Origin of the sequence: Streptomyces colonosanans (genome assembly GCF_001866645.1) — a bacterium.
GTDB classification, from domain to species: Bacteria; Actinomycetota; Actinomycetes; order Streptomycetales; family Streptomycetaceae; genus Streptomyces; species Streptomyces colonosanans.
In genome coordinates this window covers 1-56,725 of record NZ_MLYP01000050.1, presented here as the reverse complement: position 1 = coordinate 56,725, position 56,725 = coordinate 1, and the positions used below count along the sequence as shown (strand labels likewise).

The 56,725-nt window shown below is 69.9% G+C and carries 54 protein-coding genes (1 of these 54 cut by a window edge); 40 read left to right on the top strand and 14 right to left on the bottom strand.

The features are described from left to right. The 4 genes from BIV24_RS19810 to BIV24_RS33920 form a co-directional block, all read left to right on the top strand. Positions 1-480: the 3' portion of an ATP/GTP-binding protein gene (locus BIV24_RS19810; RefSeq protein ID WP_071367705.1), read on the top strand. It extends 1,944 nt beyond the left edge of the window; only the last 480 of its 2,424 coding nucleotides appear in the window; the start codon falls outside the window, past its left edge; its stop codon occupies positions 478-480. Between the two features lie 138 nt (positions 481-618). Then, positions 619-2,286: a PucR family transcriptional regulator gene (locus BIV24_RS19805; RefSeq protein WP_071367704.1), complete on the top strand. Its 1,668-nt coding sequence runs from the start codon at positions 619-621 to the stop codon at positions 2,284-2,286. Positions 2,287-2,479: 193 nt separating this feature from the next. Continuing rightward, positions 2,480-3,925 (top strand): aldehyde dehydrogenase family protein, encoded by a 1,446-nt coding sequence (locus tag BIV24_RS19800; protein ID WP_071367703.1) that lies wholly within the window; start codon positions 2,480-2,482, stop codon positions 3,923-3,925. Between the two features lie 151 nt (positions 3,926-4,076). Beyond that, positions 4,077-4,433, top strand: coding sequence for a hypothetical protein (locus BIV24_RS33920; protein WP_143064633.1), 357 nt, complete (start codon positions 4,077-4,079; stop codon positions 4,431-4,433). Here BIV24_RS33920 and BIV24_RS19795 read toward each other — a convergent pair. Then, positions 4,382-5,107 (bottom strand): coenzyme F420-0:L-glutamate ligase, encoded by a 726-nt coding sequence (locus BIV24_RS19795; RefSeq protein WP_071367702.1) that lies wholly within the window; start codon positions 5,105-5,107, stop codon positions 4,382-4,384. The genes BIV24_RS33920 and BIV24_RS19795 overlap by 52 nt on opposite strands. Before the next feature lie 126 nt (positions 5,108-5,233). Further along, positions 5,234-5,911, bottom strand: coding sequence for an HAD family hydrolase (locus tag BIV24_RS19790; protein ID WP_071367701.1), 678 nt, complete (start codon positions 5,909-5,911; stop codon positions 5,234-5,236). Positions 5,912-6,028: 117 nt separating this feature from the next. On the opposite strand from BIV24_RS19790, the gene BIV24_RS19785 reads away from it, so the two are divergent. The 9 genes from BIV24_RS19785 (at position 6,029) to BIV24_RS19740 (ending at position 15,855) form a co-directional block, all read left to right on the top strand. Further along, a complete protein-coding gene (locus BIV24_RS19785) occupies positions 6,029-7,240 on the top strand; it encodes a helix-turn-helix domain-containing protein (RefSeq protein WP_071367700.1) in 1,212 nt (403 codons plus the stop codon). A 601-nt stretch (positions 7,241-7,841) separates the two neighbouring features. After that, positions 7,842-8,369 (top strand): hypothetical protein, encoded by a 528-nt coding sequence (locus tag BIV24_RS19780; RefSeq protein ID WP_143064632.1) that lies wholly within the window; start codon positions 7,842-7,844, stop codon positions 8,367-8,369. Positions 8,370-8,703: 334 nt separating this feature from the next. Further along, positions 8,704-9,924 carry a hypothetical protein gene (locus BIV24_RS19775; protein ID WP_143064631.1) on the top strand — a complete coding sequence of 407 codons (1,221 nt, stop codon included), beginning with the start codon at positions 8,704-8,706 and terminating at the stop codon, positions 9,922-9,924. Next, entirely contained in the window at positions 9,921-10,847 is a 927-nt protein-coding gene (locus BIV24_RS19770) for a lactate/malate family dehydrogenase (RefSeq protein ID WP_071367699.1), read from the top strand. Before BIV24_RS19775 ends, BIV24_RS19770 begins: the two co-directional genes overlap by 4 nt. Positions 10,848-10,849: 2 nt before the next feature. Then, positions 10,850-11,977: a phosphoenolpyruvate carboxykinase (ATP) gene (locus tag BIV24_RS19765; RefSeq protein WP_071367698.1), complete on the top strand. Its 1,128-nt coding sequence runs from the start codon at positions 10,850-10,852 to the stop codon at positions 11,975-11,977. A gap of 427 nt (positions 11,978-12,404) precedes the next feature. Continuing rightward, positions 12,405-13,208: a DNA glycosylase family protein gene (locus BIV24_RS19755; protein ID WP_071367696.1), complete on the top strand. Its 804-nt coding sequence runs from the start codon at positions 12,405-12,407 to the stop codon at positions 13,206-13,208. A gap of 12 nt (positions 13,209-13,220) precedes the next feature. Then, positions 13,221-14,762, top strand: a complete 1,542-nt coding sequence (locus tag BIV24_RS19750) for a B12-binding domain-containing radical SAM protein (RefSeq protein WP_071367695.1) — start codon at positions 13,221-13,223, stop codon at positions 14,760-14,762. Further along, positions 14,759-15,415, top strand: coding sequence for a dTMP kinase (tmk, locus tag BIV24_RS19745; RefSeq protein WP_071367694.1), 657 nt, complete (start codon positions 14,759-14,761; stop codon positions 15,413-15,415). The genes BIV24_RS19750 and tmk overlap by 4 nt, the downstream gene beginning before the upstream one ends. After that, complete coding sequence (locus tag BIV24_RS19740; protein WP_071367693.1) at positions 15,412-15,855, top strand: NUDIX hydrolase; 444 nt, start codon at positions 15,412-15,414, stop codon at positions 15,853-15,855. The genes tmk and BIV24_RS19740 overlap by 4 nt, the downstream gene beginning before the upstream one ends. A gap of 639 nt (positions 15,856-16,494) precedes the next feature. Here the strand turns inward: BIV24_RS19740 and BIV24_RS19735 are convergent. Then, the gene (locus BIV24_RS19735) at positions 16,495-16,836 is read right to left on the bottom strand and encodes a hypothetical protein (protein ID WP_071367692.1); all 342 of its coding nucleotides are present in this window, start codon (positions 16,834-16,836) and stop codon (positions 16,495-16,497) included. Then, positions 16,833-17,111 carry a hypothetical protein gene (locus BIV24_RS19730; RefSeq protein ID WP_071367691.1) on the bottom strand — a complete coding sequence of 93 codons (279 nt, stop codon included), beginning with the start codon at positions 17,109-17,111 and terminating at the stop codon, positions 16,833-16,835. Before BIV24_RS19730 ends, BIV24_RS19735 begins: the two co-directional genes overlap by 4 nt. 190 nt (positions 17,112-17,301) lie before the next feature. Between BIV24_RS19730 and BIV24_RS19725 the strand changes: the two genes are divergently transcribed. Further along, positions 17,302-17,808, top strand: coding sequence for a GNAT family N-acetyltransferase (locus BIV24_RS19725; protein ID WP_071367788.1), 507 nt, complete (start codon positions 17,302-17,304; stop codon positions 17,806-17,808). A gap of 288 nt (positions 17,809-18,096) precedes the next feature. After that, positions 18,097-20,037 carry an acyl-CoA dehydrogenase family protein gene (locus BIV24_RS19720; RefSeq protein WP_071367690.1) on the top strand — a complete coding sequence of 647 codons (1,941 nt, stop codon included), beginning with the start codon at positions 18,097-18,099 and terminating at the stop codon, positions 20,035-20,037. 26 nt (positions 20,038-20,063) lie between these two features. On the opposite strand, the gene BIV24_RS19715 is transcribed toward BIV24_RS19720, so the two are convergent. Then, positions 20,064-20,483, bottom strand: coding sequence for a PIN domain nuclease (locus BIV24_RS19715; protein WP_071367689.1), 420 nt, complete (start codon positions 20,481-20,483; stop codon positions 20,064-20,066). Then, positions 20,480-20,689 (bottom strand): type II toxin-antitoxin system VapB family antitoxin, encoded by a 210-nt coding sequence (locus BIV24_RS19710; protein ID WP_071367688.1) that lies wholly within the window; start codon positions 20,687-20,689, stop codon positions 20,480-20,482. The genes BIV24_RS19715 and BIV24_RS19710 overlap by 4 nt, the downstream gene beginning before the upstream one ends. A 120-nt stretch (positions 20,690-20,809) precedes the next feature. Between BIV24_RS19710 and dxr the strand changes: the two genes are divergently transcribed. The 3 genes from dxr to ispG all read left to right on the top strand — a co-directional run bounded on the left by dxr (position 20,810) and on the right by ispG (position 24,729). Beyond that, positions 20,810-22,066 (top strand): 1-deoxy-D-xylulose-5-phosphate reductoisomerase, encoded by a 1,257-nt coding sequence (gene dxr, locus BIV24_RS19705; RefSeq protein WP_071367687.1) that lies wholly within the window; start codon positions 20,810-20,812, stop codon positions 22,064-22,066. Continuing rightward, positions 22,063-23,367 (top strand): M50 family metallopeptidase, encoded by a 1,305-nt coding sequence (locus BIV24_RS19700; RefSeq protein ID WP_071367686.1) that lies wholly within the window; start codon positions 22,063-22,065, stop codon positions 23,365-23,367. Before dxr ends, BIV24_RS19700 begins: the two co-directional genes overlap by 4 nt. A gap of 204 nt (positions 23,368-23,571) precedes the next feature. Next, complete coding sequence (ispG, locus tag BIV24_RS19695; protein ID WP_071367685.1) at positions 23,572-24,729, top strand: flavodoxin-dependent (E)-4-hydroxy-3-methylbut-2-enyl-diphosphate synthase; 1,158 nt, start codon at positions 23,572-23,574, stop codon at positions 24,727-24,729. Positions 24,730-24,759: 30 nt separating this feature from the next. Here ispG and BIV24_RS19690 read toward each other — a convergent pair whose 3' ends face one another. Then, on the bottom strand, positions 24,760-25,224 hold the full coding sequence (locus BIV24_RS19690) for an ATP-binding protein (RefSeq protein WP_245766873.1): 465 nt from the start codon (positions 25,222-25,224) through the stop codon (positions 24,760-24,762). A gap of 136 nt (positions 25,225-25,360) precedes the next feature. Here BIV24_RS19690 and BIV24_RS19685 point away from each other — a divergent pair, with 136 nt between their 5' ends. The 5 genes from BIV24_RS19685 (at position 25,361) to BIV24_RS19665 (ending at position 29,742) form a co-directional block, all read left to right on the top strand. Continuing rightward, positions 25,361-26,173: a helix-turn-helix domain-containing protein gene (locus tag BIV24_RS19685; protein WP_071367683.1), complete on the top strand. Its 813-nt coding sequence runs from the start codon at positions 25,361-25,363 to the stop codon at positions 26,171-26,173. Continuing rightward, positions 26,170-26,403 (top strand): DUF397 domain-containing protein, encoded by a 234-nt coding sequence (locus BIV24_RS19680; protein ID WP_071367682.1) that lies wholly within the window; start codon positions 26,170-26,172, stop codon positions 26,401-26,403. The genes BIV24_RS19685 and BIV24_RS19680 overlap by 4 nt, the downstream gene beginning before the upstream one ends. A gap of 92 nt (positions 26,404-26,495) precedes the next feature. Continuing rightward, positions 26,496-27,344 (top strand): GNAT family N-acetyltransferase, encoded by an 849-nt coding sequence (locus tag BIV24_RS19675; RefSeq protein WP_071367681.1) that lies wholly within the window; start codon positions 26,496-26,498, stop codon positions 27,342-27,344. 53 nt (positions 27,345-27,397) lie between these two features. Further along, positions 27,398-27,967 carry a GNAT family N-acetyltransferase gene (locus tag BIV24_RS19670; protein WP_071367680.1) on the top strand — a complete coding sequence of 190 codons (570 nt, stop codon included), beginning with the start codon at positions 27,398-27,400 and terminating at the stop codon, positions 27,965-27,967. A 74-nt stretch (positions 27,968-28,041) separates the two neighbouring features. After that, positions 28,042-29,742: a proline--tRNA ligase gene (locus BIV24_RS19665; RefSeq protein WP_071367679.1), complete on the top strand. Its 1,701-nt coding sequence runs from the start codon at positions 28,042-28,044 to the stop codon at positions 29,740-29,742. A gap of 200 nt (positions 29,743-29,942) precedes the next feature. On the opposite strand, the gene BIV24_RS19660 is transcribed toward BIV24_RS19665, so the two are convergent. From BIV24_RS19660 to BIV24_RS19650, 3 genes are read right to left on the bottom strand one after another with little or no spacing between them, the layout of a single operon-like run. After that, positions 29,943-30,845, bottom strand: coding sequence for an aminoglycoside phosphotransferase family protein (locus tag BIV24_RS19660; protein ID WP_071367678.1), 903 nt, complete (start codon positions 30,843-30,845; stop codon positions 29,943-29,945). Positions 30,846-30,900: 55 nt separating this feature from the next. Continuing rightward, a complete protein-coding gene (locus tag BIV24_RS19655) occupies positions 30,901-31,386 on the bottom strand; it encodes a ferritin-like domain-containing protein (RefSeq protein WP_245766872.1) in 486 nt (161 codons plus the stop codon). Further along, on the bottom strand, positions 31,383-31,922 hold the full coding sequence (locus BIV24_RS19650; RefSeq protein WP_071367677.1) for a hypothetical protein: 540 nt from the start codon (positions 31,920-31,922) through the stop codon (positions 31,383-31,385). Before BIV24_RS19650 ends, BIV24_RS19655 begins: the two co-directional genes overlap by 4 nt. 214 nt (positions 31,923-32,136) lie before the next feature. On the opposite strand from BIV24_RS19650, the gene rimP reads away from it, so the two are divergent. The 8 genes from rimP (at position 32,137) to BIV24_RS19610 (ending at position 40,680) form a co-directional block, all read left to right on the top strand. Beyond that, positions 32,137-32,646, top strand: coding sequence for a ribosome maturation factor RimP (gene rimP / locus BIV24_RS19645; RefSeq protein ID WP_071367676.1), 510 nt, complete (start codon positions 32,137-32,139; stop codon positions 32,644-32,646). A gap of 2 nt (positions 32,647-32,648) precedes the next feature. Then, entirely contained in the window at positions 32,649-33,644 is a 996-nt protein-coding gene (gene nusA, locus BIV24_RS19640) for a transcription termination factor NusA (protein ID WP_071367675.1), read from the top strand. Positions 33,645-33,772: 128 nt separating this feature from the next. Beyond that, the gene (locus BIV24_RS32185; protein ID WP_079168396.1) at positions 33,773-34,069 is read left to right on the top strand and encodes a YlxR family protein; all 297 of its coding nucleotides are present in this window, start codon (positions 33,773-33,775) and stop codon (positions 34,067-34,069) included. Positions 34,070-34,231: 162 nt separating this feature from the next. Next, positions 34,232-37,318: a translation initiation factor IF-2 gene (gene infB, locus BIV24_RS32180; RefSeq protein ID WP_079168395.1), complete on the top strand. Its 3,087-nt coding sequence runs from the start codon at positions 34,232-34,234 to the stop codon at positions 37,316-37,318. Between the two features lie 335 nt (positions 37,319-37,653). Beyond that, entirely contained in the window at positions 37,654-37,947 is a 294-nt protein-coding gene (locus BIV24_RS19625) for a DUF503 domain-containing protein (RefSeq protein ID WP_071367672.1), read from the top strand. A gap of 37 nt (positions 37,948-37,984) precedes the next feature. Continuing rightward, positions 37,985-38,437, top strand: a complete 453-nt coding sequence (gene rbfA, locus BIV24_RS19620) for a 30S ribosome-binding factor RbfA (protein ID WP_071367671.1) — start codon at positions 37,985-37,987, stop codon at positions 38,435-38,437. Continuing rightward, positions 38,434-39,339, top strand: coding sequence for a tRNA pseudouridine(55) synthase TruB (gene truB, locus BIV24_RS19615; protein ID WP_071367670.1), 906 nt, complete (start codon positions 38,434-38,436; stop codon positions 39,337-39,339). The genes rbfA and truB overlap by 4 nt, the downstream gene beginning before the upstream one ends. Before the next feature lie 387 nt (positions 39,340-39,726). Beyond that, entirely contained in the window at positions 39,727-40,680 is a 954-nt protein-coding gene (locus tag BIV24_RS19610; RefSeq protein WP_071367669.1) for a bifunctional riboflavin kinase/FAD synthetase, read from the top strand. A gap of 204 nt (positions 40,681-40,884) precedes the next feature. Here BIV24_RS19610 and BIV24_RS19605 read toward each other — a convergent pair whose 3' ends face one another. Further along, entirely contained in the window at positions 40,885-43,971 is a 3,087-nt protein-coding gene (locus BIV24_RS19605; protein WP_071367668.1) for an SCO5717 family growth-regulating ATPase, read from the bottom strand. A gap of 832 nt (positions 43,972-44,803) precedes the next feature. Further along, positions 44,804-45,109, bottom strand: coding sequence for a DUF397 domain-containing protein (locus BIV24_RS19600; protein ID WP_071367667.1), 306 nt, complete (start codon positions 45,107-45,109; stop codon positions 44,804-44,806). 347 nt (positions 45,110-45,456) lie between these two features. Between BIV24_RS19600 and BIV24_RS19595 the strand changes: the two genes are divergently transcribed. From BIV24_RS19595 to BIV24_RS19565, 6 genes are all read left to right on the top strand, one after another. Then, a complete protein-coding gene (locus tag BIV24_RS19595; RefSeq protein WP_143064630.1) occupies positions 45,457-45,819 on the top strand; it encodes a hypothetical protein in 363 nt (120 codons plus the stop codon). Positions 45,820-46,230: 411 nt separating this feature from the next. Continuing rightward, a complete protein-coding gene (gene rpsO, locus BIV24_RS19585) occupies positions 46,231-46,521 on the top strand; it encodes a 30S ribosomal protein S15 (RefSeq protein ID WP_071367664.1) in 291 nt (96 codons plus the stop codon). Positions 46,522-46,846: 325 nt separating this feature from the next. After that, positions 46,847-49,060, top strand: a complete 2,214-nt coding sequence (locus BIV24_RS19580; RefSeq protein WP_071367663.1) for a polyribonucleotide nucleotidyltransferase — start codon at positions 46,847-46,849, stop codon at positions 49,058-49,060. Continuing rightward, the gene (locus BIV24_RS19575; RefSeq protein ID WP_071367662.1) at positions 49,057-50,436 is read left to right on the top strand and encodes a M16 family metallopeptidase; all 1,380 of its coding nucleotides are present in this window, start codon (positions 49,057-49,059) and stop codon (positions 50,434-50,436) included. Before BIV24_RS19580 ends, BIV24_RS19575 begins: the two co-directional genes overlap by 4 nt. A gap of 33 nt (positions 50,437-50,469) precedes the next feature. Beyond that, a complete protein-coding gene (gene dapB / locus BIV24_RS19570) occupies positions 50,470-51,222 on the top strand; it encodes a 4-hydroxy-tetrahydrodipicolinate reductase (RefSeq protein WP_071367661.1) in 753 nt (250 codons plus the stop codon). Positions 51,223-51,227: 5 nt separating this feature from the next. Beyond that, positions 51,228-51,680, top strand: coding sequence for a tetratricopeptide repeat protein (locus BIV24_RS19565; protein WP_071367660.1), 453 nt, complete (start codon positions 51,228-51,230; stop codon positions 51,678-51,680). A gap of 69 nt (positions 51,681-51,749) precedes the next feature. On the opposite strand, the gene BIV24_RS19560 is transcribed toward BIV24_RS19565, so the two are convergent. Next, entirely contained in the window at positions 51,750-52,307 is a 558-nt protein-coding gene (locus BIV24_RS19560; RefSeq protein ID WP_071367659.1) for a hypothetical protein, read from the bottom strand. Positions 52,308-52,396: 89 nt separating this feature from the next. After that, complete coding sequence (locus BIV24_RS19555) at positions 52,397-52,633, bottom strand: hypothetical protein (RefSeq protein WP_071367658.1); 237 nt, start codon at positions 52,631-52,633, stop codon at positions 52,397-52,399. Between the two features lie 246 nt (positions 52,634-52,879). On the opposite strand from BIV24_RS19555, the gene thyX reads away from it, so the two are divergent. The 3 genes from thyX to BIV24_RS19540 all read left to right on the top strand — a co-directional run bounded on the left by thyX (position 52,880) and on the right by BIV24_RS19540 (position 56,518). Then, positions 52,880-53,620 (top strand): FAD-dependent thymidylate synthase, encoded by a 741-nt coding sequence (gene thyX / locus BIV24_RS19550; RefSeq protein ID WP_071367657.1) that lies wholly within the window; start codon positions 52,880-52,882, stop codon positions 53,618-53,620. 189 nt (positions 53,621-53,809) lie between these two features. Next, entirely contained in the window at positions 53,810-54,709 is a 900-nt protein-coding gene (dapA, locus tag BIV24_RS19545) for a 4-hydroxy-tetrahydrodipicolinate synthase (RefSeq protein WP_071367656.1), read from the top strand. A 126-nt stretch (positions 54,710-54,835) separates the two neighbouring features. Further along, positions 54,836-56,518: a ribonuclease J gene (locus BIV24_RS19540; RefSeq protein ID WP_071367655.1), complete on the top strand. Its 1,683-nt coding sequence runs from the start codon at positions 54,836-54,838 to the stop codon at positions 56,516-56,518. Positions 56,519-56,725 lie beyond the last annotated feature (207 nt).

Here is a 56,725-nt window from a genome sequence, read left to right as displayed (position 1 = left end):
ACGGTGACCGCCGAGTCGGTACGCCGCATCCAGCGGCTGCGCTCCCGGAACGCGGGAGTGGTCCTCGCCCTGCGCACCATCGGCGACGTCCCGGAGGCCCTGCACGGGCCGCTGTTCGGGGCGGTCGGCTGCCGCATGGCCTTCTCCGGCGTCACCACATGGGACGGCGGCCGGTTCGCCCAGGCCTGGGGCACGCAGTGGGTGGAGACCCGGGAGGTCGCCAAGCACACCGTCTTCGCGCACCAGCCCATGACCCGGGCCATCCATGCCCTGCGCAAGCTGGTGACCGGAAGGGCCGTGACCACGGATGCCGTGACCGTCCGCCAGGTCGAGCGCGAGCGGTGGTCCGCGTCCGAGCTGGCGCACGCAGTGCCGCCGGGGCACGCGGTGCTGTCCTTGACAGATATGAAGGGCGAGCACGCACCCCCCCTGCTCGTGGACCTGCGCGGCCAAGGGTCCGAACAGGACGTCCGAACATAAGCGCCCGAGGCGACCGTACGGTGAGGCAGAATCGACAGAGGTCGTTCATACGCGGCGGCCAATGGATCACAAAGATCCCCCAGTCCGTGACCGCCACGGATTCCGTACAGACGGAGTCCGTGCTGACCTGAAGGCCTCATGCCCCTCACGCTCGCCTCGCTCGTCCACCACTCCGCGCTCAAGCTGGCCGTGCGCGCGGGCGAGGACCGCCTGGACGTCCCCGTCCGCTGGGCCCACGTCAGCGAGCTCGCCGACCCCGTGCCCTACATGGAGGGCGGTGAACTGCTGCTGATCACCGCGCTGAAGCTGGACGCCGAGGACCCGGAGGTCATGCGGCGGTATGTGAAGCGGCTGGTGGGCGCGGGGGTGGTCGGGCTCGGGTTCGCCGTCGGCGTCAACTACGACGAGATCCCCGAGGCCCTCCTGGACGCCGCGCGGGAGGAGCGGCTCCCGCTGCTCGAGGTGCCCCGGCGGACCCCCTTCCTCGCCATCAGCAAGGCCGTCTCCGCGGCCAACGCCGCCGACCAGTACCGGGCCGTGACCGCCGGGTTCGCCGCCCAGCGCGAGCTGACCCGCCAGGCCCTCAGCGAGGGCCCCGAGGGGCTGCTCGCCGCGCTCGCCGCGCAGGTCGACGGCTGGGCCGCGCTCTACGACGCGTCCGGCGCCGTCGTCGCGGCCGCGCCCGAGTGGGCGGGGCGCCGCGCCGCGCGGCTCACCGCCGATGTGGAACGGCTGCGGGAGCGGCCCGCGCCGGCGAGCTCCGTGGTCGGCGGGCCGAGCGGCGAGGACCGCGTCGAGCTGCACTCCCTGGGCACCGGGCGGCGCCCGCGCGCCGCGCTCGCCGTGGGCACCGCGGCCCCGCTGGGCACCGCCGAGCGGTATGCGGTCCACTCCGCCATCGCCCTGCTGACCCTCACCACCGAGCGGTCCCGGTCCCTGCACGCCGCCGAGCAGCGGATCGGGGCGGCTGTGCTGCGCCTGCTGCTCGCCGGGCAGCCGGACCACGCGCGCGCAGTGGCCGGGGACCTCTACGGCGCCCTGCTGGACGCGCCGTTTCGCTTGATCCTCGCTGAGTCGGCGTCCGCGTCGGCCGCCCGGGCGCACGCCGACGGGCACGCGCGCGTGGCGCCCGCGCCCCAGGCCGCCGCGGCGCTCGCGGGGGCCGGCACGGACGGCGATCCGCTGGACGGGCTCGCCGAGACGGTGGAGTCCGCCGCCGCACGCTCCGGCGAGGCCGTGCTCGTCGTACCCGACGCGGAGCGGCTCGTCGTGCTCGCCGTGGACGGGGGCGCCGCCGTCACCGCGTGCCAGGCGTACGCGCAGGCGGTGCAGGCGGCGCGGGCAGCGGTCCGTGAGCAGCCCGCCACCGACGAGAACGAACTGGTCGTGGGCATGTCGGCGCCCGCCGGTCCGATCGCCACCGCTGCCGCTTACAAGCAGGCGGAACAGGCGCTGTCGGTGGCCCGGCGGCGGGGCCGGTCGCTGGTCGAGCACGAGGAGCTGGCGGCCGGGTCGGTGCTGCCGTTGCTCGCGGACGACGCGGTACGCGCCTTCGCGGACGGCCTGCTGCGTGCCCTGCGCGAGCACGACGCCACCGGGCGCGGCGATCTGGTGGCCTCGCTGCGGGCCTGGCTCTCGCGCCACGGTCAGTGGGACGCGGCGGCGGCCGACCTCGGCGTCCACCGCCACACACTGCGCTACCGGATGCGGCGGGTCGAGGAGATCCTGGGACGCTCGCTCGACGACCCGGACGTACGGATGGAGCTGTGGCTGGCGCTCAAGGCGACGGCCGCGGCGGGGGAGTGACGGCGCCCCGGGCGTAGTCCCGTCGTACTGGCATACGCCACCGCGTCCTCCCGAAGACCGCAATGGCTGTACATCCCGTACTACGCCCGCACCGCAGTGCTACTCCCCGGACAAACGACCCTTCGCCGCCCCGGCCCTACCGTGGACGACGCAACCCAAGGAACACCCAACCTCGGAAGGGCCGGGACCCGACATGACCTCCACCCACGCCTTCTGGCTCGCCGGCCGCCAGGCCACCGGTGAGACCACCTTCGACGTCACCAATTCGTGGGACGGCCGACTCGTCGGCAAGGTCAGTGTCCCGACCGAGGCCCAGGTCGAGGAGGCGGTCGCTGCCGCCTACGCCGTACGGGACGAGTTCGCCGCGCTCCCGGCCCATGTACGGGCCGCCGCTCTCGACCACGTCTGCAAGCGGCTCGTCGAGCGCACCGAGGAGATCGCGCAGGTCATCTCCGCCGAGAACGGCAAGCCCATCAAGTGGGCCCGCGGCGAGGTCGGCCGTGCCGTCTCCGTGTTCCGCTTCGCGGCCGAGGAGGCCCGCCGCTTCAACGGCGGCGAGGCCATGCGCCTCGACACCGACGGCGGCGGCCAGGGCCGGCTGGCGCTGATCCGCCGCTTCCCGAAGGGTGTCGTCCTCGGTATCGCGCCGTTCAACTTCCCGCTGAACCTGTGCGCCCACAAGATCGCACCGGCCATCGCCGCGGGCGTGCCGATCATCCTCAAGCCGGCGCCCGCCACCCCGCTGTCCGGCCTGATCCTCGGCGAGCTGCTCGCCGAGACCGACCTGCCCGCCGGCTCCTGGTCGGTCCTCCCGGTCACCAACGACCAGATGCCCGCCCTCGTCCAGGACGAGCGTCTGCCGGTCATCTCCTTCACCGGCTCCGAGAAGGTCGGCTACGCGATCATGGACTCGGTGCCGCGCAAGCACTGCACCCTGGAGCTGGGCGGCAACGGCGCGGCCGTCGTCCTCGCCGACTACGCGAGCGACGAGGACCTGGACTGGGCCGCGAAGCGCATCGCCACCTTCTCCAACTACCAGGGCGGCCAGTCCTGCATCTCCGTGCAGCGGGTGATCGCCGACGCGTCCGTGTACGACCGGCTGGTGCCGCGCATCGTGGCCGCCGTCGAGGCCATGGTCACCGGCGACCCCTCCGACGACGCGACGGACGTCGGCCCGCTGGTCAGCGAGGACGCCGCGAAGCGCGTGGAGTCCTGGGTCGACGAGGCCGTGGCCGCGGGCGCCACGCTCCTGACCGGCGGCAAGCGGGACGGCGCCTCGTACGCGCCGACCGTGCTCACCGACCTTCCGGCCGATGCGACCCTCGCCTGCGAGGAGGTCTTCGGACCCGTCCTCTCCGTGCAGAAGGTGAACGGCGAGGCCGAGGCGTTCGCCACGGTCAACGACTCCAAGTACGGCCTCCAGGCGGGCGTGTTCACGCACGACCTCCAGGTCGCCTTCCGTGCACACCGCGCCCTCGAGGTCGGCGGTGTCGTCATCGGCGACGTGCCCTCCTTCCGGGCCGACCAGATGCCGTACGGCGGCGCCAAGCGGTCCGGTGTCGGCCGTGAGGGCGTGAAGTACGCGATGGACGACTACACGTACGAGCGTGTCCTGGTCCTGACGGACCTGGCTCTCTGAGTCCACCCTCAGCCGACGGCCGGAGCCCACTGTGCGGGGGCTCCGGCCGTCGTCGTTGGTACCCACGTTGACCTGGGAAAACAGCCAATCTTGGCCGGTTCCCGTGAAGCCACGGGAACATCACGGGAACATCGTCGGTAGTCTCCGCCGCATGGCGAGCGTGATTGCGCGTACGGACAAGGCTGGACATGTGTGCGGCTGTCAGGTGTGGTGGCGAGAGGACGGCTCGGCATCCGGTGAGTGGCGGAACGAACGCTTTGGTGACGAGGGCTCAGCCGGGGTATTCAGGAACGCCGTTGGCGCTACCGGGCAGACCTGGCTGCTCGGCTGGGTGAAGGGCAAGGGGTCCATGGACGAGGAGGCTGCCGACGAACTGCGGCACCACTTCGACCACTTCGCGCAAGCGTCCGTGGAGAACGCTGCCGACGGTCCCGGCGGCGCCCGTGATCAGCCATGTCACGGCCGGTGGTGGAGCATCGCCGAGACGCCCTCGTCGCTCGGGTCGTAGGAGATGCCGCGCAGGACGGCGACGGGGGCGCCGCGTCCGCGCTGGCCGAGGATGATCCCGGCAGCGGCTGCGATGAGGTCGGTGAACGTCTCCTCCTGGTGCCGTCCGTCGTGTTCTGTCGTGCGAAGGGGTCCCACGCCTGCCACGCCGATGGAGATCACGGTCGCGCCGCGCCGGTCGGCGCGGCCGTCGGAGTCCGTGATGACCACGGCGACCTGAGTGCGCGTGGAGGTGACGAGGGCGTCGCGCAGGGCGCGGGCGGAGGCGTCCGGATCCACCGGCAGCAGCCAGGCGCCCTCGGTACCGGCGCGGTCGATCCCGGCGGAGGTGAGCTGGTAGCCCAGGGTGTGCCGGGCGATGATGGGGCCCCGCTCAGAGGCGAGGAAGTACTCGCTGGACGAGTCCAGGATGAGTTGCACGACCTTGGCGGGCTTGCCCGTCTTCGCGGACAGATCCAGCGCCTCCGGGCCTGGGGTGACGCCGGCCAGGTCGACGTACCGCTTCTCAGCGATGGACACGACTTTGCTGGCGACGACGATGATGTCCCCGTCGCGTAGTTCTGTGCAGGTGCGCGTGAGTGCGTCGGTGATGATGGCCGCCAGATCGTCGCCCGGCTGGATCTCAGGGAACGGCTCCAAGGCGAAGGCGGAGAAGCCGGAGGTCGGTGCGGTCATCGGCGGGTTCCTGCGGGAGTGTGGACGGCAGTGGGCGGGCGGGCATGCGCGGCGGCAAGCTTCTCGGCCCGCTGCCGGGCGGTGGCGTGCTGCTGGTGGGCCAGCCGAGGCCGCGAGACTCGCGCTCTACATGCTGCCTGCGGTGACGTACTTCACGAGTGCGTCAACGTCGGTGAGATCCTGGATCACTGAGTTGGCTCCCGCTGTACGCAGTTCTTCGATGGAACTGCGGCCTGTCGCGACGGCGATGACCCGCACGCCAGCTGCGATGCCGCCTTCTACATCTGCGGGCGTGTCGCCGATCAGTGCGACGTCCACGGCCGCTGCGGACGAACGACTAAGGGCCAGTTCGACGAGGGCGGGCCGAAGGTCTGCGTCGTCGCCGTATGCCCCGCCCTCCCACTGAATGTGGGTGTCCAGGCCGAAGATGCCCAGCTTGATCTCTGCGACGCCGCGGACGTTTCCGGTGACCACGGTCTGTCGTACGTTCGCAGCGGCAAGGGCCTGGAGTGCCGCGGCTGCGCCAGGAAGGGCATGCCCCCGCTCTCGTAGTTCTGTCGCATGGTGGATGTGCTGTGCGGTGAGTGCTGCCGCGAACCGTTCGAAGTCGGCTCGATCCGTGTTGAGGCCGTGTAGTTTTGCTGTCTCTCGGAAGATCACGGCTTCGGTGATGCCGTCGATTTTCGCCTGCTGGCGCATCGGCTGGCCTGTCGCTTCCTCGAATGCTGCTGCGGACAGCTCATGCCCGACGCCCCGCGTGTCGATGAGCGTGTGGTCGATGTCCCACAGAACGAGATGCGGCATTGGCCGGGCCCTTCCGAAACTGAATGTCTACCTAGATTGCTCTGAGTCCCCCGATCGTTGTGGAAGGTATCCACAACGAGGTTGCTCGTCCTACCCTGACGTAACACGGGAGGGCGGATGGTCGATTCACCGAAGCTGCCTATCGGGTCGCGGATTAGGCACTACCGACGAAAGAACGGTAACCGATCGCAGGCGGCCATTGCGGGCCTATGCGGCATCACGGAGCGGTACCTCTCGCTCATCGAAACGGGAAAACGGACCCCTTCCCCTGACATGCTGGCTCGCCTTGCCGCAGAACTGGAGGTACCAGTGGCGGCCCTCCTGTCCACCGAGCCGCCTCCCAAGAAGACCGGTTCGCTGACCACGGCACCCGACATCGCTCGGGCCTTGATGGGGTTCGGGGCGGCCTGCACAGACCCGGCAGTCGCGCCGGCCGAGCTGCGCGAGCGTATCGAGCACGCGTGGCGCACCTGGCAGACGAGCGAGGAGCGGTTCACTGACGTCGAGTGCCTGCTTCCAGCCTTGATCGTGGACGTCGAGCGCGCAGTCCGCATCTACCGTATGGGCAACGACCGTGCGGCTCGCCGTGACATCTTCCGTGCAGCGGCCGACTTATACGGTCTGCTGCGCTCTTACTGTCGGCGTACCGGACGCCTCGACCTCTCGCTCATGGCCGCTGACCGTGCACGCCGCGCTGCGGAAGACGCAGACGACCCGATCCGGATGGCAGCCGCCCACTGGAACCTTGGGCACTGCCTCCTGTCCCAGGAAAGCGGTGCCGAAGAAGCCGGAGAAGTGGCTCGCCTGGCGACAGAGCAACTGCGGGGGGTCCCCGAGAGCGACGAAAACGCCGCCATGCAAGGTGCCCTCGAACTGGTTCAGGTTGTGGCGGACGCCCAACGTAAGAACTGGTGGCATGCCAGGGAACGCCTGGTCGGCCTGGCCGCCCCCCTCGGTAAACGGGTGGGGGATGCCAACATCCAGTGGACTGTGTTCGGCCCGACCAACGTCCATCTGCACGCACTGAGTATCGAGATGCTGGCGGGAGAGAGCGCGGAGGGGCTGCGCTTGGCCGACGAGGTGGACATCTCCCGCCTGCCAAGCAAGGAACGGCAGTTCACGTTCACGTTGGAACTGGCCCGCTGCTATGACCTGCGAAGGGACGATGCCGCAGTCCTCGTTCACCTCCTGGACCTCGAGAAGCTGAGCCTGGAAGACATGACACGTAGCACTCTCGCAGCCGACATGGTGACCAGCCTTCTGCAGCGCGTGCGCCCCACCTATCGCCGCCAGGTCGTCGACCTGGCAGAGCGGTTGGGACTTGCCTGACCCGAACAGAGAGTTCACCCGAACTCTGAGTTCGGGTCGGTGCCCTCGCGGTGCCCTACCGTCTGGCGCACAGCAGCGGCGACGAGATGAGGCGCACCGTGATGACAGAGCAGTCGTGTGTCCTTCCTCGGCCCACGGCCGAGGCGTTCAAGGGCTGGGAAGCGGTCCGAGTTGGTCGGTACTACGGCCTTCAGGTTTTGAACCGGCTGTCCTCCCCCGGCACCGTAGCGATCGGCCCGGCTCCACCCGGTGTGTACTTCTTCGTGGCTGCCGGCTCCACCGCGACTTGGCCTGAGGCCCCGGTCGACGCGGTGCTCAGCGTCAAAGCGGAGTTTGAGCCCCCGCCTGCCGGGCGACGGACGCCGCCCGGCACGTATTGGCTTTTGCCGCCGCGCCGAGGATCCATCAGGTTTTCCGACGAGGACGCGCTGCTCACCGCGCTCATCGAGGTATTCCCCAATTGGCCAGAGGCGGCATCGCGACCGAGCCGAGCGAGGCGGACGTATACCTCCGGCGGGCGTTGCACGGCGGGCCCTGTCGAAGTGGAGAGCGTCGAGTGAACGGGACGGAAGAACACGTCGCATTGGATGGCGTTGACCTGGTGACGCGGCGTGAGCGGGACCTCGCGGTCTCTCACTGGCTCTTGTCCGCCGCCGTCGAGGGGCTGACGCGGTCGAGTGCGCAGTGGCGAGAGCAAGGGGTAGCGCTTCTCGCCGCTGGCACGCTCTTCGCCGCGATCCGGATTCCGGGCGATCTCATGCGGGCAGCTGCGGAGACGGACGAGGAACAGGCCGTGGACGACTTCCTCCGCCGCGCCTTGGAGGGCGGCCCGCTGTTCCGGGACCGGATCTCCGACGCCTATTACGCCCTGGTCCCCGCGAGCACCGCCCGGCGGTGGAATGCGCGGGCCTGGCCGCCCGGCGCGGAATTCCTCGGCCGGGACTACTACATTGGCGTCCCCACGCCCGACCCTGAGCGCCAGCAAGGGCGCGCGTACTGGTGCGTCCCCATGGACTCCCCCGGGCAGCTCGGCGACCCGCGATCGGTGTGGGCAGTGGTGCAGCGCGGGTATGCCCGCCACCGCGCGGCGGACGCGGACGCGGGAGCTGGGCGGTCGTGCGCGACATGAGGCTGGGCAGCATGGCCGGCCTGTCCAGTAACTGGTGGGACATCCCTTACAACTGGGGCAAGAGGGTGTCGGTGGATGTGGGCACGGCTTGCCCCACCGTCTCTTGACCAGCTGAGCACCCGCCCCGGGCCGGTCGCGGCGCATTGCCCGGCTCCCCAGCCGTAGGACCCGCACCATCTCGCGTGGTCCCCGGCCCGGGGTGGGCCACGCGTCCCGGCTGCCACCCTCCGTGAAGGAGTGACGGCAGTCAGGGACAACGGTCCCGGCCGCCTCATACCCCCCGGCGGCCGGGGCCCGCGCGTTCACGGACCATGAGCAGCTTAAGGAGATGTTCGTGACCATCGGCGTCTATACCGCACCACAGCAGAACCTCACCCGGCCGACCGCGGCCGACCTGTTCGTCTACGCTGCCGCGCAGATCCACCGAGCCGCCGCCGAGATATGGCCGGACGAGCCCGTAACTCTGGAAAGCCATGTCCCGAGCGTCACGGGCTACGTGCACCGCGTCCGCGTCAGCGACCGCTTCCTGTACGCGAAGGTGTCGATCCTTGGCGTCTCCCTCGTGTCGCTGCTGCGCGGCTCCTGCGGACCCTGGTCCGACGTGCGCCAGGCACAGGAGGACTACGTACGGCGGCCGGACAGTCTCCTCGTGCGGGAGGCCGAGCAGCTGAAGATCCTCGCCGGTCTGAGTCGGCCGCGCGTATGTGCCGCCGCCGGCCTCCGGAAGGGCGTGCTGTTCACTGAGCCCGTCACCGGGCCGTCGCTGGGCGAGCTGCTGATCGAGCGGCCGAGCGACACGTGGGAGCTGCTGGCGTTCCCGTTCGCGGAGCTGCGCGCGCTGCACCGGCCCGGCGCCTCCCGCCGACTTGACCCCCGTGGGGCGATCGGGGCGCGGAGCATCGCGGGGACCTTCCTGCGGAAGTTCAACGGCCTGTCCGGCACCTGCTACGTGAACCTGCTCGGTGCGGAGCGGTGCGAGCCGGGCCCCCGTGAGGACGTGATCGGCATGGTGCGGCGCAGCGTGGCGCGGCTGCGGGGCCTGAGGATGGCCCTGCCCGGCGCGGAGGGCATGACGCTGGTCTACGGGGACCTGAAGCCGGAACACATCCTGTTCCCCGAGGGCTTCAAGGAGCGGCCGGTGATGCTCGATCCCGGCCTGCTGCGGGCGAGCCCCATGGTGGACGTGGCGAAGTTGATCAGTCGCACCGTCCTGTTCCTGGCTGCCCATCGGCCGGGCTCACAGACGGCCGGGCAGATCATCGCCGGGATTGACGCCTTCGCGGATACCCGGGTCAGGGCCCTGTCCCTCCAGGAGCGCGCCACCTGGCGGCGCGGCGTGCTCACGCTGTGGCTGATGGACACCGTCAACATCCTTTCGACGTACCTGTCCGCGCCGGCCGCGCTGCCGCTGCCCGCCCTCGGGATGGCACTCGTCGGCCAGGCCGTTCCGGTGTGCTCCCTTGTCGACGAGGTGAGCGCGGCCCTCTCCGACAAGACGACGAAACACGGCGCGTGGGACCTCGCCCTCGCCCATGCCCTGGCGGTGGCCTCATGACGCCGGCAGCGCCCGCGCTGGGCCTCGTCGGCACCGGGGCGGTTGGTCAGGCCGTGGGCGCCGCCCTGGTGGCCGCCGGCCTGTGCGAACAGCTCCTCGTCGCCTCGCGCACGCACGCGCAGGCCGCGGCCCTGGCGGACGACCTTGACGACATGCGCGCCGCGATTGGCTCCCCAGTGCGGCCGTCCGCCGCCGAAGTGCCGGACCTGCGGGAGTGCGCCGCCGTGGTGGTGGCCGCCCGCGCCCGGTTCACGAACACACGGCACACCGATGTCCGCATGGGTGGGGCGCAGGCGAATGCACCTACCATCCGCGCCCTTGCCCGGCACCTCACGCGCTACCCGAGGACCGTGCTTGTGGTGACCAACCCGGTTGACCTGATGACCCGGTTGTTTGCTGAGGAGTCCTCCTGCCCCCGGGTGTTCGGCATCGGCTCCAACCTCGACAGCGCCCGCTACCGGCTCACCCTGGCCCGGCACCTGGGCGTGCCGGTCGCCGCGGTGCACGGCCACGTCATCGGAGAGCACGGGGACGCGGCCGTCGTGTGCGCCTCTTCGACCACCGTCAACGGGCATCCCGTCCCCGTCCCTCTTCAGGAGGTACGCGACGAGCTCGCCGGTCGGCCCGGCCGGATCAATGCCGGGATCGGACGCACCCGGTGCGGCCCGGCCGGCGCCGTGGTGTCCACGCTGCGCCTGGCGCTCGGCGTCGAGGACGGCATGACCGAACTGTCTGTCCCGTACGGGGAGGACTGCTGCGGAATCCCGTTGCGATTCACCGGCGGTCAGCCCCTTCCGTCTGTGCCTTTGCTGGACCCGTTCGAGGTCCGGCAGTTGGAGGCTGCCCGTACCAAGCTCCGCGCCGCCTATGGGGTCGTGCGCGGCGTACCTGCCCAACCGCTTCCCTCAGGGAGGAACTTGTGACCATGCATGCCGTACGCCTGAAGGCCGCCGACGCGTCGGTGACCGTCATGTCCGCTGAGCGGGCTGTCACCGACTGGACGCGCCGGTACTTCGGCCAGTGGTGGAGGGCGGCGGAGGTGCCGGCGGAGAGCGTCTGCGCGGGGCCGGTCGTCCTCGCTGAGGTGTCCCCGGGCCGGTACGCGGACGTGTCCCTGGCAGTGACCCGGGTCCCGCACACGAGCACCACCTACGCCAAGGCGCAGCTCCTGCTCGCCCGTGACGAGGAGGCAGGCGTGATCGGGGGCGTTTCTCCGGAGGAGGGGCTGGCCTACCGTTCGGAGCCCGCGAACGGACGCCTGATGATCTACGGCTGCGAGGGGGAGCCGGTGGCCACGGCGACCGCGCGTCTGGCCCGAGAGGTGATGCGCGGGCAGCTGCTTCGCGACGGCTGGGCGGTGCTGCACGCCTCCGCGGTCGCCCACGAGGACCGGGTCATCCTCACGTTCGGGCAGAAAGGGGCGGGCAAGACCACCACGGCCCTGGCACTGGCCAACTGGCTCGGGATCGGGCTGCTCGCCAACGACCGGGTGTTCGTCCGCGTGAACAGCTACGGCGGCGTGGATGTGCTGCCGTGGCCGTCGGCCGCCGCGCTCGGTTTCGGCCTGCTGGACGGGATGGGCTGGTTCGACATCGCCCGTGAGCGGCTGGAGGCGGGGGAGAAGCTTCACCCGACACAGGACGAGCGGGTCACGGAGGCCCTGCTCGCCGGACGCCGCGAACCGCTGTGGGAGGACGGTAAGGAACTCAAGGTCCAGGTGTTCCCGGACCAGTTCCCGGCCTGGTTCGGTGTTCCTCTGGCGACCGGCGGAGAGGCGGCGGCCCTGGTCTTCCCCCGGATCGCCCCGGGAGCCGCCCCGGCCGTCGAGGAGGACGCCAACCCGGGCCTGGGTGACGGGGACTTCATGAGCGGTGCGACGGAGGACCGCTACCCGGACGTGTTCGAGGTGGCCCGGGTCGACGGCGGCGGCACTGCCAAGGCTCGGGGGGAAGTCGCCCGGCGTCTGGCCGCGCTACCGCACCACGCTGTCGTGCTTGGGCACGACGTGGCCGCGAACGCTGCGTTCCTCGCCAAGCTCACCGGATCTGCCTGAGCGGCAGGCATCGCACCACCACCCCGGCCGGGACACCCCGGCTGGGGTGGGAGGACCCATTTTCGTGGAGGACTCCTGATGTCGAAGGCGATGAGCAGGCCCGTCTATCTCGGTGCACCGCTGAAGTGGCCGCAGCCCGCACCGGGCTGCCGCGTGTGCGCTGGGCTGGCTAAGCAGCGCGCGGAAGCCGCAGGTGCCGGGGACCTGTCGAAGGTCTCGGACTGCAACGTTGAGATCCGCAGGCACAAGCAGGCGCACCAGCGGCGGCCGTGAACCGCGCCGGTTTGGCGCTGGCGGCGGGCAGCGACCTAAGGAACTTCATCTCCTGGCCCCGCTGCTGTTCTCGTTTTCTGTGCCCGCTGCGCACATCGGCCCGCCGTGACGCGAGAGGCTACGGCGAGACAGAGCGCAACGTAAGGAGCGACCGATGGCCGGTGTACTGACGACTGATCACCCCGCCTGGCATACGCACGAGAACGGTACGTGCGCGCGTACTGTCCGTACGAAGTCCGGGATCTGGGTTGTGTCCCACGACGGGGATGGCCTGCATGTGGAGTGTGTGCAGGGCGCCGAGGATGTGAAGCCCGTATTCGTCACCACGGATCCGGCCATGATGCCTGCCGCGGCCCCCGCTGCGCTGCGGGCTGGACTCGAAGAACTCGGCGTTTTCCAGCGGTTGGCGAACCCGTGGCTGTGGGACGCGATCAGCACGGCGATTCTCCGCCAGGTCGTGCGCGCCGACCAGGCCCGCAAGCTATACCGCGCCTGGTGCCGCAGGTTCGGCACCGTCGTCCAGGGATCCTTTGGCGAACTCGCTGTCGCGCCCGCGCCTGCCGACGTCCTGGCCCTGAGCGATGAAGAGTTCGCAAGTATCGGCGCGAAGTTCCACCGCTCCGCCTTGCGGGCGGCGGCTGCCGACTACCAGCAGAACCACACCGAGTGGGAACGTCTGGACGCCGCGGACCTGGTGACCGCGCTCACGGGCATCCCGCGCATCGGCCCGTGGACCGCTGCGGCAGCCGCCGCCGACTTCTCCGGCGACTTCAGCATCTACCCGCACGACGACCTTGCCGTGCGCACCTGGGCCGCTCAGATCGACCCCGCATACCCGTGGCCCGACAAGAAAGACAAGGCCTTCGGCCCGCTGTGGACCGGATGGGCCGACACCGACAGCACTGCCCTGCACACCCTGACCCTCTCCACCCTCACCTGGGGCTCACATGCCCGATGACCTGGAGGAACCATGCGGCAGTTATCCCTGATCGCGGGAACCGATGAAACCCGCGCACTCGACGCCCTGTTCATCAACGCGCCGCTACGCGACTACACCCTCAGGCCTCGCACCAACGACTACACGCTCCCCGTGCTCGGCATGGCGTACATCGCCACCTACGCCCGGCAGGCCGGGTTCAACGTCGGCGTCCTCGACGCCGAAGCGCACGGGCTCGGCATCGAAGAGGCCGCAAACATCGTCAACAAGGCGGCGCCGCGCTGGGCAGCGATGAATCTGCTGGCCCCCACCTATGAGATGTCCGCGCAGATCGCCGCCAAGCTGGTCCCGGAGATCGCGCTGATGATCGGCGGGCACCACGCCAAGGCCATGCCCGACCGCATCCTTGCCGACCCGCGCATGCGCAACCTCAAAGCGCTGGTCCTCGGGGAGGGGGAGTTACGCGTGGCAGCCCTCCTGGAGAACGAGCAGCGGCGCAGGGAACTTCCTGGCGTTCTCTGGCGCGACCCGATCAGCGGCACCCGAGCCGGGGGCGTAGCGGACGCCCGGACCAGCGTGCAGATGCTCGCTCCCGACATCGACGCCCTGCCCTACGTCGACCGTTCGTTCCTGCCCCAGGACCCCTACCGTTCCGCGCCCACCGCAACGGATCGCCGCCTGGCAGGTAGCCGAGGAACCGACTGGCTGACCGCCGCGGCCAGCCGGGGGCACATCGAGGCCAACATTGTCGGCAGCCGCGGATGCCCCTACAACTGCACGTTCTGCGGCGCTGCCTGGAGCGCCAACCCCGACGTCAAGATCCGCGTCCGCTCACCCGAGAACATCCTTGGGGAACTCGACGCACTGAACAGCCAGCACGGCGTGACGGCTTTCCGGTTCGTCGACGATCTGTTCCTCGGCGCGAAACGCGTCATCGACGAACAGATGGCAGCCTTCACCCGCCACGGTATCGGCGAGCGGTTCGTGTGGGACGCCACCGGCCGCATCAACGTCCTCGACCGCCTCACCGACCAGGAACTCGAGGCACTGGTCGAGAACGGGCTGCGCGAAGTCGCCCTCGGTATCGAGTCCGGCAGCGACCGCATCCTGACCGCCATGGACAAACGGATCGACGCCGCCATGACCGAACGCGTCGCCCGCCGGCTCGTCGCCCGCGGCATCGGCGTCAAGGGCTACTTCATCCTCGGATTCCCCGGCGAAACCCGCGAGGACCTCGACGCCACAGTGCAGCACATCCGGAACCTGTGGGAGATCGCCGACCACCACCCCGGCGACGTACGAGCCAGCGTCTTCGAGTTCCGCCCCTACCCCGGCACGCCGGTGTGGCAGACCCTCATCAAGGACGGCTACAACCCCGACGAACTCCTCGCCTACGGCGACGTCGACCTCACCCAGGACGGCGCCGACGAATCCATGCGGCAGCGCGACGAGTTCAACTTCTCCGTCGGCATCCAGTTCGGCGGCGTCCCCCTGGAAGACGTGCGCGGCACCCTCGCGATGCTCACGCGTGAGCAGCACGAGCGGAACCAGAACGGACAGGAGGCCGCCGCATGACGGGCGGGTGCACCGGATGGTTCGTCTCCATCGACGGGCCAAGCGGCGTCGGCAAGTCCACCACCGTCCAGGCACTCCACGACCATCTCACCAGTGAAGGCCGGCCGGCCCGGCGCACGGTCGAGCCGACCACCAGCGCCCTGGGCCAGTTCACCCGCAGTCACGCCAACCAGATCCGCGGCCTGGCCCTGGCCTGTCTGGTGGCCGCCAACCGCTACGAGCACATCGAAACCGAGATCGAGCCCGCGCTACGTGCAGGTGAACTGGTCATCAGCGACCGGTATCTGCCGTCCAGCCTCGTCCTTCAGCAACTCGACGGCGTCCCGGAGGACTTCATCCTCGCCGTCAACAACCGAGCGATACTTCCGGATCTGTCCGTGATCCTCACCGCCGACCCAGGGCTCATCGCCGAGCGCATCTCCGCACGCGGCATCACCCACCGCTTTCACCTCAACCCCAGCGGTCCCAGCCGGGAAGTTGAGCTCTACGCCGACGCCGCGGCCTATCTGATGAGCAGGGGAGCAGAAGTCCTGCTCCTCGACACCAGCACCGCCACCCCATTGGACGTAGCACGCCGAATCGCCGACGCCATCCCAGCTCTGCCGATAGCGTCCATCACCTCACCCACGCCTACGACATCCCAGGAACCATGAGCGGAAAACCAGCACAGCCCGTCATCGATACCCACGTGATCCTTCGTGACGGGGAGAAGATCCTCTTCTCGCAGAGAGGCGGTCCGTACGGTCACGGGCGATGGCACATGCCGTCCGGCAAGCTCGACGAGGGCGAGCCCCTGACCGATGGCGCGGCCCGCGAGTTGTACGAGGAGACCGGCATCACCGTCGACCCGGCTCGCCTTCGCCTGGTCCAGACCGTGCACCATCGTCAGTCCGCCGAGGTGGAGCGAATCGGCTTCTTCTTCGAGGCGACCGAATGGGAGGGGCAGCCCGTCAACAGGGAGCCCGAGAAGTGCCTCGCCCTCGAGTGGTTCACCGTGCACGAACTGCCTGAGGACATCATCGAGTACCCCGAGGCTGGTTTGCGTGGATATCTAGACGGCCATGGGCCCCTCGGTGAACACGGCTGGCAGTAGATCAGAACATCCCGAGCTGACCGGTTGCTGAGTGTGCCACGGCCCCGGCTGTCCGCCTCATGGCGGATAGCCGGGGCCGCGGCCGTGTCCGCTGGGCACGGTCGCGCCAGGTGAGCGTCGCGTTTCGGTCACATTGGCGGCCGATGCGAGATTTGCGGGCACGGGAACAGGTATCCGCTGGTCAGGGAATCTACGCGCAGTGTGCCGCCGTGGTGTTCCCGCGGGAACACCACGGCGGGTCGAGATGGCCTAAGACGGGCTGAGGCGGGCTGAAACGGCCCGCGTTTGCACAGGTCGGAGAGAAATCGCAGGTCAGGCCAGGCGCGTATAACCCCTTGTGCGTGGGGTTCCGGCCATTGTCGTTGATACCGCCACTGACCTTGGAGAACAGTCGCTTCCCGGCTCGCTCCTTTGGAGTGACGGGAACACCGTGGGAACACCGCGGCTGATGTTCCCGTCCGTGTTCCCACGGGAACACGGAGGCGGGCCGAGACGGGTTGAGGCGGGCCGGAACGGGCTGAGACGGGCTGAACCGTTGGGCGTTCATGCAGGTCGGAGAGAAACCGCAGGTCAGAGCATGTGTGAATAACCCACTGTGCGGGGGCTCCGGCCGTCGTCGTATGCGTGCGTGAGGGACCGTCATGCCCGGTGCCGGGCCGAACGGTGGAGCGGCAGCAGCGCCAGCGCGTACAGCGCCACGCCGACCGTCATGAAGTCCAGTGAGGCGGCCGCCACGACCATTCCGGCCAGCGCGGCGAGAGGACTCCAGAACGGCAGACGGCGGCGGAACGCCAGGACGGCCACCATCGCCAGCAGGCCCAGGTGGAAGAGGACCGGGAGCACCTGGTAGAAGACGGGCAGCACACCCGGGTGACTCTGCACGTCGGCGAAGAACCGGTTCTGCTCGGCCTCCGTGTCGGTGATGAACCCGCCGTAGAGGTCGATCAGGACCTGGCCCACACTGGTGACCACACCTGTCATGGCCGCTCCGTAGCAGAGCAGAGCAGCGCCGTCGCCCGGCCGCGGTCGGCGAGCGCCCGGTACAGGTCGCGGAAGACCATGCCGAAGCCCAGCAACGCGCCGAGCAGGCACAGATGGCCGACGGTCCAGCCGGTGCCGGGCTCACGTGAACCCGGCAGCAGGCGGATCAGGCCGTACGCGCCCAGCAGCACCGGCGCGGCGGCATGGGCGATCGCGAACCGACGGCCCGTCGGACCGGCGGCGGGCGAGGCGAGAGCCGGGGCTGTGTTGGTCACGGTGGTGGACCTTCCTGAGAGTTCCTCCGGATGCGGCTGACAGGTGACGACTCTGTCATGTGCACAGCGCCGGCGGATCGGGGATGAAGGCGACCTTGACACCCATTCCTTTGGGGGTAGGTGCGCGCCCGCCCCAGGGAAGGAGTAGGGGAATCACCCCTACGGGACGCCGCGAGGCACCATGGACGGCATGCGTATTCGAGCAGTCCAGAACGAAGAACTGCCCCTGCTCCAGGACATCGAGCGAGCCGCCGGGCGCTGCTTCCACGACATCGGCATGCCTGAGATCGCCGACGACGAGCCGCTCCCGCTCGACGAACTCGCCCGCTACCGGGAGGCCGGACGGGCCTGGGTCGCGGTCGACTCAGCCAATGCCCCGGTGGCCTACCTCATCGCCGACCGCGTCGACGGCAACCTCCACATCGAACAGGTGTCGGTGCACCCGGACAGCGCACGCCGCGGTATCGGGCGGTCGCTCCTGGACCACGCCGCCGCCAGGGCGGCAACCGACAGGCTTCCCGCCCTGACCCTCACCACGTTCACCGACGTCCCGTGGAACGCGCCGTACTACGCGCGCTGCGGCTTCCAGCCGCTAGACGACACCATGCTCGGCCCGGGCCTCCTGGACATCCGCGCGCGGGAAACGGCGCACGGCCTGGACCGGTGGCCGCGGCTGGTCATGCGCCGCGCCGTGTGACACGTCCTCTCGCGGGGGCGTGCCCGGACCGTCCCTCGGAAGGACCCCTGACGCCACACCACCGACCGCACCCGTCCAGGAAGGCGAACGCGTACCCGGCTGACGGCATTTCCCGGGCGGGAGGCTGCGCGAGGACTGGTGGCCTCGCCCCGAATGGGGTACGAACGATCGAGTAGCACCGATCGGTAACGTACGTCCGCGAGATCGCCGTACGGCGGTCTTGGTCGTTGTACGGCATCTTGATCGGAGTACGCCCCATAGAACCCGATTCGCGGCGAGGTGAGCCTCATGTCCGCCCCAACAACCCCCACTCCCAAGCCCACCGTCACCGAGCGTGAGGCCCGCCAGGTTGCGGAGGCCGCGCGCCAGCAGGACTGGCGCAAGCCCAGCTTCGCCAAGGAACTCTTCCTCGGCCGCTTCCGGCTCGACCTGATCCACCCGCACCCGCTGCCCCCCGACGAGGACGTACAGCGCGGTGAGGAGTTCCTCGCCAAGCTGCGCGACTTCTGCGAGACCCAGGTGGACGGCGCCCGCATCGAGCGTGAGGCCCGGATACCCGACGAGACGATCAACGGGCTCAAGGACCTCGGCGCCCTCGGCATGAAGATCGACACCAAGTACGGCGGCCTCGGCCTCACCCAGGTGTACTACAACAAGGCGCTCGCCCTGGCAGGCTCCGCGAACCCGGCGATCGGCGCGCTGCTGTCCGCGCATCAGTCGATCGGAGTACCGCAGCCGCTGAAACTCTTCGGCACCCAGGAGCAGAAGGACACGTTCCTGCCCCGCTGCGCCCGAACCGACATCTCGGCGTTCCTGCTCACCGAGCCGGACGTGGGCTCCGACCCGGCCCGTCTGGCCACCACCGCCGTACCGGACGGGGACGAGTACGTCCTCGACGGCGTGAAGCTGTGGACCACCAACGGCGTGGTCGCCGACCTGCTGGTCGTCATGGCCCGCGTCCCCAAGTCCGAGGGCCACAAGGGCGGCATCACGGCGTTCGTCGTGGAGGCGGCGTCGGAAGGCGTCACCGTCGAGAACCGCAACGCCTTCATGGGCCTGCGCGGCATCGAGAACGGCGTCACCCGCTTCCACCGCGTCCGCGTACCGGCCGCCAACCGCATCGGCCCGGAGGGCGCGGGGCTGAAGATCGCGCTCACCACACTGAACACCGGCCGGCTGTCGCTGCCCGCCATGTGCGTGGGCTCCGGCAAGTGGTGCCTGAAGATCGCGAGGGAGTGGTCGGGGGCCCGCGAACAGTGGGGCAAGCCGGTCGCGCTGCACGAGGCGGTCGGCTCCAAGATCTCCTTCATCGCGGCGACGACCTTCGCCCTGGAGGCCATGCTCGACCTGTCGTCCCAGATGGCCGACGAGGACCGCAACGACATCCGCATCGAGGCCGCACTCGCCAAGCTGTACGGCTCGGAGATGGCCTGGCTGATGGCCGACGAACTGGTCCAGATCCGCGGCGGCCGCGGCTTCGAGACGGCAGCGTCCCTGAAGGCCCGCGGAGAGCGGGCGGTACCGGCCGAGCAGCTCCTGCGCGACCTGCGCATCAACCGCATCTTCGAGGGCTCCACGGAGATCATGCATCTGCTGATCGCCCGCGAGGCGGTGGACGCCCACCTGTCGGTGGCCGGTGACCTGATCGACCCGGACAAGTCCCTGGCCGACAAGGCGAAGGCGGGCGTGAACGCGGGCGCCTTCTACGCCCGGTGGCTGCCGAAGCTGGTCGCCGGACAGGGTCAGATCCCGGGCGCCTACGGGGAGTTCCACCGGGAGGTCGACCTCTCGCCGCACCTGCGGTACGTCGAGCGCAGCGCCCGCAAGCTCGCCCGCTCCACCTTCTACGGCATGTCCCGCTGGCAGGGCCGCATGGAGACCAAGCAGGGCTTCCTGGGCCGGATCGTGGACATCGGCGCCGAACTGTTCGCGATGAGCGCGGCCTGCGTACGCGCCGAGCACCTGCGCAGGACCGGACAGCACGGGCGCGAGGCGTACCAGCTCGCCGACGCCTTCTGCCGCCAGTCCCGCATCCGCGTCGACGAACTGTTCGGCCGCCTGTGGACCAACACCGACAACCTCGACCGCACGGTGGTCAAGGGCGTCCTGTCCGGGACGTACGAATGGCTGGAACAGGGGGTCGTGGACCCGTCCGGCGACGGACCGTGGATCGCCGACGCGACACCGGGTCCGGCCCGCAGGGAAAACGTCCACCGTCCCATTCGCTGACGGACACCTCCGGCTGACCGACGCCCCTAGAGGCTGCCCGGGGGCATCAGCCACTGGGTCGGCTGGCCGGCGACCGAGGCGATGGTCTCGAAGTCGTTGTCGTAGTGCAGCACGGTGAGACCCTGCAACTCGGCGGTCGCGGCGATGAGCAGATCGACCGCGCCCGCCGAGCGATGCAGCCCCTTTGCCGTGAGCGCTTGCTGCACGCTCCACGCCCGTGTCACCGCCCGGTCGTCCAGCGGTGTCCAGCCGAACAGGGCCTCCAGGTCCTCGATCAGTTCCTCGCGGTCCTCGGCGTTCCTCGCGGTGTAGAGGAACTCGATCTCGGCGGTCGGGCACCGGGCGATGAGCCCCTCCACCAGAGGCTTCTCCCAACGCGAGCGCGTCGGCTCCTTCAAGATTCTGGCCAGCGCGCTGGTGTCGATCAGGAAGACGGCGGCGTTCATCGACGGTAGTTCTCCCTGTCCAGGAGCAGGTCGAAGTCCCCAGCGTCCGCACGGGCCGCCAGCCGGGCCAGCGCCAGGGCGCGCTTCTTGCGGGCGACGCCCTCCTTGAGCGCGGCGGTGACGGTGTCCTTCTTCGTCTTGGTGCCGAAAGCTATGGCCGCGTCCGCCAGCAGCTGCTCGTCGATGTCGATCAGGGTCTTGGCCATGCCGGGCACCTCCCGTATATCCGATGAATCCTCGTGTATATCCAGGCTGGCGCAGGGGTCAACCCCCCGCCTGAGGGACGCCCTGTCCATTCGGCAGTCAGGTACGGCAACAATGGGGGGATGAGCGACAGTCCAGCCCCTCTTGCCGACCCCCATCTCGTCTACGACCCCGTGGACGGAGCGCGGGACGTCGTGATCCTCGGCTCCACCGGCTCCGTCGGCACCCAGGCCGTCGACCTCGTGCTGCGCAACCCCGACCGGTTCAACGTCACCGGACTCTCCGCGAACGGCGGCCGGGTCGGACTGCTCGCCGAGCAGGCCCGCCGTCTGCGCGTGCGCACGGTCGCGGTCGCGCGCGAGGACGTCGTACCGGCCCTGCGCGAGGCGCTCCGGGCGCAGTACGGCTCTGCCGAGCCCCTCCCCGAGATCCTCACCGGACCCGACGCCGCCACCCAGCTTGCCGCCTCCGACTGTCACACCGTCCTGAACGGCATCACGGGTTCCATCGGCCTCGCGCCCACCCTCGCCGCTCTGGAGGCGGGCCGCACCCTCGCGCTCGCCAACAAGGAGTCGCTCATCGTCGGCGGCCCGCTGGTGAAGGCGCTGGCCAAGCCCGGCCAGATCATCCCGGTCGACTCCGAGCACGCCGCCCTCTTCCAGGCCCTCGCCTGCGGCGCCCGCGCCGATGTGCGCAAACTCGTCGTCACCGCCTCCGGCGGCCCGTTCCGCGGCCGGACCAAGGCGGAGCTGGCGAATGTCACGCCCAAGGAGGCGCTGGCCCACCCCACCTGGGCCATGGGACCTGTCATCACGATCAATTCCGCGACCCTGGTCAACAAGGGGCTGGAAGTGATCGAGGCGCACCTGCTGTACGACATCCCCTTCGACCGCATCGAGGTCGTCGTCCACCCGCAGTCGTACGTCCACTCGATGGTGGAGTTCACGGACGGATCGACCCTGGCGCAGGCGACGCCCCCCGACATGAGCGGGCCGATCGCCATCGGACTCGGCTGGCCCGAGCGGGTGCCCGACGCGGCCCCCGCCATCGACTGGACCAAGGCGTCGGCCTGGGAGTTCTTCCCGCTCGACAACGACGCCTTCCCGTCGGTCGGACTCGCCCGTCACGTGGGACAGCTCGCGGGCACGGCTCCGGCGGTGTTCAATGCCGCCAACGAGGAGTGCGTCGACGCGTTCCTGAACGGCGCACTGCCGTTCAACGGGATCATGGATACGGTCATCCGGGTGGTGGAGGAGCACGGAATCCCCAGCGCGGGAACTTCCCTGACCGTCGCGGACGTCCTCGAAGCGGAGACCTGGGCACGCGCCCGGGCCAGAGAACTGACGGCGCAGACGGCAACCGCGGAGGCCCATGCATGACGACCTTGATGATGATCCTCGGCATAGTCGTCTTCGTGGTCGGTCTGCTGATCTCGATCGCCTGGCACGAGCTGGGACATCTGTCGACGGCCAAGCTCTTCGGTATCCGGGTGCCGCAGTACATGGTCGGCTTCGGCCCGACCATCTGGTCGCGGAAGAAGGGCGAGACCGAGTACGGGATCAAGGCGGTCCCGCTCGGCGGCTACATCCGCATGATCGGCATGTTCCCGCCGGGCCCGGACGGCCGTATCGAGGCCCGCTCCACCTCGCCCTGGCGCGGGATGATCGAGGACGCCCGAGCGCAGTCCTTCGAGGAACTGCAACCCGGTGACGAGGAGCGCCTCTTCTACACGCGCAAGCCGTGGAAGCGGGTCATCGTCATGTTCGCGGGCCCGTTCATGAATCTGATCCTCGCCGTGGCGATCTTCCTCGGCGTGATGATGACCTTCGGCCTCCAGTCCCAGACCACCACCGTCTCCAAGGTCTCCGACTGCGTCATCGAGCAGAGCGAGAACCGCACGGAGTGCAAGAAGGGCGACCCGGTCGCGCCCGCCCAGGCCGCCGGGCTCAAGGCGGGCGACAAGATCGTCAGCTTCGACGGCAGGCAGGTGAAGGACTGGTCGACTCTCCAGTCCGAGATCCGCGCCAACCCCGGCAAGGACGTCACGATCACCGTCGAACGCAAGGGTCAGAAGGTCGACCTGCACGCTCACCTGATCAAGAACCAGGTGAGCAAGACGGACGGCAAGGGCGGCTATGTCGAGGGCAAGTGGGTGGACGCCGGCTTCCTCGGCTTCACACCCGCCTCCGGCATCGTCCAGCAGTCCTTCGGCCAGTCCGTGCAGCGCATGGGCGACATGATGCAGAACGGCGTGGAATCGCTCGTCTCCCTGCCCGGCAAGATCCCCGCTCTGTGGGACGCGACCTTCGGCAACGCTCCGCGCCAGCCGGACTCCCCGATGGGCGTGGTCGGCGCGGCCCGGGTCGGCGGCGAGGTCTTCACCCTCGACATCCCACCGTCCCAGCAGATCGCGTCGATGCTGCTGCTCGTCGCGGGCTTCAACCTGTCCCTGTTCCTGTTCAACATGCTCCCGCTGCTCCCGCTCGACGGCGGGCACATCGCGGGCGCCCTGTGGGAGTCGCTGCGTCGTACCGTGGCCAAGGTGCTGCGCCGCCCCGACCCGGGCCCCTTCGACGTGGCGAAGCTGATGCCGGTGGCGTACGTGGTGGCCAGTGTGTTCATCTGCTTCACGCTCTTGGTCCTGATCGCGGACGTGGTCAACCCGGTCAAGATCTCGTAGCCAGGTGCGTTCGACGGCGGCCGGGAAGAACGTTCTTCCCGGCCGCCACCTTCACCCACAGCTTCGTTCGAGCGGGGGTACCCCCGGGGTGGGTTTACGCACGGTGATGCACTGGGGTGCATGCGCGTGGCGTAATCTCGGAGCCTGGGAGCCCGCCATATTCCCGGGCCGGACCTTGATCCACAACTTGGGGTTGCACACCAGATGACTGCGATTTCACTCGGCATGCCGTCCGTTCCGACCAAGCTCGCCGAGCGCCGCAAGAGCCGGCAGATCATGGTCGGATCCGTGCCAGTGGGCGGGGATGCCCCGGTGTCGGTGCAGTCGATGACGACGACACGTACGTCGGACATCGGCGCGACGCTCCAGCAGATCGCGGAGCTGACGGCGTCGGGCTGCCAGATCGTCCGGGTGGCGTGCCCGACGCAGGACGACGCGGACGCGCTCGCGACCATCGCCCGGAAGTCCCAGATCCCGGTGATCGCGGACATCCACTTCCAGCCCAAGTATGTCTTCGCGGCGATCGAGGCGGGCTGCGCCGCCGTCCGCGTCAACCCGGGCAACATCAAGCAGTTCGACGACAAGGTCAAGGAGATCGCGAAGGCGGCCAATGATCACGGCACCCCGATCCGGATCGGCGTCAACGCGGGCTCGCTGGACCGGCGGCTGCTGCAGAAGTACGGCAAGGCGACCCCGGAGGCGCTCGTCGAGTCTGCTCTCTGGGAGGCGTCCCTCTTCGAGGAGCACGACTTCCGGGACATCAAGATCTCCGTCAAGCACAACGACCCGGTCGTGATGATCGAGGCGTACCGCCAGCTCGCCGAGCAGTGCGACTACCCGCTGCACCTCGGCGTCACGGAGGCCGGCCCCGCCTTCCAGGGCACCATCAAGTCGGCCGTCGCCTTCGGCGCGCTGCTCTCCCAGGGCATCGGCGACACCATCCGCGTCTCCCTCTCCGCGCCTCCGGTCGAGGAGGTCAAGGTCGGCACCCAGATCCTCGAGTCCTTGGGCCTGCGCGAGCGCGGCCTGGAGATCGTCTCCTGTCCGTCCTGCGGGCGTGCCCAGGTGGACGTCTACAAGCTGGCCGAGGAGGTCACGGCGGGCCTGGAGGGCATGGAGGTGCCGCTGCGCGTCGCGGTCATGGGCTGCGTCGTCAACGGCCCCGGCGAGGCCCGCGAGGCCGACCTCGGCGTCGCCTCCGGCAATGGCAAGGGCCAGATCTTCGTCAAGGGTGAGGTCATCAAGACCGTCCCCGAGTCGAAGATCGTGGAGACCCTCATCGAGGAGGCGATGAAGATCGCCGAGCAGATGGAGAAGGACGGCGTGGCCTCCGGCGAGCCTTCGGTCGCGGTTGCCGGCTGATCTCGGTTCGCGTACTTCCCCGAAGTCCCGTCACCTCTCGGTGGCGGGACTTCGTCGTACCTCCGCCCAGACGCACTTCCCGGGGCTGCGCGGTTCGACGCCCCATCGGTCGGCTAGCGCCTCGACGAGCAGCAGTCCGCGCCCGGACTCGTCGGCCGCCGGGTCCTGCGGGGGCCGTGGCTCGGGCAGCCGCTCGGTACGGGTGTCGGAGACCTCCAGCCGGATCCCGTCCGCCGTCTCGACGAGCCGGAGGTGGAAGTCCCGCCCCTGCACGTGCCCGTGCCGTACGGCGTTGGCGGCCAGCTCGGCGGCGATGAGGGTGGCGGTCTCGTTGAGGGGGCTGTCGTAGGGGTGCCCCCATTCGTCGAGGTGGTGGGAGACGAGACGCCGGGCGAGCCGCGCGCCACGGGGCGTGGACGTGAACCGCATGGCGAACTCGTGTGCGGGCGCGGTGCACTTCTGAATATGCCAGTCCGGGGGAGTTGTCGGCTTCATATCGCTCACGGTCGCGCACTCTGCGTAGCGTTGACCAGGGGCGCAGCCGTGACCACTGGGGGCTGTACACGGCGGGAGCGCATCTGTACGCGGGGTGAGCCGTAACCGACGGGTGGGTGAGAGCGGTGAGGGGCGTATGAGCAGCGAGGAGCAGGCAACCGGCGTACTGCACATCTTCGGGCGGCAGTTGAAGAGGTTGCGGACGGCGGCGGGGATGACGCGGGCCGAACTGGGCTCGCGTACGGGGTACTCGGAGTCGACGATCGCGGCGTTCGAGCAGGGGAGACGGATTCCGTCTGCGGAGTTCATCGCGCGGGCGGATGAAGTGCTGGGGGCGCATGGGGTGTTGCTGGAACTTGTTGAGGAGGTGGAGAGGGCGCAGTATCCGCCGTTCTTCAGGGATGCGGCGAAGTTGGAGAAGGAGGCGGTTGCGTTGCACGTGTTCGCCGTGCAGGGGGTCCCTGGGCTGTTGCAGACGGAGGACTATGCACGGGCGGTGTTCACCATGTGGCGGCCTGCTCTGGACGAGGAGACGATCAAGCAACGGGTGGCGGCGCGGCTGGCCCGGCAGAAGATCTTCATGCAGAAGCCGATGCCCACCATCAGCTTCGTAATGGAGGAGGCGGTCCTGCGCAAGCGGTTGGGCGGACGGGCCGTCATGCGGGGCCAGTTGGAGCAGGTCCTCCTCGTCGGTCATCGACGCAATGCCGAGATCCAGGTCATGCCGGACGATCGTGAGGAACACGCGGCGCTCTTCGGTCGCTTCACCTTGATCGAGACGTCGCAAGGGCGCAGGATCGCTTACGTGGATGCGTATATGAGCAGCCGCCTTTACACCGACCGTCAAACGGTCAGGGAGATGGAGGAGCGGTACGGCGTTCTTCGCGCCCAAGCCCTGACGCCGCGCGAATCACTGGCTTTCGTAGAGAAGTTGCTGGGGGAGACATGAACTGGTTCAAGAGCAGTTACAGCCAGGGCGATGGCGGGCAGTGCCTCGAAGTCGCCCTCGCCTGGCACAAGTCCAGCTACAGCAGCGGGGACGGCGGCGAGTGTGTAGAGGTCGCCCCCTGCCCCACCGCCATCCACGTGCGCGACTCCAAGCACACCCCCGGCACCGGCCCCGCCCTCACGCTTCCGCCCGCCGCCTGGGAGGCGTTCCTCGGGTTCGCCATGCAGTGACCGCCCGCGTACGGCGTGCGACCGGGCGGCGCGGCTCAAGCTCGGCAGGTACAGTGCGGGGACCAGTAGACCCCAGGGTGAGGCCCCCGCACGTGTTGACGCAGACGACCACCCGGGTCCTCGAACCGAGTGACCTGGACGCCGCGCTCGCCGTCCTCGACCGCGAGCCGGTCGCAAACGCCTTCGTGACGTCCCGGGTCCAGGTCGCGGGCCTCGACCCCTGGCGTCTCGGCGGGGAGATGTGGGGCTGGTACGAGGACGGCATGCTGACCTCGCTGTGCTACGCGGGCGCCAACCTCGTCCCCCTCTGCGCGACCCCGCGAGCGGTGCGGGCCTTCGCCGACCGCGCCCGGCGCGCGGGCCGCCGCTGTTCCTCGATCGTCGGCCCCGCCGGAGCCACCGCCCAGCTGTGGCGCCTGCTGGAGCCCAGCTGGGGGCCGGCCCGGGAGGTCCGGGCTCACCAGCCGCTCATGGTCACCGACCGCATGCCCGCCGACATCGCCCCGGATCCGTACGTCCGCCGCATCCGCAAGGACGAGATGGAAACGATCATGCCGGCGTGCGTGGCGATGTTCACCGAGGAGGTCGGCATCTCGCCGCTGGCCGGCGACGGCGGACTGATCTACCAGGCCCGGGTCGCCGAACTCGTCGGCTCCGGCCGCTCGTTCGCCCGCCTGGACGAGAGTGGCAGAGTCGTCTTCAAGGCGGAGATCGGCGCGGCAACGCCGCGGGCCTGCCAGATCCAGGGCGTGTGGGTGGCCCCCGAATACCGCGGCCAGGGCCTCGCGGCGCCCGGGATGGCGGCGGTGCTGCGCTACGCCCTCACGGACTTCGCCCCCGTCGTCAGCCTCTACGTGAACGACTTCAACACCCCCGCCCGGCGGACGTACCGCAAAGTGGGCTTCCAGGAGGTCGGCGCGTTCATGAGCGTGCTGTTCTGAGAAGACCCGCAGTCCCCGGGTATCCGGCGAAGCGCACCGGTAGGCTCCCCAGCATGCTTCGCTTTCGCGGTCATGGTCACCACGATCCCGACGACGTCGTGATCGGCCCCCTCGACCTGGCCGCCCGGGTGGACGAGGCACTCGCCGTGCAGGCCGTCGCGTTCGGGCTCGGCCCCGAAGAGATCGCCGTACGCCGCCAGATCGTGCTGCGGCACATCACCTACCCGGGAGCCCGCGCGCTCGGCGCCACCACCCCCGACGGACGGCTGGCCGGGTTCGTCTACGGCATGCCCAACGACCGCACGCACTGGTGGTCCACCGTCGTCGAACCGTATCTGCGCGCCCAGGGCCACGACGGCTGGCTCGACAACTCCTTCGTGATCACCGAACTGCACGTTCATCCGCGCCACCAGAACCGGGGCATCGGCCGCGCCCTGATCACCACCATCACGGACGGCGCCGCCGAGCCGCGCTCGATCCTCTCGGCGATCGACACCGACAGCCCGGCCCGCGGCCTGTACCACTCGCTGGGCTATGTCGACCTGGCGCGGCAGGTGCTCTTCCCCAGCGCGCCCAGCCCGTACGCCGTGATGGGAGCCCCGCTGCCGCTGCGCAGACGCTGACCGAATTTCCGCAGGCACCGGCCGCCCGGCTAACCTCCTAGCCATCACCCTTACGCGGCAGGAGTACGAGAACGATGGTGAACGCACCGGTCCAGCGCATGTCCCAGTTGATGGCGAAGACGCTGCGTGACGACCCGGCGGACGCCGAGGTCCTCAGCCACAAGCTCCTGGTCCGCGCCGGTTACGTCCGCCGTACCGCCGCCGGGATCTGGACCTGGCTGCCGCTGGGCAAGAAGGTCCTCGCCAACGTGGAGCGGATCGTCCGCGAGGAGATGGACGCGATCGGCGGCCAGGAGGTGCTGCTGCCCGCTCTGCTGCCGCGCGAGCCGTACGAGGCGACCGGCCGCTGGGACGAGTACGGCCCCGAGCTGTTCCGCCTCCAGGACCGCAAGGGCGGCGACTACCTGCTCGGCCCCACCCACGAGGAGATCTTCACGCTGATCGTGAAGGACCAGGCGTCCTCCTACAAGGACCTGCCGGTGATCCTCTACCAGATCCAGACCAAGTTCCGCGACGAGGCCCGGCCCCGCGCGGGCATCCTGCGCGGCCGCGAGTTCCTGATGAAGGACTCGTACTCCTTCGACCTCGCCGACGAGGGCCTCGCCGAGTCGTACGCCCTGCACCGCGTGGCCTACCAGCGGATCTTCCAGCGCCTCGGCCTCGACTACCGGATCTGCGCCGCGACCGCGGGCGCGATGGGCGGCTCCAAGTCCGAGGAGTTCCTCGCCCCGGCCGGCGCCGGCGAGGACACCTTCGCGGACTGCCCGAGCTGCGACTTCGCCGCCAACACCGAGGCGATCGCGTACGAGCTGAAGCCGGTCGACGCCGCGGACGTGCCCGCGTCGGAGGAGATCCCGACCCCCGACACCCCGACCATCGAGACCCTCGCCGCCTCGCTCGGCGTCCCGGCCTCCGCCACCCTGAAGAACCTCCTCGTCAAGGTCGACGGCGAGATCGTCGCCATCGGCGTCCCCGGCGACCGCGAGGTCGACATGGGCAAGGTCGAGGCGCACTTCGCGCCGGCCGCCGTCGAACTGGTCACCGCCGACGACTTCACGGACCGCCCGGACCTGGTCCGCGGCTACGTCGGCCCGCAGGGCCTGGAGAAGGTCCGGTACATCGCCGACCCGCGCGTGGCCCCCGGCACCTCGTGGATCACCGGTGCCAACAAGGAGCACACGCACGCGAAGAACGTGGTCGCCGGCCGGGACTTCGAGGTCGACGCCTACGTGGACGTCGTGGTGGTGCAGGAGGGCGACCCGTGCCCGAACTGCGGTGCCGGGCTCAAGCTCGACCGCGCCATCGAGATCGGCCACATCTTCCAGCTGGGCCGCAAGTACGCCGACGCCCTCAAGCTGGACGTCCTCGGCCAGAACGGCAAGCCCGTCCGGGTGACCATGGGCTCCTACGGCGTCGGCGTCTCCCGCGCGGTCGCGGCCCTCGCCGAGCAGACCGCCGACGAGCACGGTCTGTGCTGGCCGAAGGAGGTCGCCCCGGCCGATGTGCACGTCGTGGCAGCGGGCAAGGCGCTCCAGATCGAGCTGGCCCTCGACGTCTCCCAGAAACTGGCCGCGGCCGGCGTCCGCGTTCTGGTGGACGACCGGGCCGGTGTCTCGCCGGGCGTGAAGTTCACGGACGCCGAGCTGATCGGCGTGCCGCAGATCCTGGTGGCGGGCCGCCGCTCCGCCGAGGGCGTCCTGGAGCTGAAGGACCGCAGGACCGGCGAGCGTGAAGAGCTGACGGTGGACGAGGCGATCGCCCGCCTCACCGCCTGACGCGAACGGGACGCGGGAAGTAGAGGCACTGGCGGCGGCCGAGGCGATCAGCACGGCCGCCGCCGGCCTGTCCAGTGCCCCGGCAGGCGACGTCTGCCCGTCAAGGAGCGGCGTCGTGGGGGCACCTTTCGCTCGAGCGAAGCCGAGAGTGGGGGAGCGTGCCGGGCGTCGCGACGGGGTGAACGTTGCCTGTTGGGGCACTACAACCAGGTCGCGAACTCCAGCAGCAGCTCCGCGTCCCGCGGGCGGCCGACCCGGCGGGCCCTCATTCCGGACTCGACCGCCCGGAACAGCGTCCAGCCGCGCAGCCGCTCCTGGTCGAGGTCCAGCAACTCCGCGAGCCGCTTCACCCGGCGGCGGGTGATCGCCGCTCCCGAAGGCGCCGCGATCAGGTCCTCCACCCGGTCGCGCACCAGTCGCGCCAGATCGAAGGAGCACTCGCCGACCACCGGGTCGGGCCCCACGGTCAGCCACGGCAGCCGCTCCCCGGCAAGGATCTTGCTCTGCCGGAACGTGCCGTGCAGCAGCCGTTCCTCGGGCGGTGCGGCGAGCAGTTCCTCGCGGGCTGCAAGGGCCGCCTCCACCAGGGGTGCGGCCTCGGGACAGGCCTGGCCGCCCGCCCGCATGGCCTCGGCCTGCCGTTCGGTGCGGGCGGCCACGGTCTCGAAGGAGTGACCGGCGGGGGGCTCGACCCACAGCCGGCGCAGTGTGCCGACCGCCTCCAGCAGCGCCTTCGCCTCCGGCAGCGAGCGCACCGACATCTCCGGGTGCAGCCGCTCCAGCAGCAGCACGCCCCGCTCGGGTTCCGCGTCCAGGAGCCGTACGGCGCCGAAGCCGTCCCAGTGCGCGAGCGCCGCCCGCTCGCCCTCCGGCCGGGCCCATGGCGGCACCACCTTGAGCACGGCGGGTGTGCCGTCGGCCTGCCGCACCAGCAGGACCAGGCTGCTGCGGCCACCGGGTGCCTGCACCCGCTCCACGGTCAACGCGCGTAGATCAACGGCCTGCCGCACCAGGTCGCAGAGGCCACCCAGCCACTGGGCGCCACCGTTCCGCTGCGTCTCGCCGATCGCCCTGACAAGACGCTGCGGCGCTTCGAAAGCCATGCGCGAGTTGTTCCCTTCAAGATCGGCTTCGCACGTGTGGGGGTGCGCGTACGCCTCACGTCCGCGGTGTCGCCGATGCGGTGGGAGAGGCCGCCGCCCGCTCGGCGAGACCAGGGAAGGCTACGCTCTCGCGGCTCCAGCGCACCGACCGCACCGCCGCTTCCCGCAGCGCCTCGGCGGCGAAGCGCCGCCGCTCGCCCGTCGAGGCCCGGACCAGATCGGAGTACACCCCTGCCACCCGCTCCTCCAGTTCGGCGGCGAGCCGCACCGCGGCGGCGGAGTCCGGGACGGCGAAGGGTAGTGCGTAAGCGGCCGCGGCGGGGTCCGGTGTGCCGCTCAGGTCCCTTACGGCGCGGGCCAGTTCGTCCCGCCGGGCGCGATGGGCGTCGTATGCCTCCCGCGCCGCCTGCTGTCGAGCCTGCTGGATCCGGCCGCCGACGACGCCGTAGCCGTAGACCGCGGCGTGCTCGGCGCGCAGGGCTGCCTGCAGTGCGGTGAGCTCGCCGCTCACGGGCTGTGGCGTGCTGATGGTCGTGTTCACTTCGTGCCCTCCGTCAGCAGGTACGCGTGCGCGGCTCCGGCCGCCGCCACGGACGCCATCAGCCGCGCGAGTTCGCCTGGGACCCGCAGCAGCGCCCTGGTCCGCCGGTCGGTCAGGGTCCGTTCGGCCGCGGCCAGGCCGACGAGGGCGGCCTTGGGGTCCGCCGGTACGGGGAGAGGGGGCGGCGAGGCGGAGACGGACGTGGACGCCGAGGCCTTGGGCGTGGCCGAGAGGGATGCCTGGGCGTCGACTCCACCGCCGAACGCCTGCGCGTGCCGGAGGACTTCCGCCCGCAGCGGTCGCAGTCGCGTGGCCAGTGCCGGATGGGCGGAGATCACGGCCGCGTACCGCTCGGCCAGCGCCGCGCTGTCCCGTGCCGCACGCGCGCGTGCCCGGTCGGCGACGGTGACGCTGCGGCCTGTGGCGGCCGAGTCGGGGGTGCTGGAGCAGCCCGCGAGCAGCGCGGCACCCGCGGCGGAGGCGAGGAGCAGGCTCCTTCTGTGCAGGGGGGTGCGCGAGTGCGGGGCGAGTGACACGGCAGACGTCCTCGGAGACCTCGTACGAACGGATGGGCGGTTACGCCATGATCACGGTACCCGCGCGTCGCCCCCGCACCCGCCACGGCTCGGCAGATCGCTCCGCCGCCCGGGTGGTGGCGCAGGTGGACGGCATCACCCTTCGGGACCGGATACCCTTTGACCTGACACGCGACCTTCCCACAACAGCACACGCGGCCGAGGAGTCACCCGGATGAGCACCACCCAGAGCGAGAGGCTGCGAGAACTGCTGGAACCGCTCGTCAACTCCCAGGGACTCGATCTCGAAGAGATCGCAGTGGACTCCGTCGGGCGGAAGCGGGTGCTGCGCGTCGTCGTCGATTCCGACACCGGTGCCGATCTGGACCGGATCGCCGATGTGAGCCGTGCGCTCTCGGCGAAGCTCGACGAGACGGACGCGATGGGCCAGGGCGAATACACCCTCGAGGTCGGAACCCCGGGCGCAGAGCGCCTCCTCAGGGAACACCGGCATTACGTACGGGCCGAGGGCCGGCTGGTGAAGTTCCAGCTGGCCGAGGGCGACGAGCTGGTGGCCAGGATTCTGCGGGTCGACGACGAAGGAGTCGATCTGGAGGTGCCCGGCGTGAAGGGCCGCAAGGCCACCACCCGCCGACTCGCCTTCCCGGACATCTCCAGGGCGCGGGTCCAGGTCGAGTTCAATCGCAAGGACAAGAAGGACATGACGGAAGAGGAGGAGGCGTAGCCGTGGACATCGACATGAGTGCCCTGCGGGGCTTGGTACGGGAGAAGGAGATCTCCTTCGACCTGCTGGTCGAGGCGATCGAGGCGGCCCTCCTCATCGCCTACCACCGCACCGAGGGAAGCCGCCGCCACGCGCGCGTGGAGCTCAACCGGGAGACCGGCCATGTGACTGTGTGGGCGAAGGAGGACCCCGAGGACCTGGAGGAGGGGCAGGAGGCGCGCGAGTTCGACGACACCCCGTCGGGCTTCGGCCGCATCGCCGCCACCACCGCCAAGCAGGTCATCCTGCAGCGTCTGCGCGACGCCGAGGACGACGCGACGCTCGGTGAGTACGCCGGCCGCGAGGGCGACATCGTCACCGGTGTCGTCCAGCAGGGCCGCGACCCCAAGAACATCCTCGTGGACATCGGCAAGCTCGAGGCCATCCTGCCGGTGCAGGAGCAGGTGCCGGGCGAGACCTACGAGCACGGCAAGCGGATCCGCTCGTACGTCGTACGGGTGGCGAAGGGTGTACGCGGTCCGTCCGTGACGCTCTCCCGCACCCACCCCAATCTGGTGAAGAAGCTCTTCGCGCTCGAGGTGCCGGAGATCGCCGACGGGTCCGTCGAGATCGCCGCGATCGCACGTGAGGCCGGTCACCGTACGAAGATCGCGGTGCGATCCACCCGATCGGGTCTGAACGCCAAGGGCGCGTGCATCGGCCCGATGGGCGGCCGTGTGCGCAACGTCATGGGCGAGCTGAGCGGCGAGAAGATCGACATCGTCGACTGGTCGGACGACCCGGCCGAGATGGTGGCGAACGCGCTCTCCCCGGCCCGCGTGTCAAAGGTGGAGGTCGTGGACCTCGCGGCCCGCTCCGCGCGCGTGACGGTCCCCGACTACCAGCTGTCGCTGGCGATCGGCAAGGAGGGGCAGAACGCCCGTCTCGCCGCCCGGTTGACCGGCTGGCGGATCGACATCCGGCCCGACACCGAGCAGCCTGCAGAGAAGCAGGACTGACGCATCCGACACCTGGCCAGGAACAGATCCCGGCCGGGTGTCGCTGAGATCACGACAGTTTCAAGCGCAGCACCTGTTCGATTCTTGCCCCGAAAGGGTGAGGTCGGTGCGGGGAGGTAGACTTAGCCGTGTCTGGCCGGACGCATGCCCGCGCATGCCCCGAGCGCACTTGTGTGGGGTGCCGGGAGCGAGCGGCCAAGATCGAACTATTGCGCACCGTGGTGGTCGAGGATGTCTGCATCCCCGATCCTCGCGGTACGCTGCCCGGCCGGGGTGCGTATGTACACCCCGCGTCGGCCTGTATTGACCTGGCGGTGCGCCGCCGGGCGTTCCCGCGGGCGCTTCGCGTCCCGGGGCCGCTCGACATAAACACGTTGCGCCGTTACGTCGAGCAGACTGAAGGTTGCTCAACGGCACCTTGCTGAGCAGGCAACACCGTAAGACGTGCCGCACGGACTCCCTGTGCGGTCTGGTACCTCGCGAGTCGAAAGCAGGTCGAGATTGCGATGAGCACTCGATGAGTACGCGATGAGTACGCCCATGAACTAGCGACGGTCCGGCCGCAACCCGGACCTCAAAGGAGCGAAGTGGCTAAGGTCCGGGTCTACGAACTCGCCAAGGAGTTCGGTGTGGAGAGCAAGGTCGTCATGGCCAAGCTCCAGGAACTCGGTGAATTCGTCCGATCGGCGTCCTCGACGATCGAGGCGCCCGTAGTACGCAAGCTGACCGACGCCTTGCAGCAGGGCAACGGCGGTGGCGCAAAGCCCGCCGCCCCCCGCAAGGCCTCCCCGGCGAAGCCGGCCGCGCCGTCCCCGGCGCAGGCCGCGCGTCCGGCTACCCCGCGCCCGGCGGCGCCCAAGCCTCCGGCCGCCGAGCGGCCCGCGGCCGAGCGGCCCGCGGCCGAGCGGCCCGCGGCTGAGAAGCCCGCGGCTGAGAAGCCCGCGGCTGAGAAGCCCGCGGCCCCGGCCCCGGGTCCCCGCCCGACGCCGGGTCCGAAGCCCGCGCCGAGGCCCGCGCCGGCCGCGCCCGAGTTCACGGCACCGCCGTCGGCTCCGGCTGCCCAGGCCCAGCGTCCGGGTGCCCGTCCCGGCGCGCCGAAGCCCGGTGCCCGTCCGGGCGCGCCTGGACAGGGTCAGGACCGCCAGGGCGCGCGTCCCGGCGGCCCGCGTCAGTCCGGTCAGGGTCCCCGTCCGGGTGCCCGTCCGGCCGGTCCCCGTCCGGGTAACAACCCCTTCACCTCTGGTGGCTCCACTGGCATGGCGCGCCCGCAGGCGCCCCGGCCGGGCGGTGCCCCGCGTCCCGGCGGCCCCGGTGCCCCCGGCGGTCCGCGTCCGCAGGGTGCGGGCCAGGGCGGTCCCCGTCCGCAGGGTGCGGCCGGTGGCCCGCGTCCGCAGGCTCCCGGCGGCGCCCGGCCGACTCCGGGCTCCATGCCCCGTCCGCAGGGCGGTCCGCGTCCCGGTGGTCCGCGTCCGAACCCGGGCATGATGCCGCAGCGTCCCGCTGCCGGCCCGCGTCCTGGTGGCGGCCCCGGCGGCGGCCGCGGCCCGGCTGGTGCCGGTCGTCCCGGTGGCGGCGGTGGCCGTCCCGGCTTCGCCGGTCGTCCCGGTGGCGGTGGCGGTGGCGGTCGTCCGGGTGGCGGCGGCGGTTTCGCCGGTCGTCCCGGTGGCGGCGGCCCCGGTGGCGGCGGCTTCGGCGGTGGCCGTCCCGGCTTCGGCGGACGTCCCGGTGGTCCGGGCGGCCGTGGTGGCACGCAGGGTGCGTTCGGCCGTCCCGGCGGTCCGGCGCGTCGCGGCCGCAAGTCGAAGCGGCAGCGCCGTCAGGAGTACGAGGCCATGCAGGCCCCGTCGGTCGGCGGCGTGATGCTGCCTCGCGGCAACGGCGAGACCATTCGCCTGTCGCGCGGTGCGTCGCTCACCGACTTCGCGGAGAAGATCAACGCCAACCCGGCGTCCCTCGTCGCGGTCATGATGAACCTCGGCGAGATGGTCACGGCCACGCAGTCCGTCTCCGACGAGACGCTGCAGCTCCTCGCCGGCGAGATGAACTACACGGTTCAGATCGTCAGCCCCGAGGAGGAGGACCGCGAGCTGCTCGAGTCCTTCGACCTGGAGTTCGGTGAGGACGAGGGCTCCGAGGAGGACCTGGTCGTCCGTCCGCCGGTCGTGACCGTCATGGGTCACGTCGACCACGGTAAGACCCGCCTGCTCGACGCCATCCGCAAGACGAACGTCATCGCGGGCGAGGCCGGTGGCATCACCCAGCACATCGGTGCCTACCAGGTCGCGACCCACGTCAACGGCAACGACCGGGCGATCACCTTCATCGACACCCCGGGTCACGAGGCGTTCACCGCCATGCGTGCCCGTGGTGCGAAGTCGACCGACATCGCGATCCTCGTGGTGGCGGCCAACGACGGTGTGATGCCGCAGACGGTCGAGGCCCTGAACCACGCCAAGGCGGCCGACGTGCCGATCGTGGTCGCGGTCAACAAGATCGACGTCGAGGGCGCGGACCCGACCAAGGTGCGCGGTCAGCTGACCGAGTACGGCCTGGTGGCCGAGGAGTACGGCGGCGACACGATGTTCGTCGACATCTCCGCCAAGCAGGGCCTGCACATCGACAGCCTCCTCGAGGCGGTCGTCCTCACGGCCGACGCCGCCCTGGACCTTCGGGCCAACCCGAACCAGGACGCGCAGGGCATCTCGATCGAGTCCCGTCTCGACCGCGGCCGTGGTGCCGTGGCGACGGTTCTCGTCCAGCGAGGCACGCTGCGAGTCGGCGACACGATGGTGGTCGGCGACGCGTACGGCCGCGTCCGGGCGATGCTCGACGACAGCGGCAACAACGTGCACGAGGCCGGTCCGTCGACGCCGGTCCAGGTCCTGGGTCTGACCAACGTCCCGGGCGCCGGCGACAACTTCATCGTGGTGGACGAGGACCGTACGGCCCGTCAGATCGCGGAGAAGCGCGCCGCCCGTGAGCGCAACGCCGCGTTCGCCAAGCGCGTCCGCCGCGTCTCGCTCGAGGACCTGGACAAGGTGCTCAAGGCCGGCGAGGTGCAGCAGCTCAACCTCATCATCAAGGGCGACGCGTCCGGTGCGGTCGAGGCCCTCGAGTCCTCGCTGCTCCAGCTCGACGTCGGCGAAGAGGTCGACATCCGCGTCCTGCACCGCGGTGTGGGTGCGGTCACGGAGTCGGACATCGACCTGGCCATGGGCTCCGACGCCATCGTGATCGGCTACAACGTGCGCGCCGCCGGGCGTGCCGCGCAGATGGCCGAGCGCGAGGGCGTGGACGTCCGGTACTACTCGGTCATCTACCAGGCGATCGAGGAGATCGAGGCGGCCCTGAAGGGCATGCTGAAGCCGGAGTACGAGGAGGTCGAGCTCGGTACGGCGGAGATCCGCGAGGTCTTCAAGTCGTCCAAGCTGGGCAACATCGCCGGTGTCCTCATCCGGTCCGGCGAGGTCAAGCGGAACACCAAGGCCCGCCTCATCCGCGACGGCAAGGTGGTCGCGGAGAACCTCACCATCGAGGGCCTGCGTCGCTTCAAGGACGACGTCACCGAGATCCGCGAAGGGTTCGAGGGCGGTATCAACCTCGGCAACTTCAACGACATCAAGGTCGACGACGTCATCGCGACGTACGAGATGCGCGAGAAGCCGCGCGCCTGACGACAGGCGGGTCGGCCGGCGGGGAGAAGTCCCCGCCGGCCGCCCTTGCCGTCCCGGGCGGCGGCCCCGCCCGGAGGCGTCCGGTCAGGACACGCACGCTCAGCCTGTGCACCGCACCCGGCTCCCGAGCCGTTCGGCCAGGACCCGCGCCGTTGGCGTGGGTCGTTGGCGTGTTCGGGGCCGGACCGCAGGCTTGGCGTGCCCCTCGCCGGTGCCGGGGCGGGCCAGGAAAACCCCGTCGAGTCGCTCGGACGTTCGTTGTACGGTTTTCGTGTCCCCGCCCTACCGACGGCGGGGCCATCGATCCCGTACCGGCGGGTCATCCGGATACACACATGTACGTGGGGACTCTGTCCTTCGACCTCCTCCTCGGCGACGTGCGGTCGCTGAAGGAGAAGCGCTCCGTCGTCCGCCCGATCGTCGCCGAACTCCAGCGGAAGTACGCGGTGAGCGCGGCCGAGGTGGACCATATGGACCTTTACCGGCGGGCCTGCATCGGCCTGGCGGTGGTGTCCGGCGACATGGGGCACTTGACCGACGTACTCGACCGGTGCGAGCGGCTGGTCGCCGGGCGCCCCGAAGTGGAGTTGCTGTCCGTCCGACGGCGTCTCCACGGCGACGACGACTGACCAGAGAACCAGACAGGAAAGACAGGGAGACGGACCAGTGGCCGACAACGCGCGGGCGAAGAGGCTGGCGGACCTCATCCGAGAGGTGGTGGCCCAGAAGCTGCAGCGCGGGATCAAGGACCCGCGGCTCGGCACACACGTCACCATCACGGACACCCGGGTGACGGGCGATCTGCGGGAGGCGACCGTCTTCTACACGGTGTACGGGGACGACGAGGAGCGGAAGGCCGCGGCCGCCGGCCTGGAGAGCGCGAAGGGCATCCTGCGTTCCGAGGTGGGACGCGCCGCGGGCGTGAAGTTCACGCCGACCCTCGCCTTTGTCGCGGACGCCCTCCCGGACACCGCCCGGAACATCGAGGACCTCCTCGACAAGGCGCGTGCCTCCGACGAGCAGGTGCGCGAGGCGGCCACAGGGGCCTCGTACGCCGGTGAGGCGGATCCGTACAAGAAGCCCGGTTCCGCCGAGGAGACGGACGACACCGCCGAATGACCCAGAAGCACACCGCGCCCGACGGCCTCGTCATCGTCGACAAGCCGTCGGGCTTCACTTCGCACGACGTCGTCGCCAAGATGCGCGGGATCGCGAAGACACGGCGCGTCGGACACGCCGGAACCCTGGACCCCATGGCGACCGGTGTCCTGGTCCTCGGCGTCGAACGGGCCACCAAACTCCTCGGGCACCTCGCCCTCACGGAGAAGGAATACCTCGGCACCGTCCGGCTCGGGCAGAACACCCTCACGGACGACGCCGAAGGGGAGATCACCTCCTCCACCGACGCCTCCGGGCTCACCCGCGACGCCATCGACGCCGGCATCGCCAAGCTGACCGGGGACATCATGCAGGTCCCGTCCAAGGTCAGCGCCATCAAGATCGACGGCGTGCGGTCGTACAAGCGGGCGCGCGAAGGCGAGGACTTCGAGATCCCGGCCCGGCCGGTCACGGTCTCCTCCTTCACCGTGTACGACGTCCGGGAGGCCGTCGCCGAGGACGGCACCCCCGTTCTCGACCTGGTGGTGTCCGTGGTCTGCTCGTCCGGCACCTACATCCGGGCGCTTGCCCGTGATCTGGGAGCGGACCTGGGCGTCGGAGGGCATCTCACCGCGCTGCGCCGCACTCGCGTCGGGCCCTACAAGCTCGAGTCCGCGCGGACCCTGGACCAGCTCCAGCAGGAGCTGACCGTGATGCCGATCGCCGAGGCCGCTGCCGCCGCGTTCCCGCGCTGGGACGTGGACGCCAGGCGGGCCAGGCTGCTCGCGAACGGCGTGCGCCTGGAGATGCCCGACGAGTACGCGGGCGCCGGGGCCATCGCCGTCTTCACCCCGGAAGGAAGGCTCCTCGCGCTCGTGGAGGAGCACAAGGGCAAGGCGAAGAGCCTGGCCGTGTTCGGCTGACCGCGCGCGGCAGTCAGGAGGGGCGGCCCTGCCCGTGGAGCGACGATCGCGGGACAGCGGTCGCCGCTCCACGGTCCCCCCTGAATTCCCCCTCACAGAGATCTGTCCCTGTCCACTCGGCTTTTCACCCCATCGGGCAGGCGCTCGGAGTGATCCGAGGGAGCGGAAGGGGGCGCGTTCGCCTTGCGATCTCTTCCGCTGATCATCGCCGTCGGCCCACCGTCGGAGACGGGCACGGCGGGGAGTGCCGAGCATGCTGGGACGGGGCCCCGGGGGGTGCCGCCCGTCACAGCCGCCATGCCGATGCGGGCGGGGGCGACCCGGCATGGCACTCTTAGACCTGCGTAGAGGCAGACACGGACACGGGTTCGACAAGGAGCGGTCACAGTGCAGCGCTGGCGTGGCTTGGAGGACATCCCCCAGGACTGGGGGCGCAGCGTCGTCACCATCGGCTCCTACGACGGAGTCCACCGCGGGCACCAGTTGATCATCCGGCATGCCGTGGAACGCGCTCGCGAGCTGGGCGTCGCCTCGGTCGTCGTCACCTTCGACCCGCACCCCAGCGAGGTCGTACGCCCCGGCAGCCACCCGCCGCTGCTCGCCCCGCACCACCGCCGGGCCGAGCTGATGGCCGAACTGGGCGTCGACGCGGTCCTCATCCTCCCCTTCACCACCGAGTTCTCCCGGCTCTCGCCCGCCGACTTCGTGGTCAAGGTCCTGGTCGACAAGCTGCACGCCAAGGGCGTGGTCGAGGGCCCCAACTTCCGCTTCGGGCACAAGGCCGCCGGGAACGTGGAGTTCCTGGCCGAGCAGGGCAAGACGTACGGCTTCGACGTCGAGGTGGTGGATCTCTATGTGAGCGGGGAGGCGGGCGGCGGCGAGCCGTTCTCCTCGACGCTGACCCGGCGGCTGATCGCCGCGGGCGATGTCGAGGGTGCGCGTGAGGTCCTCGGGCGCCCGCACCGGGTCGAGGGCGTGGTGGTACGCGGCGCCCAGCGGGGCCGGGATCTCGGCTTCCCGACCGCCAACCTCGAGACCCTCCCGCACACCGCGATCCCGGTTGACGGTGTCTACGCCGGCTGGCTGCACGTCGAGGGCGAGGCGATGCCGGCCGCGATCTCCGTCGGCACCAACCCGCAGTTCGACGGCACCGAGCGGACCGTGGAGGCGTACGCCATCGATCGGGTGGGCCTGGACCTGTACGGGCTGCACGTCGCGGTCGACTTCCTCGCCTACGTCCGCGGCCAGGCGAAGTTCGAGTCGCTGGACGCTCTGTTGGAGCAGATGGCCGAGGACGTGAAGCGCTGCCGGGAGCTGATCGCGGCGCACGACGCGGGATGAGGCGGTAGCCGCCCGTTCCGGCGGTCTTACGACTTACGACCTGGGGAGCAAAAGGGAGTGGGTTGAAGGTCCGGCAACGCCGTGAGCGGCCGTGCCGGACGCCGCTCCCTGTTGCTCCCCAGGTCGTCAGGGGCGGCCCGTGCCTGATGGCACGGGCCGCCCCGTTTTCATGCCGTCATGTCCCCGTGCGGGAGACCGGCCGCCCTACTGCTGGGGCGGCGGGGGCGGGGTCTGCCCCGGCTCCGGCTCAGGCTGCGGCTGCGGCGGATAAGGCTGCTGAGCCTGCGGGTACGGCTGTCCGGGCTGGGGTTGCGCTGCCGGGCCCGGGTACGGGTACGGCTGGCCCGGCTGCTGCGGCACGGCGGGGTGCGCCCCGGGCTGCGGATAGGGCTGCATGCCCGGCTGCGGGTGTGCCTGGGCGGGATGCGGCGGCTGCGGGAACTGGCCGGGTGTGGCCTGGCCCGGAATCTGGCCGGGGGCGGGCTGTCCGGCAGTGGGCTGGCCCGGGAACTGGCCCGGGAAAGGCCCGCCCGGCAGCGGTGGGGCGGCGACCGGGGGAGGATTGCCGTCCGATGTCCACAGGCCGTGCGACTGCTGATGGCGCGCGATGTCCTCGGCGACCATCGCGGCCAGCGTGAAGTACGCCTCCCTCACCTTCGGCCGCATCATGTCGAGGTCGACCTCCGCGCCCGCCGCCAGGTGCTCGTCGAACGGTACGACCAGGACACCGCGGCACCGGGTCTCGAAGTGCGCGACGATGTCCTCCACCTTGATCATCTTTCCGGTTTCGCGGACTCCGGAGATGACGGTGATGGACCGCGAGACGAGGTCCGCGTACCCGTGTGCCGACAACCAGTCCAGCGTCGTGCTCGCACTGCTCGCACCGTCGACCGACGGCGTCGAGATGATGATGAGCTGGTCGGCGAGGTCGAGTACCCCGCGCATCGCGCTGTACAGCAGACCGGTGCCCGAGTCGGTCAGGATGATCGGGTACTGCTTGCCGAGCACGTCGATCGCGCGCCGGTAGTCCTCGTCATTGAAGGTCGTGGAGACGGCCGGATCGACGTCGTTGGCGATGATCTCCAGACCGGAGGGCGCCTGCGAGGTGAACCGCCGGATGTCCATGTAGGAGTTGAGGTACGGGATCGCCTGGACCAGGTCACGGATGGTGGCCCCGGTCTCGCGGCGCACGCGGCGGCCGAGCGTACCGGCGTCGGGGTTGGCGTCGATCGCGAGGATCTTGTCCTGCCGCTCGGTGGCGAGCGTGGCGCCCAGCGCGGTGGTCGTGGTCGTCTTGCCGACACCGCCCTTGAGGCTGATGACGGCGATCCGGTAGCACGACAGCACCGGCGTGCGGATCAGGTCCAGCTTCCGCTGCCGCTCAGCCTCCTCCTTCTTGCCACCGAACCGGAATCGGCCACCGCCGACCGGACGGTTGCTCTTCGGCTTCTGCTTCTTGGTGTTGAGCAGCCGGTCGGAGGACAGCTCCACCGCGGCGGTGTAACCGAGCGGCGCGGCACCGGGGTTGGTCGGCTGCCGCTGGTCGTGTTGCACGGGCTGTGGCCATGCGGTACCCGCCCGGGGGTCGACCGGGGGTTGCGGTTGCGCGGGGGGCTGCGGAAAGCCGTAACCGACCTGCGTAGCCTGGGGGTTGGCCTGAGCTTGTGGGGGGAAGCCATAGCCGGCCTGGAAGGTCGCCTGGGGCTGTGGGGTTACCGGGTGCGGCGCGGGAGCCACCGGCTGCGGCGTCTGGGAGTCGGGGGTCGGGGCAGGCGCCTCGGTGTGCTGAGCGGGGGTGGCCGGGGTGGGCGCCTGGGCCTGCGGAGCGGGGGCCGGGGCGGTCGGCTGCGGGAAGCCGCCGTCGGGCTGCGGGGTGGGGGCCTCGGCCTGGGGAGCAGGGGCGGCCGGAGCCGGTGCCTCGGCGTACGGAGCCGGAGCTGGGGCGGTCGGCTGCGGGAAGCCGTAGCCGCTCTGTGGGGGCACGGGCGCGTTGGGCTGCGGGAAGCCGTAACCGGGCTGCGAGGTGACCGTGTTGGGCGCCGGGGGAGTGGGAACCGCGGGCTGGGGGAAGCCGTAGCCGTCCCGTGGTGCGTCGGCGGGCTCGCTCGGCGCTGCCTGGTTCCAGGCGGCCGGCGCGGGCTGTGGCGCCTGCGGCTGGAACGGCTGCTGGGGCGGTACGGGCGGCTGGGAAGGGGCCTCACCCTGCGCGCCCGCCGCGGGAGCGGCGTCGGAGGGCTGGGGTGCGGCAGGCCACTGGGCCCCCGGAGTGGGAGCGGCCGGCTGGAAGGCGGGCGGCAGCGGCGGGATGGTGCTCTGCGGCACCGGCGGCGGGGCCCAACCCTGCGGCGGATGCACGTTCCCCGGGGCGTCCGGGCCTGTGGGGCCGTCTCCGGACGCGTCGGCGGCCTGCGCCGCGGCGGGTACGGCGTCGGAGGGCTCGGCGTCGGAGGGTACGGCGTCCTCGTGCACCGTGCCCTCGTTGCCGCCCTCCTCGCCATCCAGGTCCGCCGGGTCCGCGGACGAGGATTCCGAGGACTCGGGGGCCAGGGATTCGCAAGACGCGGACTCGGGCGCGGAGTCGGAGGGCCCGGAGGGCGGGGAGTCCGACGGGCCGGAGACGGCCTCGGCGCCGGTGGATGCGGGCTCAGCGGCCACCGGGGCGGAGGCCGGGTCCTCGGTCTGCGGAGCCGTTGCCCTCGAGGCCACGGAGTCCTCAGCCGGCGCTGCCTCGTCCTCACCCGCGCCTTCCAGAGTGGCGGCATCCGCATCGCCGACCTCGTCGCTCGGGCCGCTCTCGGCGTCGCCGTTCACGTCGGCCTCCGAAGCACCGGCCGCCTGACCGTCACCCGAGGCAGGGGCGGTGGCATCCGCCAAGGGCGCGCTCAACTCGAAGTCACCGCCGTCTCCGGGGAGTTGCGTTCCCCGCGCGACCTCGGCCGACGTCGCTTCGGCGCCTTCGGCCGCCTTGCTCGCTGCAGCCAGCTGCTCGAACTCACGCTTGAGCGCGCTCCTGGAGAACCGCATCGTGGCGCCGCTCTCCAGGTCTCCGTTCGGCGACGCGGCCGCGGGCGCGTCGGCCGGCGGCGCGGAATCGGGAGCGGTCGGAGCCTCGGCCTGCTCACCTGGCGACGACGGGGCCGCCGACGCCCCGGGCGCGTTCTGCGTGAACCAGGCGGCCGGCGCGTAGTCGATGGTGAACTCGCCCGTCACCTCGATGGCGGACTCGGCGTCGGACTGATCGTCGTCGGGTGAAGCCCAGCCCCCGCGGATCCCGTCCCGATCGCTGTTCACAGTTCCTCCTGGTGTGGTCGAGCACCCTCATGCCGTGCCGGGGCGACCGCTTTCGTTGTCCGAAGCCGTCCGAAGCCGTCCGATTCAGCCCGGCAATCCCCCGGGGCGCCGACGGACCGTCACCGGTTCCCGTGGAGCGCCCAACCCCAGCCTAATCACCAACAGCGTCCCCACGGCAGGCCCGTTGACCGCTCCAGGATCGGGCGTCGCGTCACACTGTGCCCGCACATGACGCACGGACGAACGAGGACCGTTCACAATTCGGAAGTCAGTGATGAACAATCCGGACCAAAACCAGGAACGAACCGGTCGCAATCACCGTATGGCCGACCGCGGTTCGTGACCTGCGAGCGTCGGCCACCCCCACTCGTCCGCTCTCTGTGGCGTACCCGACAACCCGGCCTCCACGCCCGTCGTGCGGTGTCGGTAGCGACTTGACGCCTTCCAGAGGGAGCGTCATGGTGCGGGCCGCCAACTCGTTCGGCGAAAGCGCCTGCGGGCCCAGGCCGATGTGCTTCTGTGTGAAGTCCCCTTCGCACGGCGGCGGTTCCCACCTTTGTCAGCCCTCGGCGACCAACACTCAGGGCCGCTCGGGATATGCCGTCCGCTGACGGATCCGAACCCCGCGGATGCCGTGGCGCAGAACCGGCGCCTCTTCTTCGGGATGACGAAGGCCGACGGACCGGGTGAGGACGAGAAGAAACGCCAGGTCTGGCTCGTGCTCGGTGTGGAGGCCGTCAAGCCGGGCACATGAGCCGAGTTCCCGGGACACCCGCGTGAGACGGTCGGTGCGGGTGCCCCGGAGTGCGAAGCCGCCTTCGCGCGCGGACGGTCACTGCCCGGCGTCGGCCGCCAGACCCCCGTTGTGCGGCGCCGGTTCCAGGTCGAACTCCCCGTCCCGCGCGCCGAGAACGAACGCCCGCCACTCCGCCTCCGTGTACCGCAGCACGGTGTCCGGATCGAGCGACGACCTCATGGCGACGGCACCGCCCGGCAGGTGGGCGATCTCGACCCGCTCCTCGTGCTCCTCGGTACCCGGCGCGCTGTGCCACTCGACTCCGGAGATGTCGAGGGCGTAGAGCTCGTCCTTCTCGCGCTCCTTGCGTTCCCTGAGTTCCTTGTCCAGCGCATCGGCCATGGTGGACGGGTCCCTTCACGATGTACGAACGAGCTACCCGCTCACAGTACTTGGGCAGGCCCGTCACCGTGGGGGAGTGAGAGCGGATCCCGATGGCCGTACTCCGCCCGCGGTTAGAGCTGTCATGTCAAGCGACTGGAGTGGCGCCCGGTATCACCTGAGAGGCACGGCACGGGGATGGCGCGGTCTTGCATCCGCGCAGAAGGCAAGGTCGACCGCTCTGTCGGCCTCGACGGCGCCCTCCGGTCGCGGCCGTCGGTCTGCTCCTGACGGCGACACGCCTCCTGCGCGCTTCTGGAGGGTCCCCGGCGCGGAGCACGGTGGCCGTGGCGTGGGGAGAGGGTTCGGTGGCGTCCGACATGAAGGCCGGCAAGCAACTCTGGAAGAGCACGAGCGTCTCCGTGTGCAGGGACACGGGTTTCGCGGGTGGCCGCGTCCTGCTCGCCCTGCTCCGCTGCGGAGAGGAGAGCGATCCCGTCTACAGGGTGCAGAAGGTCGCCCCCCGGACCGGCCGGCCCGGGTGGACGTACAAGGTCGCCAAGGGGATCAAGCAGGTCTACCTGCCCTCGTCCGATCCGCCCGTCCTCGCCGTCGCGGCCGGAGAGATCTCGGTGACCGACCGGATCGTTCCGGCCGACCTCGGACGGGATCGGACCCGCCGCGGTCGTGCTCTGGAACCCGCGCACAGGCAAGGAGGCACCGTTCTCTAGTTCAGCCTTCCGAGTGAAGACGCCTACGGTCTGAGCCGCCGGACTATCCGGACGTCGTCGTCGAGCAGGGCCGCGTCCTCTTCTCGAGGCGGGAGCTCATCCTGGACGACAAGCACCCCAAGGACCTGGTGCAGCGGTACTCGGGTCGCGACGTCGAGGGGCGCGCAGGAGGTCGCCGTCGGGTGAAGGGACCGGCGGCCGGGCGGCCGGACAGGTGCCTCCACCCAGGCTGGTATCCTGTGTGACGGCCGTTCGTGTACGCACCCCCGGACCCCACTCGAGCCCCGACCGGGCCGCAGCGGGAATCTGGAGGTCGCGCCCAGCGGATCCCCGCCTCCCGAGTCACGGAAGCCCTCCTGAGAAGCAGACCAGGGGCACTCGGTGGCCTCCAGAAAATCACAAGGAGTACGCGTGTCGCTCGACGCCGCTACGAAGAAGCAGATCATCGCCGAATTCGGTACCAAGGAGGGTGACACCGGCTCCCCCGAGGTCCAGGTCGCGATGCTGTCCCGCCGCATCTCCGACCTGACCGAGCACCTCAAGACCCACAAGCACGACCACCACTCCCGCCGTGGTCTGCTGATCCTGGTCGGTCAGCGTCGCCGCCTGCTGCAGTACCTGGCCAAGAAGGACATCCAGCGCTTCCGTGCGCTGGTCGACCGCCTCGGCATCCGCCGCGGTGCGGCCGGCGGCGCCAAGTAAGACGCCGTGAAGGGGAGCGGTTCCCACGCGAAGGGGGCCGCTCCCTTTTGCTGTACGTGCGGACTGTCACCGCAGCTTTGTAGTGTGGTAGCAGAACGCCATACGTACGACGCAGTGTGACAACGCCCGGGACACGCCGGGTGCCGTCGCACACACCGAACGAGGAGGAGCGCGCCGCGCCGCCGCCGGTCCTCGGTAGTGGCCCCCGGGGGAAGTGAACCCGGGAGCTTCGATCGAAGACCGGCCCGCACCAGACGGAGCGCTTCTCCGCCACCGCCCCGCCGCCACACGGGCAGCCGGGGCGAAAGACGAGGAGAAAAAGCTAGTGGAGAACGAGACCCACTATGCCGAGGCCGTAATCGACAACGGCTCCTTCGGCACCCGTACGATCCGCTTCGAGACGGGCCGCCTGGCCAAGCAGGCCGCCGGTTCCGCCGTGGCGTACCTGGACGACGACACGATGGTCCTGTCGGCCACCACCGCGTCCAAGAACCCCAAGGACCAGCTCGACTTCTTCCCGCTGACGGTGGACGTCGAGGAGCGGATGTACGCGGCCGGGAAGATCCCCGGCTCCTTCTTCCGCCGTGAGGGTCGTCCCTCCGAGGACGCCATCCTGACCTGCCGGCTCATCGACCGTCCGCTGCGCCCCTCCTTCAAGAAGGGCCTGCGCAACGAGATCCAGGTCGTCGCCACCGTCATGGCGCTCAACCCCGACCACCTGTACGACGTCGTGGCGATCAACGCCGCCTCCGCGTCCACGCAGCTGGCCGGGCTGCCCTTCTCCGGTCCGATCGGCGGCGTCCGCGTCGCGCTGATCAACGGCCAGTGGGTCGCCTTCCCGACGCACACCGAGCTCGAGGACGCCGTCTTCGACATGGTCGTCGCGGGCCGCGTCCTGGAGGACGGCGACGTCGCGATCATGATGGTCGAGGCCGAGGCCACCGAGAAGACCATCAAGCTGGTCGAGGGCGGCTCCGAGGCGCCCACCGAGGAGGTCGTCGCCGCCGGTCTGGAGGCCGCGAAGCCCTTCATCAAGGTCCTGTGCAAGGCCCAGTCGGACCTCGCCGCGAAGGCCGCCAAGCCGACCGCCGAGTTCCCGATCTTCCTCGACCATCAGGACGACGTCCTGGAGGCGCTGACCGCCGCCGTCCGCCCCGAGCTGGCCCAGGCGCTCACCATCGCCGGCAAGCAGGAGCGCGAGTCCGAGCTGGACCGCGTCAAGCAGCTCGCCGCCGAGAAGCTCCTGCCGGAGTTCGAGGGCCGCGAGAAGGAGATCTCCGCCGCGTACCGCTCGCTGACCAAGACCCTGGTCCGTGAGCGCGTCATCAAGGAGAAGAAGCGCATCGACGGCCGCGGTGTCACCGACATCCGCACGCTGGCCGCCGAGGTCGAGGCCATCCCGCGGGTTCACGGTTCGGCCGTGTTCGAGCGTGGCGAGACCCAGATCCTGGGCGTCACCACGCTGAACATGCTGCGCATGGAGCAGCAGCTTGACACCCTCTCCCCGGTGACTCGCAAGCGCTACATGCACAACTACAACTTCCCGCCGTACTCCACCGGTGAGACCGGCCGCGTCGGCTCCCCCAAGCGGCGCGAGATCGGCCACGGTGCGCTGGCCGAGCGCGCCCTGGTGCCGGTGCTGCCCGCGCGCGAGGAGTTCCCGTACGCGATCCGTCAGGTCTCCGAGGCCCTCAGCTCCAACGGCTCGACGTCCATGGGCTCCGTCTGCGCCTCCACCATGTCGCTGCTGAACGCCGGTGTGCCGCTCAAGGCCCCGGTCGCCGGTATCGCCATGGGCCTGATCTCCCAGGAGATCGACGGCGAGACGCACTACGTGACGCTGACCGACATCCTCGGTGCCGAGGACGCCTTCGGCGACATGGACTTCAAGGTCGCCGGTACGAAGGAGTTCGTCACCGCCCTCCAGCTCGACACCAAGCTGGACGGCATCCCGGCCTCCGTCCTGGCCGCGGCCCTCAAGCAGGCCCGCGACGCCCGCCTCCACATCCTCGACGTGATGACGGAGGCCATCGACCGGCCCGACGCGATGTCCCCGAACGCCCCGCGGATCATCACCGTCAAGATCCCGGTCGACAAGATCGGTGAGGTCATCGGCCCCAAGGGCAAGATGATCAACCAGATCCAGGAGGACACCGGCGCCGAGATCACCATCGAGGACGACGGCACGATCTACATCGGTGCCGCCGACGGCCCCTCCGCCGAGGCCGCCCGCACCACGATCAACAGCATCGCCAACCCGACCATGCCGGAGGTCGGCGAGCGCTACCTGGGCACGGTCGTGAAGACGACCACCTTCGGTGCGTTCGTCTCCCTGCTGCCGGGCAAGGACGGCCTGCTGCACATCTCGCAGATCCGCAAGCTCGCCGGCGGCAAGCGCGTGGAGAACGTCGAGGACGTCCTCGGGGTGGGCGCCAAGGTCCAGGTCGAGATCGCCGAGATCGACTCCCGCGGCAAGCTCTCCCTCATCCCCGTGATCGAGGGCGAGGGCGACGAGGCGAAGGACGACACCGACAAGTGACGTCCCGTGGCTTCAAGGCGACGGCCCGCACCTCTTCGGAGGCGCGGGCCGTCGCCCGTACCCAAACCCTCATCAAGGGTGAGAACGGCATCGGCACCGTCCGTAAGACCACCCTTCCGGGTGGCCTGCGCATCGTCACGGAAACCCTGCCCTCCGTGCGTTCCGCGACCTTCGGGATCTGGGCGCATGTCGGCTCGCGTGACGAGACGCCGTCCCTGAACGGCGCCACGCACTACCTGGAACACCTGCTCTTCAAGGGCACGTCACGCCGGAGTGCGCTGGACATCTCGGCCGCGATCGACGCGGTCGGCGGCGAGATGAACGCGTTCACGGCCAAGGAGTACACGTGCTACTACGCGCGCGTGCTCGACACCGACCTGCCGCTCGCCATCGACGTCGTCTGCGACATGCTCACCGGCTCGCTCATCCGCGAAGAGGATGTGGACGTCGAGCGCGGGGCGATCCTCGAAGAGATCGCGATGACGGAGGACGACCCGGGTGACTGCGTGCACGACCTGTTCGCGCACACGATGCTCGGTGACACCCCGCTGGGCCGCCCGGTCCTCGGCACGGTCGACACGGTCAACGCCCTGACCGCCGACCGCATCCGCCGCTTCTACAAGAAGCACTACGACCCCACCCACCTGGTGGTCGCGTGCGCCGGCAACATCGACCACAACAAGGTCGTACGCCAGGTACGCGCCGCCTTCGAGAAGGCCGACGCCCTCAAGCGGCCGGATGCCACGCCCATCGCCCCGCGCGACGGCCGCCGCACCATCCGCACCGCCGGCCGCGTCGAGCTGCAGGGCCGCAAGACCGAACAGGCGCACGTCGTCCTCGGCATGCCCGGCCTGTCCCGCTCCGACGAGCGCCGTTGGGCGCTGGGCGTCCTCAACACCGCCCTCGGCGGCGGCATGTCGTCCCGCCTCTTCCAGGAGGTCCGGGAGAAGCGGGGCCTTGCGTACAGCGTGTACTCGTACACGTCGGGCTTCGCCGACTGCGGCCTTTTCGGTGTGTACGCGGGCTGCCGCCCGAGCCAGGTGCACGACGTGCTCAAGATCTGCCGCGACGAGCTGGACCATGTGGCCGAGCACGGCCTGCCGGACGACGAGATCGCCCGCGCCATCGGCCAGCTGAGGGGCTCCACCGTCCTCGGCCTCGAGGACACGGGCGCGCTGATGAACCGCATCGGCAAGAGCGAGTTGTGCTGGGGTGATCAGATGTCCGTCGACGACATGCTGTCCCGGATAGCCGCGGTCACCCCGGACGACGTCCGGTCCGTGGCCCGCGAGATCCTGGGTCAGCGGCCCTCGCTTTCGGTCATCGGTCCGCTCAAGGACAGGCAGGCGTCCCGTCTGCATGAAGCGGTCGCGTAAGTCCTCGACAAGTTCGACCAAGGAATCAGGAACATGAACAAGCTGCGCGTGGCGGTTCTCGGGGCCCAGGGCCGGATCGGTTCGGAGGCGGTACGGGCCGTCGAGGCCGCCGAGGACATGGAGCTGGTCGCCGCCCTCGGCAGGGGCGACAAACTGGAGGCCCTCGTCGAATCCGATGCCCAGGTGGCGGTCGAGCTGACCACCCCGGCCTCGGTGATGGGAAACCTCGACTTCTGTGTGCGGCACGGCATTCACGCCGTGGTCGGCACGACGGGCTGGACCGACGAGCGCCTCGCGCAGCTGAAGGGGTGGCTCGCGCTGTCCCCGGAGACGGGCGTCCTCATCGCTCCGAACTTCTCCATCGGCGCCGTGCTGACCATGAAGTTCGCCGAGGTGGCCGCCCCGTACTTCGAGTCCGTCGAGGTCATCGAGCTGCACCACCCGAACAAGGTGGACGCCCCCAGCGGCACCGCCACGCGCACCGCCCAGCTCATCGCCGACGCCCGCCGCAAGGCCGGCAGCGCCCCGCAGCCCGACGCCACGGTGACGGCCCTGGACGGCGCCCGTGGCGCGGACGTCGACGGCGTCCCGGTGCACGCGGTCCGCCTGCGCGGTCTGCTCGCCCACCAGGAGGTGCTGCTCGGCGGCGAAGGCGAGACCCTCACCATCCGCCACGACTCGCTGCACCACAGCAGCTTCATGCCGGGCATCCTGCTCGGTGCCCGCCGCGTCGTGACCACTCCGGGCCTCACCTTCGGCCTGGAGCACTTCCTCGACCTGAAGTAGCCACGATGAGCGCGAAGATCACCTACACCATCACGGCCGCCGTCCTGGTCGTCTACTTCGTCCTGGTCGGCAGCCGCGGTGTGCTCCTGATCCAGAACGGCACCGCGATCACGGTCACCTTCGGCATCGCGGTGCTGATCCTGCCGGTCATCGGTGTCTGGTTCCTCTGGAAGAACACGCAGTTCGTCCGCAAGGCCAACCGGCTCGCCTCCGAGCTGGACGCCGAGGGCGGTCTGCCCGTCGACGAGCTGAGGCGCTTTCCCAGCGGCCGGATCGACCGCGACTCGGCCGACGAGGTCTTCGCCCGGCGCAAGGCGGAGACCGAGGCCGCCCCGGACGACTGGCGCAGCTGGTTCCGGCTCGCGATCGCTTACCACGACGCTCGGGACACGCCTCGCGCCCGCAAGGCGATGCAGCGGGCGATCGCCCTGCACGACGCCGAGGCGGCCCCGTCCTGACCGTGGGCCGTCGAGAGCCCCGTGGGGGCCGTCCCGCTCAGTGCGGGACGGCCCCCACGTCGTGGCGCGTCAGCCCCGGCGGTACTCCGCAGCCCAGGCCTCGACCGTGTCCGCCGCCCGGTCGAAGGCCTGCGGACGGGCCAGGAAGTCCGCGTCGTGCGTGGTCAGCAGCGGCGGCATGTCCACGGGCGTACGGCCCTTGCGCGCGAGGATCAGCGCCTGTCCCTGCACCGTGCGCGGCAGCCCGAGCCAGCGCACCGGCTGCTGCACCGTCCGTACCGAGACGGCCTTTTGCCAGGACGTCGTACGCGTGCTGAAGAAGCCCACCCTGCGAAGCCCGTGCGCGCTCACCCAGACCCCCATGCGCAGCAGCCGCAGGGAGCCGACGAGGACGGCCAGAGCGATGCAGAGGACCGTGATGGCGCCGGACTGCGTGCCGGTGATCCCGATGATGACGGCCGCGAACAGGACGAATGAGGCGAGCAGGAGCAGGACCGCGGCCGTGCCCACGCGCCAGGGGCCGGGGCGGTAGGGGCGCCGCCAACGGTCACGGTCGTCGTACGGCAGGGGGAGATCGTCCGCTACCTGCTCGGAAGCACGGTCGGCCGTCAGGAAGGGCAGGGGCACGACAGATCCTCACTCGGTCCATGGGCTGTGCCCGGTGAGGCTATCGAGCCAGGTCCTCGCTCACCACCCGCGGGGGGCCAAGGGGAGGCTCAGCGCCCGTCGGAGGCCTCGGAATGCTGCGTCGCCGCGGGCGACGGGTGGGACATGGAAGGCATGCCTATGACCAGGGCGCCCACGAGTCCTCCGACGATGGTGAGCCCCAGCAGCCAGCGCCCGGCTATCTGACCCGCGGAGGCACGCTCGCGGGGCGGGGGAGTCACATTGCTGCGGAAGGAGTCGGCTTCGGAGAGGAAGGCGAACGGTACGGGCTCGCGTCGACGGGACATGGGAAGCGCTTCTCCTCTGGGGCTCGAAGGGACCGGGGATCCGGGAGGCGTGGTGACCACGGGGTGACTCGAACGAATCGCTGTCACCCAGACAGACGAGCGATCGGGGTAAAAGGTGCCCTGTTTCGCCAAATTCGCAGAAGTTCAAGGACGAATGCCTCAACTCGGTACCGAACGCCCCGTTGTCGGTGCCGGGCCGTAGAGTGGGCGCCGCCCGAGCATGTGATGGGAAGGACCCCCTACGCCGTGACCGAAACCCCCGCCGACGACCTCAAACCCAGCTTCCGCAGCGACGTCACCGTCGAGCTGGTCAAGCACAGCGCGGCCGACTCCGACGTGCTGTGGGCCGCCCGCGTCTCCACGGCCGGCGAGCAGTCCCTGGGCGAGCTGAAGAAGGACCCCGAGCGCTCCAAGGGCCTGATCAACTACCTGATGCGGGACCGGCACGGCAGCCCCTTCGAGCACAACTCGATGACGTTCTTCATCAGCGCCCCGATCTTCGTCTTCCGCGAGTTCATGCGGCACCGCGTGGGCTGGTCGTACAACGAGGAGTCGGGTCGGTACCGGGAGCTCCAGTCGGTCTTCTACGTCCCCGATGAGTCCCGCAAGCTCGTCCAGGAGGGTCGCCCGGGCAAGTACCGGTTCGTCGAGGGCACCTCCGCGCAGCAGGAGCTGGTGGGCCGCGTGATGGAGGACGCGTACGTACACGCGTACGAGGCCTATCAGGAGATGCTCGCCGCCGGCGTCGCCCGCGAAGTCGCCCGCTCGGTCCTGCCGGTCGGCCTGTTCTCCTCGATGTACGCGACCTGCAACGCCCGCTCGCTGATGCACTTCCTCGGCCTGCGCACCCAGCACGAGCTGGCGAAGGTCCCGTCCTTCCCGCAGCGGGAGATCGAGATGGTCGGCGAGAAGATGGAGGCCGAGTGGGCCAGGCTCATGCCGCTCACGTACGCCGCCTTCAATGACAACGGTCGTGTGGCGCCGTAGCGCACAGCCGCACGGTCGATCGAGCGAAGTGTCCGTATTGCGGCATTTCCAGAAGTTCATCTAGCCTGATCAAACGGACCCGGCACTGCTTGAACCCCCGAGCAGGCAGTGCCGGGTTCCATCTTTGTCCTGACTTTTCCCGCCCCCCAAGGGAAGACCGACTCCGGGGCAACGAGTAGCGTGTTACCCATGGCTCCGACCTCCACTCCGCAGATCCCCTTCGGGCGGATCCTCACCGCCATGGTCACGCCCTTCACGGCGGACGGCGCACTCGACCTCGACGGCGCGCAGCGGCTTGCCACCCACCTGGTGGACGCAGGCAACGACGGCCTGATCCTCAACGGCACCACCGGCGAGTCCCCGACCACCAGCGACGCGGAGAAATCGGATCTCGTACGAGCCGTCCTGGAGGCGGTCGGCGACCGCGCCCACATCGTCGCCGGTGTCGGTACGAACGACACCCACCACAGCATCGAACTGGCGCGCGCGGCGCAGAAGGCCGGCGCGCATGGTCTGCTGGCCGTCACGCCGTACTACAACAAGCCCCCGCAGGAGGGCCTCTACCGGCACTTCGCCGCCATCGCCGATGCCACCGAGCTGCCGGTGATGCTCTACGACATCCCAGGCCGCAGCGGCGTCCCGATCAACACCGAGACCATCGTCCGCCTGGCGGAGCACCCGCGGATCGTCGCCAACAAGGACGCCAAGGGCGACCTCGGCCGCGCCAGCTGGGGCATCGCGCAGTCCGGCCTGGCCTGGTATTCGGGCGACGACATGCTCAACCTGCCGCTGCTCTCCGTGGGCGCGGTCGGCTTCGTCTCGGTCGTCGGCCACGTCGTCACGCCCGAGCTCCGTGCCATGGCCGAGGCGTACACGAGCGGCGACATCCACAAGGCCCTGGAAATTCACCAGAAGCTGCTCCCGGTGTTCACCGGGATGTTCCGCACCCAGGGCGTCATGACCACCAAGGCCGCGCTCGCCCTCCAGGGACTGCCCGCCGGGCCGCTGCGCGCCCCCATGATCGAGCTTTCCCCCGAGGAGACCGCCCAGCTCAAGAGCGATCTTGCTGCTGGCGGGGTACAGCTCTGACAAAGACTTCACAACTGAATACGCAGGACAGAGGTCCTGCACCCCACACCGACAACTGCTTTTGCACGAACGTCATGCGCGCCACGTGCCCTACAGGTACGTGGCGCGCATGGTGAGGAGAATCTTTTGAGTCATCCGCATCCTGAACTCGGCCCGCCACCGCGACTCCCCGAAGGCGGACTGAGAGTCACCCCGCTCGGCGGCCTCGGGGAGATCGGCCGGAACATGACCGTCTTCGAGTACGGCGGCCGCCTGCTGATCGTCGACTGCGGAGTGCTCTTCCCCGAGGAGGAGCAGCCCGGAATCGACCTGATCCTGCCGGACTTCTCGTCCATCCGCGACCGTCTCGACGACATCGAGGGCATCGTCCTCACACACGGGCACGAGGACCACATCGGCGGCGTCCCGTTCCTGCTGCGGGAGAAGCCCGACATCCCGCTGATCGGCTCGAAGCTGACCCTCGCGCTGATCGAGGCCAAGCTCCAGGAGCACCGCATCCGCCCGTACACCCTGGAGGTCGCCGAGGGCGAGCGCGAGCGCATCGGCCCCTTCGACTGCGAGTTCGTCGCGGTCAACCATTCCATCCCGGACGCCCTCGCGGTCGCCATCCGCACGCCCGCCGGCATGGTGGTCCACACGGGCGACTTCAAGATGGACCAGTTGCCGCTGGACAACCGTCTGACGGATCTCCATGCGTTCGCACGTCTGAGCGAGGAGGGCATCGACCTCCTCCTCACCGACTCCACCAACGCCGAGGTCCCCGGGTTCACCCCTCACGAGCGAGACATCTCCAACGTCCTGCGCCAGGTGTTCGCGGGTGCCCGGAAGCGGATCATCGTGGCGAGCTTCGCCAGCCACGTCCACCGGATCCAGCAGATTCTGGAAGCGGCGCACGAGCACGGCCGCCGGGTGGCCTTCGTCGGCCGCTCGATGGTCCGCAACATGGGCATCGCGAGGGATCTGGGCTATCTGAAGATTCCGCCGGGCCTGGTCGTGGACGTGAAGACCCTGGACGACCTGCCGGACGACCAGGTGGTCCTGGTCTGCACGGGTTCCCAGGGCGAACCGATGGCGGCCCTGTCGCGCATGGCCAACAGGGACCACCAGATCCGCATCGTTCAGGGCGACACGGTGATCCTGGCGTCGTCGCTGATCCCCGGCAATGAGAACGCCGTGTACCGCGTGATCAACGGCCTCACCCGCTGGGGTGCGAACGTCGTGCACAAGGGCAACGCCAAGGTGCACGTCTCGGGCCACGCGTCCGCGGGCGAACTGCTGTACTTCTACAACATCTGCCGCCCGAAGAACCTGATGCCGGTCCACGGCGAGTGGCGCCACCTGCGGGCGAACGCGGAACTGGGGGCGCTGACCGGCGTTCCGCACGACCGGATCGTCATCGCCGAGGACGGCATCGCCGTCGACCTCGTCGAGGGCAAGGCGAAGATCTCCGGCAAGGTCCAGGCGGGGTACGTATACGTCGACGGCCTCTCGGTCGGCGTCGGCGAGCCCGCGCTCAAGGACCGCAAGATCCTGGGCGACGAGGGCATCGTCTCGGTCTTCGTCGTGGTGGACGCGTCGACCGGCAAGATCACGGGCGGTCCTCATGTCCACGCGCGCGGCTCGGGCATCGAGGATTCGGCCTTCGTCGACGTGATCCCCAGGATCACGGAGGTGCTGGAGCGGTCTGCGCAGGACGGCGTCGTCGAACCCCACCAGCTGCAACAGCTGGTGCGCCGGACCCTGGGCAAGTGGGTCTCGGACACGTATCGGCGCAGGCCGATGATCCTGCCCGTCGTGGTCGAGGTCTGACGACCCGTCATCGTTGCGCGCAGGCGTCGCTGGAGCGGGGCGCCCCGATTTGCATCGGGGCGCCCCGCTCCAGTACGTTTACGGCTCCGCCAGCAGGGGAACCCCGGCGCATCCGTGTGCCAGGAACCAGCCCCAGCGGGTGGAAATCCCGACTCAGAATCTCTGATAAAGTCGGGTCCGCCGGAAAGGGAAACGCGAGAGCGGGAA

What these genes read in the sequence shown, in the direction of transcription:
- BIV24_RS19805 (WP_071367704.1), top strand. Translation starts at nt 619, where the DNA reads ATGCCCCTCACGCTCGCCTCGCTCGTCCACCACTCCGCGCTCAAGCTG.
- BIV24_RS19800 (WP_071367703.1), top strand. Translation starts at nt 2,480, where the DNA reads ATGACCTCCACCCACGCCTTCTGGCTCGCCGGCCGCCAGGCCACCGGT.
- BIV24_RS33920 (WP_143064633.1), top strand. Translation starts at nt 4,077, where the DNA reads ATGGCGAGCGTGATTGCGCGTACGGACAAGGCTGGACATGTGTGCGGC.
- BIV24_RS19795 (WP_071367702.1), bottom strand. Translation starts at nt 5,107, where the DNA reads ATGACCGCACCGACCTCCGGCTTCTCCGCCTTCGCCTTGGAGCCGTTC.
- BIV24_RS19790 (WP_071367701.1), bottom strand. Translation starts at nt 5,911, where the DNA reads ATGCCGCATCTCGTTCTGTGGGACATCGACCACACGCTCATCGACACG.
- BIV24_RS19785 (WP_071367700.1), top strand. Translation starts at nt 6,029, where the DNA reads ATGGTCGATTCACCGAAGCTGCCTATCGGGTCGCGGATTAGGCACTAC.
- BIV24_RS19770 (WP_071367699.1), top strand. Translation starts at nt 9,921, where the DNA reads ATGACGCCGGCAGCGCCCGCGCTGGGCCTCGTCGGCACCGGGGCGGTT.
- BIV24_RS19765 (WP_071367698.1), top strand. Translation starts at nt 10,850, where the DNA reads ATGCATGCCGTACGCCTGAAGGCCGCCGACGCGTCGGTGACCGTCATG.
- BIV24_RS19755 (WP_071367696.1), top strand. Translation starts at nt 12,405, where the DNA reads ATGGCCGGTGTACTGACGACTGATCACCCCGCCTGGCATACGCACGAG.
- BIV24_RS19750 (WP_071367695.1), top strand. Translation starts at nt 13,221, where the DNA reads ATGCGGCAGTTATCCCTGATCGCGGGAACCGATGAAACCCGCGCACTC.
- tmk (WP_071367694.1), top strand. Translation starts at nt 14,759, where the DNA reads ATGACGGGCGGGTGCACCGGATGGTTCGTCTCCATCGACGGGCCAAGC.
- BIV24_RS19740 (WP_071367693.1), top strand. Translation starts at nt 15,412, where the DNA reads ATGAGCGGAAAACCAGCACAGCCCGTCATCGATACCCACGTGATCCTT.
- BIV24_RS19735 (WP_071367692.1), bottom strand. Translation starts at nt 16,836, where the DNA reads ATGACAGGTGTGGTCACCAGTGTGGGCCAGGTCCTGATCGACCTCTAC.
- BIV24_RS19725 (WP_071367788.1), top strand. Translation starts at nt 17,302, where the DNA reads ATGCGTATTCGAGCAGTCCAGAACGAAGAACTGCCCCTGCTCCAGGAC.
- BIV24_RS19720 (WP_071367690.1), top strand. Translation starts at nt 18,097, where the DNA reads ATGTCCGCCCCAACAACCCCCACTCCCAAGCCCACCGTCACCGAGCGT.
- BIV24_RS19715 (WP_071367689.1), bottom strand. Translation starts at nt 20,483, where the DNA reads ATGAACGCCGCCGTCTTCCTGATCGACACCAGCGCGCTGGCCAGAATC.
- BIV24_RS19710 (WP_071367688.1), bottom strand. Translation starts at nt 20,689, where the DNA reads ATGGCCAAGACCCTGATCGACATCGACGAGCAGCTGCTGGCGGACGCG.
- dxr (WP_071367687.1), top strand. Translation starts at nt 20,810, where the DNA reads ATGAGCGACAGTCCAGCCCCTCTTGCCGACCCCCATCTCGTCTACGAC.
- BIV24_RS19700 (WP_071367686.1), top strand. Translation starts at nt 22,063, where the DNA reads ATGACGACCTTGATGATGATCCTCGGCATAGTCGTCTTCGTGGTCGGT.
- ispG (WP_071367685.1), top strand. Translation starts at nt 23,572, where the DNA reads ATGACTGCGATTTCACTCGGCATGCCGTCCGTTCCGACCAAGCTCGCC.
- BIV24_RS19690 (WP_245766873.1), bottom strand. Translation starts at nt 25,224, where the DNA reads ATGAAGCCGACAACTCCCCCGGACTGGCATATTCAGAAGTGCACCGCG.
- BIV24_RS19685 (WP_071367683.1), top strand. Translation starts at nt 25,361, where the DNA reads ATGAGCAGCGAGGAGCAGGCAACCGGCGTACTGCACATCTTCGGGCGG.
- BIV24_RS19680 (WP_071367682.1), top strand. Translation starts at nt 26,170, where the DNA reads ATGAACTGGTTCAAGAGCAGTTACAGCCAGGGCGATGGCGGGCAGTGC.
- BIV24_RS19670 (WP_071367680.1), top strand. Translation starts at nt 27,398, where the DNA reads ATGCTTCGCTTTCGCGGTCATGGTCACCACGATCCCGACGACGTCGTG.
- BIV24_RS19665 (WP_071367679.1), top strand. Translation starts at nt 28,042, where the DNA reads ATGGTGAACGCACCGGTCCAGCGCATGTCCCAGTTGATGGCGAAGACG.
- BIV24_RS19660 (WP_071367678.1), bottom strand. Translation starts at nt 30,845, where the DNA reads ATGGCTTTCGAAGCGCCGCAGCGTCTTGTCAGGGCGATCGGCGAGACG.
- rimP (WP_071367676.1), top strand. Translation starts at nt 32,137, where the DNA reads ATGAGCACCACCCAGAGCGAGAGGCTGCGAGAACTGCTGGAACCGCTC.
- BIV24_RS19625 (WP_071367672.1), top strand. Translation starts at nt 37,654, where the DNA reads ATGTACGTGGGGACTCTGTCCTTCGACCTCCTCCTCGGCGACGTGCGG.
- truB (WP_071367670.1), top strand. Translation starts at nt 38,434, where the DNA reads ATGACCCAGAAGCACACCGCGCCCGACGGCCTCGTCATCGTCGACAAG.
- BIV24_RS19600 (WP_071367667.1), bottom strand. Translation starts at nt 45,109, where the DNA reads ATGGCCGATGCGCTGGACAAGGAACTCAGGGAACGCAAGGAGCGCGAG.
- dapB (WP_071367661.1), top strand. Translation starts at nt 50,470, where the DNA reads ATGAACAAGCTGCGCGTGGCGGTTCTCGGGGCCCAGGGCCGGATCGGT.
- BIV24_RS19565 (WP_071367660.1), top strand. Translation starts at nt 51,228, where the DNA reads ATGAGCGCGAAGATCACCTACACCATCACGGCCGCCGTCCTGGTCGTC.
- BIV24_RS19555 (WP_071367658.1), bottom strand. Translation starts at nt 52,633, where the DNA reads ATGTCCCGTCGACGCGAGCCCGTACCGTTCGCCTTCCTCTCCGAAGCC.
- dapA (WP_071367656.1), top strand. Translation starts at nt 53,810, where the DNA reads ATGGCTCCGACCTCCACTCCGCAGATCCCCTTCGGGCGGATCCTCACC.